The sequence below is a fragment of the Vibrio sp. 10N.286.48.C11 genome (assembly GCF_041469805.1).
Lineage (GTDB): Bacteria > Pseudomonadota > Gammaproteobacteria > Enterobacterales > Vibrionaceae > Vibrio > Vibrio crassostreae_C.
In genome coordinates this window covers 1-57,671 of the sequence record NZ_JBFRLK010000048.1, presented here as the reverse complement: position 1 = coordinate 57,671, position 57,671 = coordinate 1, and the positions used below count along the sequence as shown (strand labels likewise).

49 protein-coding genes and 10 tRNA genes (1 of these 59 running past the window's edge) are annotated in these 57,671 nt (G+C 45.6%); 8 read left to right on the top strand and 51 right to left on the bottom strand.

The genetic code is table 11. From position 1 onward, the window contains the following. Positions 1-1,308, bottom strand: partial view of a signal recognition particle protein gene (gene ffh / locus AB4209_RS13670; RefSeq protein ID WP_010435884.1) — the 5' portion only. Its footprint begins 87 nt before the window's first position; only the first 1,308 of its 1,395 coding nucleotides appear in the window; the start codon lies at positions 1,306-1,308; its stop codon lies beyond the left edge, outside the window. Positions 1,309-1,508: 200 nt separating this feature from the next. On the opposite strand from ffh, the gene AB4209_RS13665 reads away from it, so the two are divergent. Together AB4209_RS13665 and AB4209_RS13660 are read left to right on the top strand one after the other, a co-directional pair. Next, entirely contained in the window at positions 1,509-2,303 is a 795-nt protein-coding gene (locus tag AB4209_RS13665; RefSeq protein WP_019825854.1) for an inner membrane protein YpjD, read from the top strand. Positions 2,304-2,428: 125 nt separating this feature from the next. Next, positions 2,429-3,700, top strand: coding sequence for an HlyC/CorC family transporter (locus tag AB4209_RS13660; RefSeq protein ID WP_017063233.1), 1,272 nt, complete (start codon positions 2,429-2,431; stop codon positions 3,698-3,700). Between the two features lie 115 nt (positions 3,701-3,815). Here AB4209_RS13660 and luxS read toward each other — a convergent pair whose 3' ends face one another. From luxS to pncC, 24 genes are all read right to left on the bottom strand, one after another. Beyond that, positions 3,816-4,334: an S-ribosylhomocysteine lyase gene (gene luxS, locus AB4209_RS13655; protein WP_017056597.1), complete on the bottom strand. Its 519-nt coding sequence runs from the start codon at positions 4,332-4,334 to the stop codon at positions 3,816-3,818. Between the two features lie 24 nt (positions 4,335-4,358). Continuing rightward, a complete protein-coding gene (locus AB4209_RS13650) occupies positions 4,359-5,009 on the bottom strand; it encodes a hypothetical protein (protein ID WP_017629422.1) in 651 nt (216 codons plus the stop codon). Between the two features lie 10 nt (positions 5,010-5,019). Next, positions 5,020-6,588: a glutamate--cysteine ligase gene (gene gshA / locus AB4209_RS13645; protein WP_017063229.1), complete on the bottom strand. Its 1,569-nt coding sequence runs from the start codon at positions 6,586-6,588 to the stop codon at positions 5,020-5,022. Between the two features lie 99 nt (positions 6,589-6,687). Further along, positions 6,688-9,546 (bottom strand): M16 family metallopeptidase, encoded by a 2,859-nt coding sequence (locus AB4209_RS13640; RefSeq protein WP_372056193.1) that lies wholly within the window; start codon positions 9,544-9,546, stop codon positions 6,688-6,690. Positions 9,547-9,555: 9 nt separating this feature from the next. Then, on the bottom strand, positions 9,556-10,017 hold the full coding sequence (locus AB4209_RS13635) for a YqaA family protein (RefSeq protein WP_017059555.1): 462 nt from the start codon (positions 10,015-10,017) through the stop codon (positions 9,556-9,558). A 6-nt stretch (positions 10,018-10,023) separates the two neighbouring features. Continuing rightward, complete coding sequence (locus AB4209_RS13630; RefSeq protein ID WP_102319878.1) at positions 10,024-10,977, bottom strand: NADP-dependent oxidoreductase; 954 nt, start codon at positions 10,975-10,977, stop codon at positions 10,024-10,026. Between the two features lie 172 nt (positions 10,978-11,149). Beyond that, positions 11,150-12,280 carry a sodium ion-translocating decarboxylase subunit beta gene (locus AB4209_RS13625; protein WP_019825842.1) on the bottom strand — a complete coding sequence of 377 codons (1,131 nt, stop codon included), beginning with the start codon at positions 12,278-12,280 and terminating at the stop codon, positions 11,150-11,152. 9 nt (positions 12,281-12,289) lie between these two features. Beyond that, positions 12,290-14,065, bottom strand: coding sequence for a sodium-extruding oxaloacetate decarboxylase subunit alpha (gene oadA / locus AB4209_RS13620; protein ID WP_017059560.1), 1,776 nt, complete (start codon positions 14,063-14,065; stop codon positions 12,290-12,292). Positions 14,066-14,096: 31 nt separating this feature from the next. Continuing rightward, positions 14,097-14,354: an oxaloacetate decarboxylase subunit gamma gene (locus AB4209_RS13615; RefSeq protein ID WP_004741884.1), complete on the bottom strand. Its 258-nt coding sequence runs from the start codon at positions 14,352-14,354 to the stop codon at positions 14,097-14,099. Between the two features lie 375 nt (positions 14,355-14,729). Next, positions 14,730-14,806: transfer RNA gene (locus AB4209_RS13610), tRNA-Arg, on the bottom strand. 81 nt (positions 14,807-14,887) lie between these two features. Continuing rightward, a tRNA-Arg gene (locus AB4209_RS13605) sits at positions 14,888-14,964 on the bottom strand. Positions 14,965-15,021: 57 nt separating this feature from the next. After that, positions 15,022-15,098: transfer RNA gene (locus tag AB4209_RS13600), tRNA-Arg, on the bottom strand. A 58-nt stretch (positions 15,099-15,156) separates the two neighbouring features. Continuing rightward, positions 15,157-15,233 (bottom strand) — tRNA-Arg (locus AB4209_RS13595). A 79-nt stretch (positions 15,234-15,312) separates the two neighbouring features. Next, positions 15,313-15,389 (bottom strand) — tRNA-Arg (locus tag AB4209_RS13590). 80 nt (positions 15,390-15,469) lie between these two features. After that, positions 15,470-15,546: transfer RNA gene (locus AB4209_RS13585), tRNA-Arg, on the bottom strand. Positions 15,547-15,613: 67 nt separating this feature from the next. After that, a tRNA-Arg gene (locus AB4209_RS13580) sits at positions 15,614-15,690 on the bottom strand. A gap of 89 nt (positions 15,691-15,779) precedes the next feature. Beyond that, positions 15,780-15,872 (bottom strand) — tRNA-Ser (locus AB4209_RS13575). A 44-nt stretch (positions 15,873-15,916) separates the two neighbouring features. Further along, positions 15,917-15,993: transfer RNA gene (locus tag AB4209_RS13570), tRNA-Arg, on the bottom strand. A gap of 43 nt (positions 15,994-16,036) precedes the next feature. After that, positions 16,037-16,129 (bottom strand) — tRNA-Ser (locus tag AB4209_RS13565). A gap of 474 nt (positions 16,130-16,603) precedes the next feature. Continuing rightward, positions 16,604-16,801, bottom strand: coding sequence for a carbon storage regulator CsrA (gene csrA, locus AB4209_RS13560; protein WP_004415691.1), 198 nt, complete (start codon positions 16,799-16,801; stop codon positions 16,604-16,606). 92 nt (positions 16,802-16,893) lie between these two features. After that, the gene (locus AB4209_RS13555) at positions 16,894-18,075 is read right to left on the bottom strand and encodes an aspartate kinase (RefSeq protein ID WP_372056210.1); all 1,182 of its coding nucleotides are present in this window, start codon (positions 18,073-18,075) and stop codon (positions 16,894-16,896) included. A 220-nt stretch (positions 18,076-18,295) separates the two neighbouring features. Continuing rightward, positions 18,296-20,878 carry an alanine--tRNA ligase gene (gene alaS / locus AB4209_RS13550; RefSeq protein ID WP_017063223.1) on the bottom strand — a complete coding sequence of 861 codons (2,583 nt, stop codon included), beginning with the start codon at positions 20,876-20,878 and terminating at the stop codon, positions 18,296-18,298. Positions 20,879-21,210: 332 nt separating this feature from the next. Next, positions 21,211-22,251: a recombinase RecA gene (gene recA, locus AB4209_RS13545; protein WP_017056586.1), complete on the bottom strand. Its 1,041-nt coding sequence runs from the start codon at positions 22,249-22,251 to the stop codon at positions 21,211-21,213. Positions 22,252-22,390: 139 nt separating this feature from the next. Further along, positions 22,391-22,885, bottom strand: coding sequence for a nicotinamide-nucleotide amidase (pncC, locus tag AB4209_RS13540; RefSeq protein ID WP_029235458.1), 495 nt, complete (start codon positions 22,883-22,885; stop codon positions 22,391-22,393). 124 nt (positions 22,886-23,009) lie between these two features. Here pncC and mutS point away from each other — a divergent pair, with 124 nt between their 5' ends. Then, positions 23,010-25,571 carry a DNA mismatch repair protein MutS gene (gene mutS, locus AB4209_RS13535; protein ID WP_017059026.1) on the top strand — a complete coding sequence of 854 codons (2,562 nt, stop codon included), beginning with the start codon at positions 23,010-23,012 and terminating at the stop codon, positions 25,569-25,571. A 140-nt stretch (positions 25,572-25,711) separates the two neighbouring features. Here mutS and rpoS read toward each other — a convergent pair whose 3' ends face one another. The 13 genes from rpoS to rlmD all read right to left on the bottom strand — a co-directional run bounded on the left by rpoS (position 25,712) and on the right by rlmD (position 39,980). After that, on the bottom strand, positions 25,712-26,692 hold the full coding sequence (rpoS, locus tag AB4209_RS13530) for an RNA polymerase sigma factor RpoS (RefSeq protein ID WP_017059027.1): 981 nt from the start codon (positions 26,690-26,692) through the stop codon (positions 25,712-25,714). Between the two features lie 98 nt (positions 26,693-26,790). Further along, positions 26,791-27,705, bottom strand: a complete 915-nt coding sequence (gene nlpD / locus AB4209_RS13525) for a murein hydrolase activator NlpD (RefSeq protein WP_372056191.1) — start codon at positions 27,703-27,705, stop codon at positions 26,791-26,793. A gap of 34 nt (positions 27,706-27,739) precedes the next feature. After that, positions 27,740-28,366 (bottom strand): protein-L-isoaspartate(D-aspartate) O-methyltransferase, encoded by a 627-nt coding sequence (locus tag AB4209_RS13520; protein ID WP_017059029.1) that lies wholly within the window; start codon positions 28,364-28,366, stop codon positions 27,740-27,742. Continuing rightward, entirely contained in the window at positions 28,367-29,110 is a 744-nt protein-coding gene (surE, locus tag AB4209_RS13515) for a 5'/3'-nucleotidase SurE (RefSeq protein ID WP_017059030.1), read from the bottom strand. 81 nt (positions 29,111-29,191) lie between these two features. Further along, complete coding sequence (truD, locus tag AB4209_RS13510; RefSeq protein ID WP_017059031.1) at positions 29,192-30,238, bottom strand: tRNA pseudouridine(13) synthase TruD; 1,047 nt, start codon at positions 30,236-30,238, stop codon at positions 29,192-29,194. A gap of 22 nt (positions 30,239-30,260) precedes the next feature. Continuing rightward, positions 30,261-30,740, bottom strand: coding sequence for a 2-C-methyl-D-erythritol 2,4-cyclodiphosphate synthase (ispF, locus tag AB4209_RS13505; RefSeq protein ID WP_017067356.1), 480 nt, complete (start codon positions 30,738-30,740; stop codon positions 30,261-30,263). A 2-nt stretch (positions 30,741-30,742) separates the two neighbouring features. Further along, a complete protein-coding gene (ispD, locus tag AB4209_RS13500; RefSeq protein WP_372056189.1) occupies positions 30,743-31,444 on the bottom strand; it encodes a 2-C-methyl-D-erythritol 4-phosphate cytidylyltransferase in 702 nt (233 codons plus the stop codon). Then, positions 31,444-31,725 (bottom strand): cell division protein FtsB, encoded by a 282-nt coding sequence (gene ftsB / locus AB4209_RS13495; protein WP_010435786.1) that lies wholly within the window; start codon positions 31,723-31,725, stop codon positions 31,444-31,446. Before ftsB ends, ispD begins: the two co-directional genes overlap by 1 nt. A gap of 401 nt (positions 31,726-32,126) precedes the next feature. Then, positions 32,127-33,425 carry a phosphopyruvate hydratase gene (eno, locus tag AB4209_RS13490; protein WP_017059033.1) on the bottom strand — a complete coding sequence of 433 codons (1,299 nt, stop codon included), beginning with the start codon at positions 33,423-33,425 and terminating at the stop codon, positions 32,127-32,129. An 81-nt stretch (positions 33,426-33,506) separates the two neighbouring features. Beyond that, the gene (locus AB4209_RS13485) at positions 33,507-35,147 is read right to left on the bottom strand and encodes a CTP synthase (RefSeq protein WP_017063214.1); all 1,641 of its coding nucleotides are present in this window, start codon (positions 35,145-35,147) and stop codon (positions 33,507-33,509) included. Between the two features lie 150 nt (positions 35,148-35,297). Beyond that, positions 35,298-36,095, bottom strand: coding sequence for a nucleoside triphosphate pyrophosphohydrolase (mazG, locus tag AB4209_RS13480; RefSeq protein ID WP_372056187.1), 798 nt, complete (start codon positions 36,093-36,095; stop codon positions 35,298-35,300). Positions 36,096-36,303: 208 nt separating this feature from the next. After that, positions 36,304-38,526 (bottom strand): GTP diphosphokinase, encoded by a 2,223-nt coding sequence (gene relA / locus AB4209_RS13475; protein WP_017059036.1) that lies wholly within the window; start codon positions 38,524-38,526, stop codon positions 36,304-36,306. Positions 38,527-38,660: 134 nt separating this feature from the next. Next, a complete protein-coding gene (gene rlmD / locus AB4209_RS13470; RefSeq protein ID WP_372056185.1) occupies positions 38,661-39,980 on the bottom strand; it encodes a 23S rRNA (uracil(1939)-C(5))-methyltransferase RlmD in 1,320 nt (439 codons plus the stop codon). Between the two features lie 165 nt (positions 39,981-40,145). Between rlmD and barA the strand changes: the two genes are divergently transcribed. After that, complete coding sequence (barA, locus tag AB4209_RS13465) at positions 40,146-42,959, top strand: two-component sensor histidine kinase BarA (RefSeq protein WP_017059038.1); 2,814 nt, start codon at positions 40,146-40,148, stop codon at positions 42,957-42,959. A 125-nt stretch (positions 42,960-43,084) separates the two neighbouring features. On the opposite strand, the gene acpS is transcribed toward barA, so the two are convergent. The 11 genes from acpS to rpoE all read right to left on the bottom strand — a co-directional run bounded on the left by acpS (position 43,085) and on the right by rpoE (position 52,495). Further along, positions 43,085-43,465 carry a holo-ACP synthase gene (gene acpS / locus AB4209_RS13460; protein WP_017059039.1) on the bottom strand — a complete coding sequence of 127 codons (381 nt, stop codon included), beginning with the start codon at positions 43,463-43,465 and terminating at the stop codon, positions 43,085-43,087. A 69-nt stretch (positions 43,466-43,534) separates the two neighbouring features. Further along, a complete protein-coding gene (pdxJ, locus tag AB4209_RS13455) occupies positions 43,535-44,272 on the bottom strand; it encodes a pyridoxine 5'-phosphate synthase (protein ID WP_017059040.1) in 738 nt (245 codons plus the stop codon). Further along, a complete protein-coding gene (gene recO, locus AB4209_RS13450) occupies positions 44,269-44,997 on the bottom strand; it encodes a DNA repair protein RecO (protein WP_019826299.1) in 729 nt (242 codons plus the stop codon). The genes pdxJ and recO overlap by 4 nt, the downstream gene beginning before the upstream one ends. Before the next feature lie 102 nt (positions 44,998-45,099). Further along, on the bottom strand, positions 45,100-46,071 hold the full coding sequence (gene era / locus AB4209_RS13445; RefSeq protein WP_017059042.1) for a GTPase Era: 972 nt from the start codon (positions 46,069-46,071) through the stop codon (positions 45,100-45,102). Next, positions 46,064-46,741, bottom strand: coding sequence for a ribonuclease III (gene rnc / locus AB4209_RS13440; RefSeq protein WP_017066012.1), 678 nt, complete (start codon positions 46,739-46,741; stop codon positions 46,064-46,066). Before rnc ends, era begins: the two co-directional genes overlap by 8 nt. A 26-nt stretch (positions 46,742-46,767) precedes the next feature. Further along, entirely contained in the window at positions 46,768-47,664 is an 897-nt protein-coding gene (gene lepB / locus AB4209_RS13435; protein ID WP_372056183.1) for a signal peptidase I, read from the bottom strand. Positions 47,665-47,909: 245 nt separating this feature from the next. Next, the gene (gene lepA / locus AB4209_RS13430) at positions 47,910-49,703 is read right to left on the bottom strand and encodes a translation elongation factor 4 (protein ID WP_017059045.1); all 1,794 of its coding nucleotides are present in this window, start codon (positions 49,701-49,703) and stop codon (positions 47,910-47,912) included. Between the two features lie 137 nt (positions 49,704-49,840). Next, positions 49,841-50,311, bottom strand: a complete 471-nt coding sequence (locus tag AB4209_RS13425; RefSeq protein ID WP_017059046.1) for a SoxR reducing system RseC family protein — start codon at positions 50,309-50,311, stop codon at positions 49,841-49,843. Then, entirely contained in the window at positions 50,308-51,270 is a 963-nt protein-coding gene (gene rseB, locus AB4209_RS13420; RefSeq protein WP_017059047.1) for a sigma-E factor regulatory protein RseB, read from the bottom strand. Before rseB ends, AB4209_RS13425 begins: the two co-directional genes overlap by 4 nt. Further along, on the bottom strand, positions 51,267-51,890 hold the full coding sequence (locus AB4209_RS13415) for a sigma-E factor negative regulatory protein (protein WP_017063205.1): 624 nt from the start codon (positions 51,888-51,890) through the stop codon (positions 51,267-51,269). The genes rseB and AB4209_RS13415 overlap by 4 nt, the downstream gene beginning before the upstream one ends. A gap of 26 nt (positions 51,891-51,916) precedes the next feature. Continuing rightward, complete coding sequence (gene rpoE / locus AB4209_RS13410) at positions 51,917-52,495, bottom strand: RNA polymerase sigma factor RpoE (protein ID WP_008223963.1); 579 nt, start codon at positions 52,493-52,495, stop codon at positions 51,917-51,919. Between the two features lie 389 nt (positions 52,496-52,884). Between rpoE and nadB the strand changes: the two genes are divergently transcribed. Beyond that, positions 52,885-54,501, top strand: a complete 1,617-nt coding sequence (nadB, locus tag AB4209_RS13405; protein WP_017059049.1) for an L-aspartate oxidase — start codon at positions 52,885-52,887, stop codon at positions 54,499-54,501. A gap of 135 nt (positions 54,502-54,636) precedes the next feature. On the opposite strand, the gene AB4209_RS13400 is transcribed toward nadB, so the two are convergent. Together AB4209_RS13400 and AB4209_RS13395 are read right to left on the bottom strand one after the other, a co-directional pair. Further along, positions 54,637-55,056: a protein YgfX gene (locus tag AB4209_RS13400; RefSeq protein ID WP_372056181.1), complete on the bottom strand. Its 420-nt coding sequence runs from the start codon at positions 55,054-55,056 to the stop codon at positions 54,637-54,639. Continuing rightward, complete coding sequence (locus AB4209_RS13395) at positions 55,004-55,264, bottom strand: succinate dehydrogenase assembly factor 2 (protein WP_004735374.1); 261 nt, start codon at positions 55,262-55,264, stop codon at positions 55,004-55,006. The genes AB4209_RS13400 and AB4209_RS13395 overlap by 53 nt, the downstream gene beginning before the upstream one ends. A 167-nt stretch (positions 55,265-55,431) precedes the next feature. Here AB4209_RS13395 and ygfZ point away from each other — a divergent pair, with 167 nt between their 5' ends. The 3 genes from ygfZ to AB4209_RS13380 all read left to right on the top strand — a co-directional run bounded on the left by ygfZ (position 55,432) and on the right by AB4209_RS13380 (position 57,633). Next, positions 55,432-56,403: a tRNA-modifying protein YgfZ gene (gene ygfZ / locus AB4209_RS13390; RefSeq protein ID WP_017068701.1), complete on the top strand. Its 972-nt coding sequence runs from the start codon at positions 55,432-55,434 to the stop codon at positions 56,401-56,403. A 4-nt stretch (positions 56,404-56,407) separates the two neighbouring features. After that, on the top strand, positions 56,408-56,869 hold the full coding sequence (locus tag AB4209_RS13385) for an aminoacyl-tRNA deacylase (RefSeq protein ID WP_372056179.1): 462 nt from the start codon (positions 56,408-56,410) through the stop codon (positions 56,867-56,869). A 557-nt stretch (positions 56,870-57,426) separates the two neighbouring features. Further along, complete coding sequence (locus AB4209_RS13380; protein WP_009847660.1) at positions 57,427-57,633, top strand: DUF1107 domain-containing protein; 207 nt, start codon at positions 57,427-57,429, stop codon at positions 57,631-57,633. Positions 57,634-57,671: the final 38 nt, after the last annotated feature.

Genomic DNA, 57,671 nt, shown 5'->3' with positions numbered 1-57,671 from the left:
TTTCATGCCACCTTTCTGCATCTTCTTCATCATCTTCTGCATTTGGGTGAACTGCTTAAGCATACGGTTTACATCTTGTACCTGTGTACCAGAACCAGCGGCAATACGCTTTTTGCGTGAGCCTTTGATTAAGTCAGGGCGTTGACGCTCTTTCATGGTCATAGAGTTGATGATCGCTTCCATCTGCTTGAACATCTTGTCATCAACTTTATCTTTAACGTTATCTGGTAGCTGAGACATGCCTGGAAGCTTATCCATCATGCCCATCATGCCGCCCATGTTTTGCATCTGACCTAGCTGTTCACGGAAGTCTTCAAGGTCAAAGCCTTTCTTCTCTTTGAACTTCTTAGCCAGTTTCTCTGCTTTCTCGGTATCAACGTTTTTCTGTAGGTCTTCAATAAGAGACAGTACGTCGCCCATACCTAAGATACGAGAAGCAACACGATCTGGGTGGAACGGTTCTAGTGCGTCAGTCTTTTCACCAACACCCAAGAATTTAATCGGCTTGCCTGTGATATGACGAACAGACAGAGCAGCACCACCACGCGCATCACCATCAACTTTCGTCAAGATAACACCGGTTAGTGGTAACGCATCACCAAAGGCTTTTGCAGTGTTCGCAGCATCTTGACCTGTCATTGCATCAACAACGAACAGTGTCTCTACTGGTTTAATTGCAGTATGAAGCTCTTTGATCTCGCCCATCATCTCTTCATCGATAGCCAAACGACCCGCAGTATCGACAAGTAGCACGTCGTAGAATTTCTTCTTCGCGTGGTCGATTGCAGCGTTTGCAATATCAAGAGGTTTTTGATCAGCTGAAGATGGGAAGAAGTCTACGCCAACATCGCTTGCTAACGTTTCAAGCTGTTTGATTGCCGCTGGACGGTAAACGTCGGCAGACACAACCAAGACTTTCTTCTTGTCACGCTCAGTTAGAAGCTTAGATAGCTTACCTACCGATGTGGTTTTACCCGCACCTTGTAGACCCGCCATTAAGATAACGGCTGGCGGCTGCGCTGCTAGGTTAAGAGCCTCGTTAGACTCACCCATCACCGCTTCAAGTTCAGCTTGAACGATCTTAATGAATTCTTGACCAGGCGTTAGAGATTTAGAAACCTCAACACCCACAGCGCCTTCTTTTACGCGCTTAACAAAATCGCGGACAACGGGCAGTGCAACGTCGGCTTCAAGTAGCGCCATACGTACTTCACGCAGCGTCTCTTTAATATTGTCTTCGGTCAGACGACCTTTACCGCTGATGTTCTTCAGCGTTTTGGATAGACGATCCGTTAAATTATCAAACATAGTTTTCTCTTCGCTCAAAACTGCGACTATTACTGTGAGTATACATTAGCGCGGATTAGAGTCATACCCGTTGTAGAGCGTTAATCATCCGTGCTTGTGATGTGAGACATTATTCACTTGGAATTGAATGAGGTTCGCCATAGCCCCAAAGAGCGATGCGAGGTATAATTCGCCAACTAGTAATCATTAAAATGGATACCATGGACAGTCTTATTGCGATCGCAGCAGCCTTTCTTTATACAATGGCAATTTCCACGATCATTCCAGGTCTCGTGCACCAAACAGGAATCCGTGTAAAAACGGTGTTTATCAGCGCATTACTTGCTCTAGCTTTCCATGCTTGGTTGCTTGGCGATTTGATTTTTAATGCCAGTGGCCAAAACCTCAGTATCTTGAACGTTGCTTCATTAATCAGTTTAATCATATCTGTGGTAATGAGCGGTGCCATGCTCAAAACCCGTCTGTGGTTTATCTTACCCGTCGTCTATAGCTTCGCTGCGCTGAACTTGATGGCTGCCACTTTTCTTCCAAGCACCTTCATCAAACATCTAGAGAATGACCCAAAACTGCTCGTGCACATATCTTTGGCTCTATTCTCATACGCAACGTTAACTATCGGCGCGCTATACGCCCTGCAACTTGCTTGGCTAGATCACAAACTTAAAAAGAAAAAAGCCTTAGTGATAAACCCTAACCTACCTCCTTTAATGATGGTGGAAAGACAGCTTTTCAAGATCATTTTGATTGGTAATGGCTTATTAACAGGTACCTTGTTAACGGGTCTCATCTTCGTGCAAGATATGTTTGCTCAAGGAAAAGCACACAAGGCAGTGTTGTCTTTTATCGCTTGGGTTATCTACTCCATCCTTCTGTGGGGTCACTACCAAAAAGGGTGGCGTGGACAGAAAGTCACTTGGTTCGCACTTGCGGGCGCCAGCATGCTCACATTAGCCTACTTCGGTAGCCGCTTCGTTCAGGAAATCATCCTGAACTAGTCTGTAAAATAAAGGCAAGGTCTCACAGCTTGCCTTTAAAATATTGAGTCCGTTAGATTCAATTGACATCTCGACCATGTTCGGTCATAAATTAATCAAGATACACAAATAGGAAAAGAATAGTTTTGGACGACATATCAACGGGTATCTTATTTGCGCTACTCGCGTGTCTCATTGTAATTTCTGGTTATTTCTCTGGTTCCGAAACGGGCATGATGTCCTTGAACCGCTACCGTTTAAAGCACTTGGCCAATACGGGTCATAAAGGTGCCAAACGCGTAGAAAAACTTCTGAACCGCCCAGACAGATTGATTGGCCTCATTCTCATCGGCAACAATCTCGTCAACATTCTTGCATCTGCGATCGCTACTATTCTTGGTATGCGCATCTACGGGGATATCGGTGTGGCTATCGCTACTGGTACCCTGACTCTCGTGATCCTAGTATTCGCCGAGGTAACCCCAAAGACCATCGCTTCTCTATTTCCTGAACGTGTCTCTTACGCGAGTAGTATCCTTTTGATGATACTGATGAAGGTGCTATCACCATTGGTGATCTTAGTGAACTTCATTACCAACGGCTTCATTCGTATCTTAGGCGTTAAAGCCAGCCATGATGCAACCGACCACTTGAGCTCCGAAGAGCTTAGAACCGTGGTAAATGAAGCCGGTAGCTTAATCCCTCAACGTCACCAAGATATGTTGGTGTCTATTCTGGATTTAGAGCACGTCACCGTGAACGACATCATGGTGCCGCGTAATGAGATTACTGGTATCGACATCAATGACGACTGGAAATCGATCGTTCGTCAACTTACCCACTCGCCTCATGGTCGCGTAGTGCTGTACCGTGACCAAATAGATGAAGTGGTCGGCATGCTTAGGCTGCGTGAAGCTTACCGTCTGATGCTTGAAAAGAACGAATTCAATAAAGAAACCCTGTTGCGTGCCGCGGATGAGATCTACTTTATTCCTGAAGCGACACCACTCAATATTCAACTGCTTAAGTTTCAACGCAATAAGCAGCGCATCGGTTTGATTGTTGATGAGTATGGCGACATCAATGGTTTGGTTACATTAGAAGATATTCTAGAAGAGATCGTAGGTGAGTTTACCACCTCAATCACCCCAAGCTTATCTGAAGAGATTACTCCGCAAAGCGATGGCAGCTTCTTGATTGAAGGCAGTGCCAATATCCGAGATATCAACAAAGGCTTACAGTGGGCACTGCCTACCGATGGCCCAAGAACGCTGAATGGTTTGATACTGGAACATCTTGAAGATATTCCTGAGAGTCACCTGAGTGTTCAGGTTGCCAGCCACCCAATGGAAATTGTTGAGCTTGAAGAGAACCGCATCAAACTGGTTCGCGTGTTCCCACAGATCGTGAACGGCTAACTGAGTCATCACTGAATCTCTGTCTCGCCCTAAAATACGTTGACGAAAAAGGCCCGGTTCATTGAACCGGGCCTTTTAGTATCTAACTCGCCCTATCTAGGGTAGCTATCAATGACTAGTCGATCTTAAGCTCTTGCAGCATAGACTCTGGCAGTGCCAGTTCATCATTCTTGTTTACAGAGATGCCTGCAGCGATGATCGCATTCGCGATCTCTTTCGCTTCATCCAAAGAGTGCATTGCCGCGGTACCACATTGGTATTCGTTCAGCTCAGGGATCTTATTCTGGTTCTCAACTTTCAGTACGTCTTGCATCGCTGCCAACCAACCGTCAGCCACTTGTTGTTCTGTAGGCGTACCAATCAGGCTCATGTAGAAACCAGTGCGACAGCCCATCGGTGAGATATCGATGATCTCTACATCTGAACCGTTCAATTGATTACGCATGAAACCAGCATATAGGTGCTCTAGAGTATGGATACCTTTCTCAGATAGGATGTCTTTGTTTGGCGCAGTAAAACGCAGGTCAAACACAGTGATGGTATCCCCTTTTGGGGTTTGCATTGTTTTAGCAACACGAACGGCAGGTGCGTTCATGCGTGTGTGATCAACAGTGAAACTATCTAATAAAGGCATTGCTCTTCTCCATGACGGCTGGCTTTAGAAAAACCAGCTTCGATTGTCTTCTAGTTCTTTGCGGCACTGTTTCAGCTGCCATCCATAATCTTTTGCTTGCTGTTCGACTTTGCGCGCCACCTTAATTAGCGATGGCTTGCTGTTGTATGACTTACGCTTATAACCACCACGGCCTTCATGATAAGCCAGGTATTGGTTATATGGGTCCCATAGTGAGATGCCCAATTGACGACGCGTCTCGCTGGTATACCAACCGATGAACATCAATGCATCATCAAAGTTGGTTCTTGAACCACCGTTATTGGTCGCCTTTTGGAAGTCTTCCCAAGCAGGATCTTGAGCTTGTGCATAACCGTAGGCACTGCTTACACGCCCCCACGGTATAAAGCCAAGAATGTAATCTTTAGGTGGGCGCGCATCATGACGATAGCTACTCTCTTGTTTCACAAAAGCCATCGCAACGTTAATCGGCGTTCCCCATTCTTCTTGCATATCCAAGGCATCTTCATACCATGAAGGGTGCTCTCGAAAGATGCTACACAAATTATCTTGCTGCTTTGGCGGTGGCGTTGCACATCCAACCAACAGGCTAGAGACAACACCAACAGTCACTACAGGTAACCATTTACTACTCACTCGAGTAGGCTGACCTAATAAGGCTTGCTTCCTTTCCACCAAAGTCTCGCTATGCTTTTAAATACGAAAAATAATCCGCTAAGAAGCTATCAAAATCTTGAGTGCTTGCTTCTTCACTTTGTTGCTGAGCAATCACAGAACGTTGAACTTCTGCTTCCATCAACTCAGCTGAATATACTTTGTATTGGTGCGCTTTGTGTTGCTGAGCGTACGTTTTACCTAACGCGCAACCCACTTTACCTAAGCCGCCCAATTTTTTGGTCTCTTCTAGCAACTGGCCAGAAATAGTTAGCTCAGGGTTATCAATCCAAGCCTCAAGCGTATCGCATGTTTCTTGGTATGCACGACCACCTTGTTCAGCGTCCATCATCTCGGCAATAGAGCGCAGATCTTTGAAGACACGCTTCGCCCAATCTTGCAGAGACAATCGCTCACCATGACAACCGATTTGCAGCTCTAGACCAACCTGACGACCTTGTAGGATCACCTTGTTCCAGTTATCGCGCCAGCATTCAAGCTCGCAGTTATCCATCTCAGCAGAGTCCGTTAGCACACTCCACGTTAGGAATAAGTCTAGGAAGCGAACCTGCTGCTCATTGATACCAATTGAGCTGAATGGGTTTACATCTAAAGAACGAACCTCAATGTACTCAACACCACCGCGTGCCAATGCTTCAGATGGTTTCTCACCACTCTTCGCCACACGCTTAGGGCGGATTGGAGCGTAAAGCTCATTTTCAATTTGCAGTACGTTGCTATTCAACTGACGGTATTCACCATCAACCTTAGTGCCAATCTCGGCAAATTCTTCTGATGGTGTGCGAATCGCTTGATTCAAACCTTCAAGGTATTGGTCTAGGCTGTTGAAACCAATCTTCAACACACTTTGCGCACTGTTCGTGTAGCCAAGGTCGCTCAGGCGCAGTGCCGTTGCTTTTGGCAGATACAGTGTCTCGCCAATCTTTTCAAAAGGCAGGTTTGTCTCTCTTCCTTTGATGAAAGAAGAACATAGCGCAGGTGAAGCACCGAAGAAGTATGGGATTAACCAACCAAAGCGGTAGTAGTTACGAATCAAACCAAAGTAAGCATCTGACTTAGATTCACAACGCGCTTCTTCAGTTTGCTCTCCAAACAGGCTATCCCAAAAGCTTTCTGGGAAAGAGAAGTTGAAGTGAACACCAGAGATAATCTGCATCAGGCTACCGTAACGACGTTTTAGGCCTTCACGATATAGGGTCTTCATCTTACCGTTATTCGAGGTGCCGTATTGCGCTAGCTGAATGTAATCTTCACTGCCAACGTAACAAGGCATAGAAAGCGGCCATAGTTTTTCGCCGTCTAACTTGGTTTGCGTGAAGTGGTGGATATCAGACAACTGATTCAAAAGCGTCGGAACGTCGTTAGAAACAGGCGTGATAAATTCCAGTAGCGACTCAGAGAAATCGGTCGTTACCCATTCGTTCATCAACGCAGATCCCAAAGCCTCAGGGTGCGGCCCAGTAGCAAGGTGCCCATCTTCCGTGTAGCGTAATGTTTCCCTTTCAACACCACGACCAAATTGAGAGAAGGTCTTAGGGTTGGTTGCAACTTGCTTTAGTCGCGCAGCAAAATCAGTCAAAATTCAGTTCACTTATCTTATATTGTTCTGATTAGAACTATCATAAATTAGGTTGGAGGAGAAAAGTAGAGTCTCTTCCCTCCCCCTTTAATGTGTACTCTAACGAATGATTTCAAGCTCTTCTATTGGAATATCTAACTTTTCTAATTGCGGGCGAAGCGAAGTCGCGTCACCAACAACGATTATTTGATAATCATTCGGGTCAAACCATTTCTTAGATAGCTCGTTTAAGGTCTCTTTTGAAACCGTTTCAACTATCTGATTACGCTGTTGTAGGTAATCTTCATCAAGGCTCAATGCAACAATATTACTCAACAACCCCGCCTTTTGACTTGGCGTTTCGTATTTAAGTGCATCTTGTTGACCGACGGCAAGGCGCATAAATTTCACCTCTTCGTCAGTTAATCCACTTTGGCTAAACTCATTCAGCTCATTAATAAACTCTTGAATCGATGGAACCGTCGCATTCGCCCTTACCTGCGCGCTAAATACCACTGCGCCAGTTTCACGAGTACTTGCGAAGTAACCGCTTGCACCGTAAGTGTAGGCTTTGTCTTCACGTAGGTTCTGGTTGATACGGCTATTGAAGTTGCCCGCTAAGTTAAAGTTAGCTAACTGGCTCAAATACAATTCGCCCGTCGCATCAAACGGCAGGCCCTTACGAACCAAGCGAACAATGCTTTGCGGCGCACCCGGTTTATCAACTAAGTACAGGTGCTGACCAGAAAGCTCTTTAACGATCTGTGGACGCGTTAATGGTGCCGCATCGCCTTGCCACTCTTCAAAGAATTGTAGCTGTTTCCCTACCTCTTTCTTCGAGATGTCTCCCACCACAACAATATTGGCACCTTCTGGTGTGTAATGTTGCGCATAGAATTTTTTCACATCGTCTAAGGTCAATTTCGATAGAGATTCCTTAGTACCATCACTTGCACGAGCAAAAACAGTGTCACCAAACAGCACTTCACGGGTTGCTTGAGAAGCCATCCAGCTTGGCTGCTGATGCTGATACACAACGCCTTCTAGCATCTGTTTCTTAACGCGCTCAAAATCTTGCTCATCGAACTTAGGCTCGAATAGAACCTCTTGCACAATCGCTAAGGTTTGAGGCAAGTTTTTCTCTAGCGTCGAGACTGAAATATCTGTGGTGTAGCTGCCCGCACTAATGCTCACGCTGCTACCAAGTTTATCTAAGGTCGCTTGTAACTCTTCAACGGTTCGTTTAGTTGAGCCTTCTTCCATCATCGAAGCCGTTAGGTTCGCTAGGCCTTCTTGCCCTTTGCGAACATAGCGTTCGCCTGCAGGCAATTGAATTTGCAGCTGTACTGTCGGCGTTTCACTGGTCACGGTACCAATTAAGTCAGTGCCATTTGCAAAGTGCATGCGGTACAACTCAGGCATGGTCGCCTCAACACCAAAGTTCACTTCTGGCATCACACTGCGATCAAAGGTATCCGGTGCCTTTCTGAAATCCAGTTGATCTTCCGTCACCTTGCTGTATTCCGGCAACGTACGTGGTGGCGTGGTAAAGGTCGCTTCACGAACCGCCAAATCGAGCTTTTTCTTAGGAACCACACTCAAGGTAACCTTGTGCTTACCTTCGATGAAATCTTGGTATGCCTTGCTCACGCTCTCAGGCGTCACCGCTCGGATTTGATCGAGTTGTGATTCAATGCGATCAGGCTGACCATAGAAGGTTTGGTTCGACGCGAGTTGCGACACCTTACCTTTAACACTTTGCAATGCGAAAACGGCATTCGCTTCTGCCATGCCGGTGATCTGGTCTAAACGCGCTTGCTCAACGCCCTCTTTCGAGAATTGCTCTAGGGTATCCATCAGCTCTTTATTAAGAACCGTCAAATCGCCTTTTTCACCTGAGTTGCCCATTGCATACACGTACATGGTACAAGCAAGCTCAGCACAATCATGGAAAGATCCAGCGCTGACTGCCTTCTGCGTTTTTACTAGGTTTTGATATAGATAACTGTTGGTACCTGAACCTAACACGTTAGACAATGCATTCAGTGAAGCTTGCGTCTCTTCGCCGCGATACGTTGTTGGCCAACCCACAAGCACCATCGGCTGACGAATATTGTCTTCTAAGGTGATGTACTTATCTTCTTTTAGAACAGCAGGTTGCTTCTCTGCCGCCTTCACTTCAGGGCCTTGAGGAATTGGACCAAAGTACTTGTTAACCCATTCTAGCGTATCATCAACGTCGATATCACCACCAATCGTTAACACGGCATTGTTTGGGCCGTACCAACGCAGGAAGAACGCTTTAAGATCATTCACGTCAACACGGTCAAGATCTTCAACATAGCCGATTGGTTGCCAAGAGTAAGGGTGACCTTCAGGGTAAAGCGCTTCGCCCATGCGTTCCCACATCAAGCCGTAAGGACGATTTTCGTAGCTCTGCGCTCGCTCGTTCTTGACCGTGCCTCTTTGAACCTCAAATTTCTTCTGAGAAACAGCATCCAACAAGAAGCCCATTCGGTCTGATTCTAACCACAACATTTTCTCAAGTTGGTTAGAAGGAACAGTTTCAAAATAGTTGGTGCGGTCACGGTTGGTCGTGCCGTTTAACGAGCCACCCGCTTCGGTAATGATCTTAAAGTGCTGTTGGTCACCAACGTTCTCTGAACCCTGGAACATCATGTGCTCAAAGAAGTGAGCAAATCCCGACTTGCCTATCTCTTCACGTGCTGAACCGACGTGATAAGTTACATCAACATGCACCAACGGATCGGAATCATCAGGGGAAAGAATAACTGTCAGACCGTTTTCAAGCTGATACTTGGTGTAAGGAATCACTACTTTATCTTTAGAGGGCTTAACCTCTTCTAACAGAGTGACACCTTCAGGTAACGAGGAAAAGAAGGGCGTTGAGCTAGGTACATTGTAAGAACAGCCAGCAATGGCGATAAGAGAAAATGTACCAAGTAAAACCTTTTTCATAGGTTCTCCTTAGAAAAAACCGAAGTAGATAGCAGCAAGTAAGCTATAGCGAGCGGCTTTGCCAATCGCTATCAAAATAACGCTAGGGATGAATTTCATTCTTAGCCAACCCGCAGCGAGACACAAAGGGTCACCAATGATCGGTAACCAACTAAATAACAGTGTCCAGTAGCCATAGCGACTCAGCCAAGCCATAGCCTTATGACCATGCTTTTCAGATTGAGTTCGATTAGGCAACCACAAACCAATCCAATAGTTAGTCAGGCCGCCTAAGGTATTGCCTAATGTCGCCACTAGAATGATCGATGAGGTTGAAAACTGATCTAAGCTCAATGCAGCCACAAGGCTAGCTTCTGAACCACCGGGGAGTAACGTGGCACTCAAGAAGCCACTAATGAAGAGTACCCATAGCGCCGAGTCCGAGAACCACAGCGCGATATTTTCAAAAAGGGAGTTAAAAAATTCTAACACTGCCTATCAACTTTCTTGCATTTTAAGTAGCACCTTGCCTCTGGTGTGTCCGGTTTCAACCTGCAGGTGCGCCGACTGCGCCTCGTCTAACTGGTAGATACCTTGAATTTCTGTTTTGAGTAATCCGACACTGACCATGTAAAGCATAGTGTCCATTTGCTCAGGGCTTGGTTCAACCAGCATGCCTGATGCAGTAAAACCTAATAGTGTGGCTTTTTCGCAGATAAGTTCTGCAGATAGAGTCGGCACAGTCACGACTCGCGCGTCATCTTTTAGGCACTTCAATGCATCAAGCGCGGTATCGCCGCCGACCAAGTCAATCAACACATCGACATCAGATACTCTTTCTGATGCTGGTGCAAACTTATAGTTAATCGCGTGAGCACCTAGCGTCGCAAGGTAATCAAGGTTGGCTTCGCTGCAGGTTGTGTAAACCTCTGCTTTTGCTGCCACTGCAATTTGAACCGCAAGGTGACCAACGCCGCCCGCGCCCGCCAAGATAAGCACGCGGTCGCCTTCTTTCACTTCGGCTTTGTTGAGCGCTTGTGCCGCTGTTTGACTCGCGAGTGGTAATGCAGCTGCCGCTTCTAGAGTGACAGAATCAGGAACCATACTTAATGCAGCTTCTGGAACACACACATATTGGCTGTAACCGCCACCTTGCAGTGGAAAACCAATAAAGCCAGCTACGTTATCACCAACAGTAAAGCGTTCAGCCTGTTCGCCTAGCGAGACAATTTGCCCTGAAATATCGTAGCCAGGTACCCAAGGTAGGTTATCTTTGTTTTGTGCTGCCGCCCAACCAAGGCCCGCTCGGGTTTTGACATCAATCGGATTAATGCCTGAAAAGGAAACTTTAACCACCACTTCTCCAGCCTTAGGCTCAGGGATCGCACTGGTTTGAATACTTAGGTTTTCGACGCCGCCGAATTGAGTAATCGCAATCTGTTTATTTTCCATTTCCACATTTCCTTGATTGATAAAAGCCCTAGTGAGCAAGCACCTTAATTAATAAAAAGAAAGGGATGCGAAAGCATCCCTTTGACTATAAACCATTTAATAAGGCTAAGTTAACCGCTCATTCGTAAATTGACGACCAATTAACGTAACGATACATGACCCAGCAAATCCACTAGCCCACGAGAGCTAATAGAATGCCCGCCGCAACCGCACTACCAAGTACACCGGCTACGTTCGGACCCATTGCATGCATCAATAAGAAGTTCTGAGGGTTTGCCTCAAGACCAACCTTGTTCACAACACGTGCCGCCATTGGAACCGCCGATACGCCAGCTGCGCCAATCAGTGGGTTGATGTCCTCTTTCGAGAATCGGTTCAACACCTTAGCCATCAATACACCACCCGCCGTACCGATACTGAACGCGACCGCACCTAAACCTAGAATACCCAGTGTTTCTAAGTTCAAGAACGTATCCGCTTGAAGCTTAGAACCAACCCCTAGACCTAGGAAAATAGTTACAACGTTAATCAGTTCGTTTTGAGCTGTTTTTGAAAGGCGATCAACCACACCCGCTTCACGCATTAAGTTACCCAAACAGAACATACCAACTAGAGGTGTTGCTGAAGGTAGGAACAAAATCGTCATCAGTAGTACAGCAAGCGGGAAAAGAATCTTCTCGGCTTTGCTAACGTGACGAAGTTGAGCCATCTTAATTTTGCGCTCTTCAGGAGACGTTAACGCTTTCATGATTGGTGGCTGAATGATAGGAACCAAAGCCATGTAGCTATAAGCCGCTACTGCAATGGCACCTAAAAGGTCCGGAGATAACTTACTCGCCAAGAAGATCGCAGTTGGGCCATCGGCACCACCAATGATCGCAATTGACGAAGCATCGGCCATCGAGAACTCCATTCCTGGAACGTAGTTCAGCAAGATCGCGCCAAATAGCGTCGCGAAGATACCAAACTGAGCCGCAGCCCCTAGCCACAACGTTTTAGGGTTCGCAATCAACGCACCGAAGTCCGTCATCGCACCAACACCCATAAAGATCAGCAGTGGGAAAATACCTGTCTCAATACCAATGTAGTAGACGTAGTAGAGCAAACCACCTGGATCAGTAAACCCAGCATTTGGAATGTTTGCTAATACAGCACCAAAACCAATAGGCAGTAGAAGTAACGGTTCAAATCCTTTACGAATTGCCAAAAACAACAGTAAGCAACCAACCAGCATCATACAGATCTGGCCGAACTCAAAGTTCGCAATCCCTGTTTCAGACCATAAGGTCATCAATCCTTCCATGGTACTCCCTTACGCTAAGCTTAGTAGTGGAGCGCCTACAGTAACTGCATCGCCTTCTTTAACATTCAATTCTTGAACGATACCACCACGAGCAGCACGAACTTCCGTTTCCATCTTCATCGCTTCTAGGATTAGTAGAACGTCGCCTTCAGAAACCTCAGTACCCGCCTGAACGTTTACTTTAAAGATGTTACCCGCCAATGGAGCTGGAACCGCTTCAGCGTCAGACGCTGCTACTGGTGCAGCCTGAGCAGGTTTTGCAGATGGCGCCACCGATGTCAGTTCACCTTGTGGGCCAACTTCAACATCGTAAACTTGACCATCAACCTTCACGCTGTAGCTTTCAATACCACCAGAAGCTTGTACAGGAGCTGCAGCAACTGGAGCCGCAACTTCTAGCGTTGGTGCAGGTTCAAATGCTTCAGGATTACGACGGTTCTTAAGGAACTTAAGACCCACTTGTGGGAAGAGCGCGTAAGTCAGTACATCATCAACCGTATCTTCAGCTAGAGAGATACCCTCTGATTTCGCTTTCTCTAACAGATCCGTCGTTAACGTATCCATTTCAGACTTAAGTAAATCAGCAGGACGACAAGTAATCGGCTCTGCACCGTCTAGAACTTTCGCTTGCAGTTCAGCATCCACTTCAGCAGGAGCTTGACCGTATTCACCTTTCAGTAGACCAGCAGTCTCTTTCGTGATGCTCTTATAGCGTTCGCCCGTTAAGACGTTAATAACCGCTTGAGTACCGACAATCTGAGAAGTTGGTGTTACTAAAGGAATGTAACCAAGCTCTTTACGTACGCGTGGGATCTCTTCTAGAACTTCATCCATGCGATCGGCGGCGCCTTGCTCTTTAAGCTGGCCTTCCATGTTAGTTAACATTCCGCCAGGAACTTGAGCGATTAAGATGCGAGAATCGACACCTTTTAGCTGACCTTCCCATTTCGCGTACTTTTTACGTACATCACGGAAGTAAGCCGCGATGGGTTCGATTTGGTCTAGTTTAAGATTCGTGTCTCGCTCTGTACCTTCTAACATCGCAACAACCGTTTCGGTTGGCGTATGACCGTAAGTGCAGCTCATTGAAGAAATAGCGGTATCTAGAATGTCGATACCCGCTTCAACGGCTTTAACCGCTGTTGCAGTCGATAGACCAGTTGTCGCGTGGCTATGCAGTGCTAGAGGAACGTCACACGATGCTTTGATACGTGTAATCAGCTCTTCTGCTTCATACGGCTTTAATAAACCTGACATATCTTTGATACATAGTGAGTGACAACCTAGGTCCTCTAGGCGCTTAGCCAAATCAACCCAAGTATCTGAATTGTGGACCGGACTGGTTGTGTAAGACAACGTACCTTGAGCGTGGCCACCAACGTCGATCGTTGCTTTCACTGCTTTTTCAAAGTTACGCACGTCATTCATCGCATCAAAGATACGGAATACGTCCATGCCGTTTTTATGGGCACGTTCAACAAATTTTTCTACTACATCATCCGCGTAGTGACGGTAGCCCAATAGGTTTTGACCACGCAGTAGCATCTGCATTGGTGTGTTTGGCATCGCTTTTTTCAGCTCACGCAAACGCTCCCATGGATCCTCGCCAAGAAAACGGATACACGAATCAAACGTCGCGCCGCCCCAAGTCTCAAGTGACCAGTAACCGACTTTATCCAGTTCTGCCGCAATTGGCAGCATATCTTCGATACGCATACGAGTAGCAAATAGTGACTGGTGCGCGTCACGAAGTACCACATCTGTGATAGCTAGTGGTTTAGACATGCTCATAAACTCCTTTTTAATCCTTTAAATGCTACTTAGCAGTAGACGCACGGTATTGATGAACCGCGGCCGAAATTGCTGCCACTACCTGTGGACTAACAGCTGAAGGGTTTGATTGTGATTTTTGAATTTTTTTAGGTGCTGCGATCGGCTCTGGTACTTCTTCTGGTACCAGTTTTGACATCAACCGAACGAGGTAAACTAGAATAGTTAGAAAAATAAAGACAACGGACATCCCCGTTATCATTAGAGTCGCCGCATCTCCTAGCAGGCTTCCAATATTAGTCATGTTGCTTCCTTTCTTCGTCATCCTGACATACGTACAGGATTTCAGCGAATAGTGATCCCGACCCATGGATTATCTCGATTGGTAAAAGTTTGTCAATTTTGTTTAAGGTTCTGTTACGGATAACGCACACATAAGGTTAATTATTCGCCTATCAGATCACATAAATCTGTCAAATACGTCATTTTTAGATATTTAAACTGTGACTTAAACGGGGCTTTTCTGGGAATTGATATGAGAAAGGTGGAATAACAAAGCAGCAATCAAGAACTACTTTAAATACAACAAGTTAAACAACTAACAAATTTAACATTGTCGCAACAAATTTGCAGCAGACATAAAAAAAGCCTCGTATAAACGAGGCTTTTTCTAATAATGTGGCGCGCTCTGGAGGATTCGAACCTCCGACCGCCTGGTTCGTAGCCAGGTACTCTATCCAGCTGAGCTAAGAGCGCACGGTTTTAATATCAATTCATTGTTACTAACAAGAGATCAATATAAGGATTTCATTCTTATAAGAAAAAAGCCCTAAATAGTGGCGCGTCCTGGAGGATTCGAACCTCCGACCGCCTGGTTCGTAGCCAGGTACTCTATCCAGCTGAGCTAAGGACGCACGGTTTTCGATATCAGTATTTCCAATATCAGGAGTTCACAAGGAAACCCTAAAGAGTGGCGCGTCCTGGAGGATTCGAACCTCCGACCGCCTGGTTCGTAGCCAGGTACTCTATCCAGCTGAGCTAAGGACGCGCAGTTTTCGATATCGGTATTCCCAATATCAGGGGTTCATAAAAGAAACCCTAAATAGTGGCGCGCTCTGGAGGATTCGAACCTCCGACCGCCTGGTTCGTAGCCAGGTACTCTATCCAGCTGAGCTAAGAGCGCACGGTTTTAGTATCAATTCGTTGTAAACAACAACTCAATACAAGGATTTCTGTTCTTATAAGAAAGAAGCCCTAAATAGTGGCGCGTCCTGGAGGATTCGAACCTCCGACCGCCTGGTTCGTAGCCAGGTACTCTATCCAGCTGAGCTAAGGACGCACGGTTTTTGATATTAATTCTCGACGAACGATTTATCAATATCAGGATTCACATTCTTATAAGAACTAAACCCTAAATAGTGGCGCGCTCTGGAGGATTCGAACCTCCGACCGCCTGGTTCGTAGCCAGGTACTCTATCCAGCTGAGCTAAGAGCGCACGGTTTTAGTATCAACTTAGTCAATACAAGGACTTTCATTCTTAAAAGAAATAAACCCTTAAATAGTGGCGCGTCCTGGAGGATTCGAACCTCCGACCGCCTGGTTCGTAGCCAGGTACTCTATCCAGCTGAGCTAAGGACGCACGGTGTTCATTCATTAAGAATGAAGTTGTGAAATATATCACATTCTTCTTGCTACGAAGAAAAAAAAAGGCCATCGGCCTGTAATGAATGGCGGTGAGGGAGGGATTCGAACCCTCGATGCAGCTACAAACCACATACTCCCTTAGCAGGGGAGCGCCTTCGGCCACTCGGCCACCTCACCTAATTCATTATTCTCAAATCACTTACAAGTAAGAGAAGAGAGAATGGCGCGTCCTGGAGGATTCGAACCTCCGACCGCCTGGTTCGTAGCCAGGTACTCTATCCAGCTGAGCTAAGGACGCACATTTACATTGTCTAAATTGCTAATTTTAGACTCGCAAGAAATGGCGGTGAGGGAGGGATTCGAACCCTCGATGCAGCTACAAACCACATACTCCCTTAGCAGGGGAGCGCCTTCGGCCTCTCGGCCACCTCACCGTCTTGCGGAGGCACATATTACGTTTTACCGAAAATATGTCAAACACTTTATTGAAAAAAATTGGACAAAAACACTCAACCGTTTGCTATTTAATCAAAGCGCTTGCAAATTGAACTTATAAGATTCAAATCGCGCTTTTTCCCTTAAAAATTAAGGTGAAAGATTGGCAATAATAAACAGCCGAAAACAATTATCTAATTTCTCCAGCAGCAAGTGCTACCGCTGATGGCACAATACTACGGGATGCGTATTTTCGCCATAGGGGAAGCGAATAAATCTTGAGTTTTGCCAAACAAAATACAGAGCAACAGTTCTGTTCAACCTTGTCTGTATCTCGCAGCATCACAAAGCATTCACTTCACCACTTTGAGACCGATCCGTTATCCAACCCATCTATGTCCCAATCAGTGTTTCGGTTCCCCAAGATCAAAAAAGGCTAGCAACAATGCTAGCCTCTTCTCTACGCAAAAGTATTAGTAGTTGCCAGATGCAACGTTACCATTACCTTTTTCAGCTTGAATGCGCATGTAGATCTCTTCACGGTGAACAGATACTTCTTTAGGTGCGTTAACACCGATACGTACTTGGTTACCTTTAACGCCTAGTACAGTAACTGTTACTTCATCACCAATCATCAGTGTTTCGCCAACGCGGCGAGTCAAAATTAGCATTCTTTGCTCCTTGAGTAATCTCTAAATTTATCTAGCTACGAGAGCATTATCCAACAAAAGTTATATTTTCGTAAACTATCGATTGAGTTTATTTAACCAAAATGCACTTCTTTTTTAGGATAACCCTGTGCTTCACGCGCTACGATGTATGCATTGTGTAATATGTTAGCAGCCATATCGACTTGCGTTGGTGATATCACCAAAGTTAAAGACTGCTGCTGCAATAAGTGATGCTGTACATCAATTTCGCCTTCAGACAACAATCCATGTGAACTGACCACAATTTCTTGTGTTCGGCTTCCTACCACAGTTAACAAACTAACCTGTTCACTATTACGGATTTTCTCAGCAAAAACTAGTTTTAATTTGGCACTTATGTCTTGTTTAATAATGAGTGCTGCCCGTTCTGTTTCCTCGATCACACTACAGACTTCGATCCCCAACAGTTGGCAATGTGAAATGAAAGACGGTAAATCTTCATTCAAACACTCGATACGCACCATATCTCTTTGGATGGCGATGCCAGCAATATCATTCAAACACTGATTACCCGCGATCAATGTGCCCTCGCCTTGTTCAAAGCTTGAAAGCACTCGCAATGGCACGTTGTGCTGCCATGCATACTGAACACAAGGAAGGTGCAATACCTTAGCGCCTCGGCGAGCCATCTCTTCCATAGAAGGAAAGTCTAAAGTATCTAATTTCTGAGATTGTTTTACGACTCTAGGGTCACAAGAGTAAACACCATCTACATCAGTATAGATCTGGCATTCTTTCGCCTGCAAGGCACCTGCAAGCGCGACCGCTGTAGTATCTGAACCACCGCGGCCTAATGTCGTGATATCACCTTTCGCATTGAATCCTTGAAAGCCTGCAACAATAACAATCTGGTTGTCATCTAGCAGAGCTTGAATCGGAGCAGTATCAATACGCTCAATCGCTGCATTATTATGATTAGAATCCGTGTGTATCTTGGCTTGATAGCCAGTCATCGATGTCGCTTCATAACCTAACTTGTGTAACGTCATTGCTAACAAGGCCATGGAAACTTGCTCGCCAGCCGTTAACAACACATCCAGTTCTCTAGCGTTTGGTACGCTATCAACTTGCGTGGCTAAATTAACTAACCGATTTGTTTCACCAGACATAGCAGAAACGACAACCACGACCTGGTTCCCTTCATTTTTCGCTTCAATGATTTTTTCTGCTACATGATGGATTCGTTCAATTGAACCCACCGACGTTCCACCAAATTTCTGCACGATAAGAGGCATTTTCACCCGTCCTCACCTTCCCAAGACCAATGTCTATATATGACAAAAAAACACATACTCCGCGTCAGGGCGAAGCAATAAAAAATTAACCAAGGAGTCTAACGCCACCATTAGACTTCTTGGTTAATCTCAATCAAACCTTGTTTAAACACACTTCCAATAGGCAAAATAAAAGATGCCCAATCAACTGATTGGGCATCTTTGTATCAATTACTTAAGCTTAAAGACGCTCTTCTAGCCAAGTACGCACAGATTTAAGCGCTTCTGGCAGTGCTGCAACGTCTGTACCGCCCGCTTGAGCCATATCTGGACGACCGCCGCCTTTACCGCCAACTTGCTCAGCAACCATCTTGACGAGATCACCCGCTTTTACTTTGCCGATTAGGTCTTTGGTTACACCAGCAATCAAGCCAACTTTACCGTCTGCTACGTTCGCGATCAGGATGATGCCGCTACCTACTTGGTTTTTAGCGTTATCAACCATAGTACGTAGGTTCTTGTTGTCTGCGCCTTCAATTGCAGCAACCAAAACTTTAGTACCAGAGATGTCTTCTACTTTGCCCATGATGTTTGCGCTTTCTGCAGCAGCCATCTTTTCTTTAAGCAGTTGGATTTCTTTCTCTAGCGATTTCGCTTTCTTAGCTGATTCAGCCAGTTTCTCTTCGTAAGCGTTAGCTTGAGCTTCTACTGCATCTAGTGCAGCTTCACCTGTTACCGCTTCAATACGACGAATACCCGCAGCAATACCACCTTCAGAAGTGATCTTGAATAGGCCGATATCACCTGTGTTTGAAGCGTGGATACCACCACAAAGTTCAGTAGAGAAGTCGCCCATAGATAGAACGCGAACTTCATCATCGTACTTCTCGCCAAACAGTGCCATTGCACCTTTTTCTTTCGCTGACTCGATGTCCATGATGTTCGTTTCAATCACATGGTTCTTACGAACTTGTGCGTTAACTAGACGCTCTACTTCTTTAATCTGTGCTGGTGTTACCGCTTCAAGGTTAGAGAAGTCAAAACGTAGGTTGTCTGGCTTAACTAAAGAACCTTTCTGAGCAACGTGCTCACCTAGCACTTCGCGCAATGCAGAGTGAAGTAAGTGAGTGGCAGAGTGGTTTAGTGAGATAGCAGCTCGACGCTCAGCGTCAACCGTTGCTTCTACTTTATCGCCCTTAGCAAATACACCTTCAACTAGCTCACCGTGGTGCGCAAATGCGTTACCTAGCTTCTGAGTGTCTTGTACTTTGAAAAGACCCGACGCTGTTTTTAGTGTACCAGCATCACCACATTGACCGCCTGACTCAGCGTAGAATGGTGTCTCTTCAAGGATGATGATTGCTTTGTCGCCAGCCGATAGTGAAGCAACCTCTTCGCCGTCAACGAATAGCGCAGAGATTTCACCAGCACCTTCAGTTGCTGTGTAACCACAGAACTCAGTGTTGGTGTCTACTTTGATTGTCGCGTTGTAATCCGTGCCGAATTGGCCTGCTTCACGTGCACGCTTACGCTGTGCTTCCATCGCCTTCTCAAAGCCTTCTTCATCGATAGTAAAATCGCGTTCGCGAGCTACATCGTTAGTAAGGTCAGCTGGGAAGCCGTATGTATCGTAAAGTTTGAAAACTGTTTCGCCGTCAAGCTCTTTGCCTTCAAGTGCATCTAGTGCGTCATTAAGAATAACCATGCCGCGCTCTAGCGTACGACCAAAGTTCTCTTCCTCAATGCGAAGTACTTTTTCAACCAACTCTTGCTGTTTCTTAAGTTCATCTGCCGCAGAGCCCATCACTTCAGCCAGTACGCCCACAAGTTTGTGGAAGAACACGCCTTGTGCGCCAAGCTTGTTACCGTGACGAACTGCACGACGGATGATACGACGTAGAACGTAGCCACGACCTTCGTTTGAAGGCATAACACCGTCAGCAATTAGGAATGAACAAGAACGGATGTGGTCAGCAATAACGCGTAGCGATTGGTTAGATAGATCGTCATGACCAACAACTTCCGCAGTCGCTTTGATTAGCTTTTGGAATACATCAATTTCGTAGTTAGAGTGAACGCCCTGCATGATTGCAGAAATACGCTCAATACCCATACCTGTATCTACAGCAGGCTTAGGTAGCGGTTCCATTGTGCCGTCAGCGTGACGGTTGAACTGCATGAATACGTTGTTCCAGATCTCGATGAAACGGTCACCATCTTCTTCAGGTGTACCAGGACGGCCGCCCCAGATGTGCTCACCGTGATCGTAGAAGATTTCAGTACATGGACCACAAGGACCTGTGTCACCCATCGTCCAGAAGTTATCAGACTCGAACTGTTTACCGCCTTCTTTGTCGCCAATGCGAACGATACGGTCAGCAGGAACACCTACTTTCTTGTTCCAGATATCGAATGCTTCATCATCTGTCTCGTATACCGTTACCAGTAGACGATCTTTTGGCAGTTGAAGAGTTTCAGTCAGGAATTCCCAAGCAAATCCAATCGCTTCTTCTTTGAAGTAGTCGCCAAAGCTGAAGTTGCCTAGCATTTCGAAGAACGTGTGGTGACGAGCCGTAAAACCTACGTTTTCAAGGTCATTGTGTTTACCACCCGCACGTACACAACGCTGAGCCGTAGTTGCTCGAGTGTAGGCACGCTTTTCGGCGCCTAAGAAGCAATCTTTGAATTGGTTCATACCTGCGTTAGTGAATAGCAGGGTTGGATCGTTATGTGGAACTAACGATGAACTGTCTACGATTTGGTGTTCTTTGCTCTCAAAGAACTTAAGGAACGCGTTGCGAACCTCATCAGTGCTCATGTACATGCAGCTCTTCCTGAAAATAGTCGAGTTAGAATTTTGCCGTATTGTAGATCATGGTTAAGGCTTCGACTAGTTTTCTTGTAGAAAAGACACCCTTGGGCAGGATTTTAGTGGGAATTCGATAAAATGAAGAATATTCCACTATATCTTGCCGTGGAAAAGCAGAACTAAATTGACGACCTAGTACCGAAGAAACTCAGTCAACGAGAGAGATTTGACCAAAGACATGCTCGACGGAGCAGATCCAATAAAAAAGCCCCGCATAAAATATGCGAGGCTTTAAATTCTTTCAAAGCGGATGCTTCTTTCAAACATCCACTCTATAAAACGTGAGCTTATAGCTCTTCGTTTTCTTCTTCTTTCTCTACGTCTTTCTCTTCAAGAACAGCAGGAGTCAGTAGTAACTCACGAAGTTTAGTATCGATCTCTAGAGCAACTTCTGGGTTTTCACGTAGGTATTTACCAGCGTTAGCTTTACCTTGGCCGATCTTATCGCCTTTGTAGCTGTACCAAGCGCCTGCTTTTTCTACTAGCTTATTCTTAACACCTAAGTCGATAAGCTCACCTTCGCGGTTGAAGCCTTTACCGTAAAGGATTTGAGTCTCAGCTTGTTTGAATGGTGCAGCAATCTTGTTCTTAACGACCTTGATACGAGTTTCGTTACCAACAACTTCATCACCATCTTTAATCGCACCAGTACGGCGAATATCAAGACGAACAGATGCGTAGAACTTAAGTGCGTTACCACCTGTTGTTGTTTCGGGATTACCGAACATCACACCAATTTTCATACGAATTTGGTTAATGAAGATAGCCATACAGTTAGACTGCTTAAGGTTACCCGTCAGCTTACGCATTGCTTGAGAAAGCATACGAGCCTGAAGACCCATGTGGCTGTCGCCCATTTCGCCTTCGATTTCTGCTTTTGGTGTTAGGGCTGCTACTGAGTCAATAACAAGAACGTCGATTGCACCTGAACGAGCCAGTGCATCACAGATTTCCAGCGCTTGCTCACCAGTATCTGGTTGAGAAACAAGAAGTGCATCGATATCAACACCAAGCTTTTGAGCGTAGATAGGGTCTAGTGCGTGCTCCGCATCAACGAATGCACACGTCTTTCCCACTTTCTGTGCTGCAGCAATAAGCTCAAGCGTTAGCGTTGTTTTACCTGATGATTCTGGACCGTAAACTTCTACGATACGTCCCATCGGTAGGCCACCAGCACCTAGTGCGATATCTAGAGATAGAGAACCTGTAGAAATAGTTTCTACGTCCATTGTGCGGTTATCACCAAGACGCATGATAGAACCTTTACCAAATTGCTTTTCAATCTGACCAAGGGCTGCGGCTAACGCTTTTTGTTTATTCTCGTCCATTTCTATCTCCACATAATCGGTTGTCTCAACAAGCGATCTAGAATCTATTTCTAACCCACATAGGGGTGACTAATTGGCTTTCATTATACTGTTGATTCATACAGTGTCTATACCTGTATGAAAATAATTTGTACAAATGTTACTTACCTTCCATTGATAGGTAATCATAAATAACTTGCAGGGCATGGTGCGTGGCTTGTTGGCGTACTTGTGATCTGTCGCCTGTAAATACATGCGTTTCTACTTTATCCCAGCCATTTAGCGCTTTCCACGCGAAGCATACTGTACCAACAGGCTTATCTTCGGTCGCGCCACCTGGGCCAGCGATGCCACTGATTGATACAGAGATCGTCCCGTTTGAATGTTGCAATGCCCCGCTCGCCATTTCTATTACGACAGGCTCACTCACGGCGCCGAACTCCATTAAGGTTTTAAGCTGTACACCGATCATCTCTTGTTTGGCTTCATTGCTGTACGTAACAAAAGCGCGATCAAACCATCCAGAGCTGCCCGCAATATCGGTGACTGCACTCGCGACACCTCCGCCAGTGCAAGATTCAGCCGTCACTAACACGTGTTTGTGTTTAGCGAGTAAATGTCCAAGCTGCTCACTAAGGTCTTGAGTCATCTGCATCATCTGCTTCCCTTTATTTACTGTCATATCATTTGGATTCGCATCTTTTCGCATCAGCCGCTTTTCGCACGAAACGCTTTCACGTATCCTAAGCCGCAATAGAAATAAACGAAAGAAGTTAACTGTGAAAGCCGATCAAAAACATACTCCCATGATGCAGCAGTATCTAAAACTGAAAGCAGAAAACCCAGAAATTCTGCTGTTCTACCGCATGGGCGATTTCTACGAGCTTTTCTACGATGACGCTAAAAAAGCCTCTCAACTCCTCGATATTTCACTGACTAAGCGTGGCTCATCAAATGGTGAACCGATTCCGATGGCAGGTGTTCCATACCATGCGGTTGAAGGATACCTTGCAAAGTTAGTGCAACTTGGTGAGTCCGTAGCAATTTGTGAACAGATTGGTAATCCAGCTCTTTCAAAAGGCCCTGTTGAGCGCGCAGTAGTGCGTATCGTGACACCGGGTACCGTAACCGACGAAGCCTTGCTTTCTGAACGCGTTGATAACCTAATTGCAGCCATTTATCACCACAACGGTAAATTCGGTTATGCGACACTTGATATTACCTCTGGCCGATTCCAACTTTGCGAGCCAGAAACAGAAGAAGCGATGGCCGCTGAGCTACAAAGAACCTCTCCGCGTGAGCTGCTGTTCCCTGAAGATTTCGAACCCGTCGATTTAATGGCAAGCCGTAATGGCAACCGCCGCCGCCCTGTATGGGAATTTGAATTAGACACCGCTAAGCAGCAATTGAATAAGCAGTTTGGTACTCGCGATCTGGTTGGCTTTGGCGTAGAAAGCGCGAAACTGGGTCTATGTGCGGCTGGTTGTTTGATCCAATACGTGAAAGATACCCAACGTACTGCCCTCCCTCATATCCGTTCACTCACGATGGATAAACAAGATCACTCGGTGATCCTTGATGCTGCAACTCGTCGTAATTTGGAGATCACGCAAAATCTTGGGGGTGGTACTGATAACACCCTTGCCGAAGTACTTGATCACACTGCGACAGCAATGGGTAGCCGTATGCTTAAGCGTTGGTTACATCAACCAATGCGCAATATATCTGCACTCGATCAGCGCTTAGATGCAATTGGTGAAATGAAAGATTTGGCTCTATTCACAGAACTACAGCCAACCTTAAAACAGATTGGTGATATCGAACGTATTCTCGCTCGATTAGCACTTCGCTCTGCTCGCCCTCGCGATATGGCGCGTCTTCGTCAAGCAATGGAATATTTGCCAGAGCTTGCTGAAACACTGACGCAACTGAAGCACCCATACCTAACTCAACTTGCTCAATATGCTTCTCCTGTGGATGAGGTTTCTGAGCTGCTTGAACGTGCAATCAAAGAGAACCCACCGGTGGTTATCCGTGACGGTGGTGTGATTGCAGAAGGCTACAATGCCGAGTTAGACGAATGGCGCGACCTTGCAGCAGGCGCAACTGAATTTCTTGATAAGCTTGAGCAAGAAGAGCGTGAACGTCATGGCATCGACACGCTAAAAGTTGGCTACAACAACGTACATGGTTTCTTCATTCAAGTAAGCCGTGGGCAAAGCCATCTTGTGCCGCCACACTATGTTCGTCGTCAAACGCTGAAAAATGCTGAGCGTTACATCATTCCTGAGCTAAAAGAGCACGAAGACAAAGTACTTAACTCTAAGTCGAAAGCACTCGCTATCGAGAAACAGCTGTGGGAAGAGTTGTTTGACTTACTACTGCCGTATCTAGAGCGCCTACAAAATATCGCCTCTTCAGTATCTCAGCTTGATGTTCTACAGAACTTGGCTGAGCGTGCAGATACCCTTGATTACTGTCGTCCAACCATGACAGAGTCTGCTGGCGTACAAATTCAGGCCGGTCGTCACCCTGTTGTTGAACAAGTGATGGACGAACCTTTCATTGCTAACCCTATCGACCTGAATGATCAACGTAAGATGCTGATCATCACGGGTCCCAACATGGGTGGTAAATCGACCTACATGCGCCAAACGGCACTCATCGCATTGATGGCTCATATCGGTTGTTATGTTCCTGCAGAAAGCGCAACCATCGGCTCTATCGACCGTATCTTTACGCGTATTGGCGCATCCGATGATTTGGCTTCTGGCCGTTCAACCTTCATGGTTGAGATGACAGAAACCGCAAATATCCTGCACAATGCAACACCAAACAGCCTTGTGCTAATGGATGAAATCGGTCGTGGTACCAGTACTTACGATGGCCTGTCTCTGGCTTGGGCAAGTGCAGAGTGGCTAGCCAATCAAATCAATGCGATGACACTGTTTGCAACGCACTACTTTGAGCTAACTGAACTACCTAACCAACTTCCAACTTTAGCAAACGTACACTTAGATGCGGTTGAGCATGGTGATAGCATTGCCTTTATGCACGCAGTTCAAGAAGGTGCTGCAAGTAAATCTTATGGTCTAGCGGTTGCAGGTTTAGCTGGCGTACCGAAAGCAGTGATCAAGAATGCTCGTGCGAAGCTGACTCAGTTAGAAGCGTTAAGTATGGAGTCGCCAACATCGAAGCCAAGCGGTGTCGATATCGCAAACCAACTGAGCCTGATCCCAGAACCGAGTGAAGTAGAGCAAGCGCTAGCGAATGTTGATCCTGATGATCTAACTCCTCGCCAAGCATTAGAAGAACTTTACCGCTTGAAGAAGCTGCTTTAGTTTCTTACCAAATAGCTTGTTATGGCCGTACTGCTATTTTCATTAGACGGCATGAAATACCAAAGCCACAAACAAAAAAACGCTGACTTAAAGTCAGCGTTTTTATTTGTCTTCTATTTAGAGAAGCATCATCCGTTCAATTAGTCGTTTTCTACGTTGAACAGGTTTTCCATATTCAGACCTTGCTTGATAAGAATCTCACGTAGACGGCGAAGACCTTCAACTTGGATTTGACGAACACGTTCACGAGTCAGGCTAATTTCACGGCCTACTTCTTCTAGTGTTGACGGTTCGTAACCCAGTAGTCCAAAGCGACGTGCAAGCACTTCTTTCTGCTTAGGATTCAGTTCATCAAGCCAGAAAATCAACGAGTTCTTGATATCGCTATCTTGAGTTGAAACCTCAGGGTCTGAATTGTTGATGTCTGGAATAATATCCAACAGTGCTTTCTCACCGTCACCACCAATTGGCGTATCTACAGAGCTCACTCTTTCGTTTAGACGAAGCATCTTACTCACATCACCAACTGGCTTGTCTAGCTTAGAAGCAATTTCTTCCGCCGTTGGTTCATGATCAAGTTTTTGTGATAGCTCTCTTGCGGTACGCAGATAGATGTTCAGCTCTTTCACAACATGGATTGGCAAACGGATAGTGCGAGTCTGATTCATTAACGCACGTTCAATGGTTTGACGAATCCACCATGTCGCGTAAGTTGAGAAGCGGAAGCCACGCTCTGGATCAAACTTCTCTACGGCGCGAATTAAACCTAGGTTGCCTTCTTCGATTAGATCGAGAAGTGCAAGGCCGCGGTTGCTATAACGACGTGAAATTTTTACCACTAAACGCAGGTTACTTTCGATCATGCGTTTACGTGCTGCTTCATCACCGCGTAGAGCTCGACGTGCGTATAGCACTTCTTCTTCAGCGGTTAGTAGTGGTGAGAAACCGATTTCGCCTAAGTAGAGTTGAGTGGCATCTAAACTTTTAGACGTAACTTCAACTTCTTCTTTTGCTTCGGTTTTCTTAGTGACTGTTCGTTTTGCTTTTCCAAGAGCTTCCGGTTCCGTGGTTGCTTGGTCAAGATCGAACTCTTCTTTGGTTACTGCATTGCTTATACTCATAACGCCTCCCCCTGGCGAAATTAGCATGACATTACAACTTCATATGTCGCTAAATGACTATGTCACTCCATACAATACGTAATTTTTGCATATTGTATTTAAGGTAAATATCGTTTTGGATTAACGGATTTACCTTGGTAACGAATCTCAAAGTGCAACCTAACACTGCTGGCTCCAGAGCTTCCCATTGTTGCAATCTTCTGCCCTGGTTTCACACTTTGCCCTTCAGATACTAATAGTCGGTCGTTATGCGCGTATGCACTTAAGTAATTATCATTGTGCTTCACAATCACTAGATTGCCGTAGCCTCGTAGTGCATTACCCGAATAAACAACCGTTCCCCCTGCAGTAGATACTATTGGCTGACCTCGCTGTCCTGCTATGTCTATGCCTTTATTTCCTTGTTCGCCTACAGAGAAATTCTCGATTACTCTCCCTTTAGTTGGCCATAACCATTTGGATACTTTATCACTTGTTGGTTTGGTGGGCGGTGTAACATTCTGTTTACCTTTAGAACCAACATACTCCTTTGATTTGGATTGTTCAACCTTCTTTGGTGGATCTTTTTTCACCACTTTGGTGGTAGTTTGAGCTGGAGCCGGTTTAGAGTTTTTGCTCTTTTGTGGTGTGGTTTTCGGTTTACTTGCCGCAGATGACGTTGTGGATGCGGCGACAGGCGCAGCAACTGCTGCTGCCGCTACCGTTGACTTACCATACGCTGGCGCGTTGTAGCTAGGACGCCATAACTTAAGCTTCTGCCCTGGGTGGATAGTGTAAGGAGCAGACAACTTGTTATAACCGATGAGGTCTTTAACGTCTTTATTGGTGACATAAGCAATGAAGTAAAGGGTGTCGCCTTTTTTAACTTCATAGTAACTGCCACGATAACTACCACGATCAATCGATGAGTAATTCTTGTTTAGGTTTGAAACGGGCGCAGGCGAATTCGCTGCACACCCAACAAGGGCACAGCTAAGCAGTAAAGTACTTCCTTTTAACAACTTCGAACGCATCGACTCTCTATCCACCTACACCATTAGTCTTTTATTAAGCTAGCTCACCAGGAACAAGAGGTACAAATCTCACCATCTCGATAACACTCGATAAAAACTCATCGCCGTGTCGAACGATCTTCAATAGTTGCTGTTCGTCATCACCGACTGGAATCAGTAAACGACCGCCATCTTTCAGCTGTTGCAGAAGCGCTTGAGGAATCGACTCTGCAGCGGCGGTGACAATAATCGCATCAAAAGGGGCTTTTGAAGACCAACCTTGCCAACCATCACCGTGCTTAGTTGAGATATTGTAGAAATCGAGTTGCTTCAACCTACGCTTGGCATCCCATTGTAGCGACTTTATTCTTTCAACCGAATACACATGATCAACAAGTTGAGCCAATACCGCAGTTTGGTAACCAGAACCCGTTCCGATCTCCAAGACACGGCTATCTTGTTGTAATTCAAGTAGCTCTGTCATTTTAGCAACAATGTATGGCTGTGAGATTGTCTGACCCTGACCGATAGGCAGCGCATTATTATCATAGGCTTGGTGATACATCGCCTGTGATAAAAAGCTCTCTCTCGGCAGTTGGTAAATCGCATCAAGAACCTTTTGATCCTGAATACCATTTTCAATCAGGAAAGTAATTAAACGCTCAGCTTGCGGATTACTCACTTACTTCTCCCCTAACCATGTTGCCATCGCACCCAACGACTCATGCGCCGTCAGATCAACCTGCAACGGTGTTACCGACACAAAGCCATGCTCAATCGCGTAAAAATCGGTACCTTCACCGGCATCTTGCTCTTTACCCGGAGGGCCAAGCCAATAGATATCGTGACCACGCGGGTCTTTTTGCTTGATCATATCTTCAGCGTGATGACGAGCACCTAAGCGCGTCACCTGAGTACCAGACAATTGTTCTAAGGCTAAATCAGGAACGTTTACGTTCAACAAGCGGTTGGTCGGGATTGGGTTTGCTAAATGTTGTTCGACAATACGACGAGCAATCGCTGCCGCTGTCTTAAAATGTTTTTTTCCCACCAGAGAAAACGCTACCGATTGAACGCCTAGAAAATGCCCTTCCATTGCTGCAGCCACCGTGCCGGAATAAAGCACGTCATCACCCAGGTTAGCACCGTGATTAATGCCCGTTAATACCAGATCAGGCATGTCATTCTTTAGCAGTTCGTTTAACGCAAAATGCACACAGTCGGTCGGTGTTCCTTGTACCGAATAGGTATTTTCAGTAATCTCTTGAACACGCAGAGGCTGTTCTAAAGTTAATGAATTTGACGCACCCGAGCGATTACGGTCAGGGGCAACAATGATAACGTCAGCAAGATCACGTAGCTCATTTGCCAGCTCATGAATACCTTGAGCGTGCACACCATCATCATTGCTGAGTAAAATCTTCATCTTGTATCCTTTCTTTTGTTCCCATGCTAAGCCAAGTCACTTAAATTCCAATATCAAGTGACTCAGCTCCAAGCAGAATCGTTATTGCTCGTAGGTTCTCTCTACGTGTACTTCTTCAACCAATTCGCGAACGATCGCTGTTGCGAAACAACCCGCATCAAGAGAGAACTTAAGCGTGACATTATCTTCGTTCACTTCCCAAGTTAAGTCTGTTGGTTTCAGTGACGCTTCACGGCGATCATGACGCATACGGTTACCACGAATCAGAGCCATTAGATCCGGTTCAGCATCAAGGTGTTTCTGTTCTAGAGCTTGAGACTCATCAATCGTTGGTAAGGCATTATCGCCAGCCAAAGCAACAGTTATCAAAGCAGAACCGTTCGCAATGTCTTGGTTTACAGCTTCAATGTTGTCTGCTGTTACTGCCAGTTGAGCACCGTCTTTCACCACGATATCGCCAACCAATGCTGATGCAAACGCATCTTGCTCAATACGGTCTGAAAGGATCAGGTTGTAAATCCACGAACGAGCAGCAGAAAGGTACAAGCTGCGCTTATTCTGGTTACGAGTACGAACGTTATCGCGGCCCCAACGACGAGCTTCAGATAGGTTGTTACCTTCATTGCCAAAACGCTGAGCACCAAAGTAGTTTGGCACGCCCACTTGAGCGACTTTTTCCAAACGCTTGACCACATCATCGCAATCCGTTACTTCAGACAAGGTCAACTCAAATTGGTTGCCAACTAAATCGCCTGGACGTAACTTTTTGTTGTGTCGCGCTGTCGCTAAGATTTCAATGCTTGGGTATTGTGCTAAGAACCCTGAAAAGTCAGGCTCACCTTTCGGTAGGTGAACGCTCAACCACTGTTCTGTCACAGCGTGGCGGTCTTTCAAACCCGCCCAGCTCACGTCTTTCGACTTAACACCGCAAGCTTTAGCCAGCTCGTTTGCTACGAAGCTCGTGTTTTCACCAGTTTTACGAATACGAACCATTAGGTGCTCGCCTTCACCAGCAAACTCAAAACCCAAGTCTTCATTAACGACAAAGTGTTCGGCTTTTGCTTTTAGTTTTGCTTTCGCAGTTGGTTTACCGTTTAGATAAGCCAATGAAGATAAAATATCTGACATGCTGTTCTTTTCGTGTTGGTGCTTACGCACTTTTGGTAATTAGGACCACCGCTTCACATGCGATGCCCTCTTTGCGACCTGTAAAACCTAAACGCTCTGTGGTCGTCGCTTTTACATTCACATTACTGATGCTGGTTTCTAAGTCTTGTGCAATAGCTTGGCACATAGAGTCTATATGAGGCGCCATTTTTGGTGCTTGCGCCATGATAGTAATATCGGCATTACCAATCACGTAGCCTTGCTCTTTTACTCGACGATAAACATCTTTCAGTAGCTCACGGCTATCCGCACCTTTCCATTCGTCATCGGTATCAGGGAAATGACGACCAATATCACCCGCAGCAATCGCACCCAATAGAGCGTCACATAACGCATGTAGGGCAACATCACCGTCTGAGTGTGCAATAAGACCTTGTTCATAAGGGACGCTCACGCCACCAATAATTACCGGGCCTTCACCACCAAACTTATGTACATCAAAGCCATGGCCAATACGAATCATCATTATTCCTTATTCTGACTTAAATAGAACTCAGCGAGCGCTAAATCTTCTGGCTGAGTAATCTTAAAATTATCTGAACGCCCAGCCACTAAAGCGGGCGATAAACCTTTCCATTCAAAGGCTGAGGCTTCATCAGTAATTGAAGCGCCTTGTTGCAACGCCTCACTTAATGCCTTCCACAGAGGCTTTGCTCTGAACATTTGCGGCGTAAGTGCATGCCATAAATCGGCTCGTTCAACGGTATGCTCAATCTGCCCTTGGGCACCTCGCTTCATCGTGTCACGAACGGGCGCGGCCAAAATAGCCCCGACATCGTGGTTCATCGCGCCTGAAATCAACTTATCGATGTCACCCAACTGGACACAAGGTCTTGCCGCATCGTGCACCATTACCCACTCACCGAGCTGTTGCTCTGCAATGTAATCTAAAGCAGAGAGTACGGAGTCCGCTCTTTCGCTTCCACCCGACACTCTGATCACTTGTGGGTTCTGATTTAGAGCAAGCTCTGGGTAGTATGGGTCATCATCGCTAATCGCGACGATAATTTGAGAGACTTGTGGATGAGACAATAATTTATCTACGGTGTGCTCTAAAATCGTTGAGCCGTTAATCTTGAGATATTGCTTAGGGCGGTCTGCCTTCATTCGGCTACCGACGCCCGCCGCAGGTACAACGGCAATCACGCTTTGAAGTTGAGTCGACATTAATGGGATTCCTCACCAATGATGCGATAAAACGTTTCACCTTCTTTGACCATTCCAAGTTCATGACGTGCGCGTTCTTCTATCGCGTCTAAGCCTTGGCGTAGATCGTCAATTTCAGCAAACATTTCTGCATTTCGAATATGCAGCTTTTCATTTACTTGCTGTTGAACTTGGATTTCGTTGTTCACACCGTAGTAATCAGAGATACCATTTTTACCGAGCCACAGTGTGTGTTGTAGCCAGCCAAACACTATGAGCAGTACTAAAGCAAAAATTCGCATAACACCTTTCGCCGGTTGAAAAAGAAGGAACTAGAATAAGGCACATATATACCATAATGAGCTTATTGGTGCGAGATATGTGGTGTCAGGGAATCAATAAGTCGGGGAGTCATTGTCAGGAAAACAATGAGATTCCCTACTCCTTCCTTCGTCAGTCTAGGGAATGACGAACTTTATATGTGACAAGGAGGAGCTTTAGAGCCTAGAGCTTCTTTCATTCAGTTTTCTACAGACAAAAAAATGCCCCGCATAAGCGAGGCATTCAAAAGTATTAGTGCATAATTCTAACTAGTTGGTGCTGTAGCAAGGCAACAAAGAAGATTCAGCTATGGAGCATAGTTTCCTATGTGACTTAGTGAATCTTCTGCAGTTAACGCAGCTACAGTGCCAAATAGGACGAATTATTGACCTTTAACTTCTTTAAGACCGTTGTAAGGAGCTTTAGAACCTAGAGCTTCTTCGATACGGATAAGTTGGTTGTACTTAGCAACACGGTCAGAACGGCTCATAGAACCAGTTTTGATTTGACCTGCAGCTGTACCTACCGCTAGATCAGCGATAGTTGCATCTTCAGTTTCGCCAGAACGGTGAGAGATTACTGCAGTGTAGCCAGCGTCTTTAGCCATCTTGATAGCAGCTAGAGTCTCTGTTAGAGAACCGATTTGGTTGAACTTGATAAGGATAGAGTTAGCTACGCCTTTCTCGATACCTTCAGCAAGAATCTTAGTGTTTGTAACGAACAGATCGTCACCAACGATTTGAAGCTTGTCGCCTAGAAGTTCAGTTTGGTGCTTGAAGCCATCCCAATCTGACTCGTCAAGACCGTCTTCGATAGAAACGATTGGGAAGTTGTTCGCTAGCTCAGCTAGGTAGTGGTTGAACTCTTCAGAAGTGAAAGTTTTACCTTCGCCCTTCATGTTGTAGATGCCAGCTTCTTTGTCGAAGAACTCAGATGCTGCACAGTCCATAGCAAGAGTAACGTCTTTACCTAGTTCGTAACCAGCAGCTGCAACAGCTTCTGCGATAACTTCTAGAGCTTCAGCGTTAGACTTAAGGTTAGGAGCGAAACCACCTTCATCACCAACTGCAGTGCTGTAGCCTTTAGACTTAAGAACTTTAGCTAGGTTGTGGAATACTTCAGCGCCGATACGTAGACCTTCTTTAAGAGTTTTAGCGCCAACTGGTTGGATCATGAACTCTTGGATGTCAACGTTGTTATCTGCGTGCTCACCACCGTTGATGATGTTCATCATTGGTAGAGGCATAGAGAACTGACCAGCAGTACCGTTTAGCTCAGCGATGTGCTCGTATAGAGGCATGCCTTTCGCAGCAGCAGCAGCTTTTGCGTTAGCTAGAGATACAGCTAGGATAGCGTTCGCGCCGAACTTAGACTTGTTATCAGTACCGTCTAGGTCAAGCATGATTTGGTCAACGTCAGCTTGTGCTTTAGCGTCAGTACCAACTAGAGCTTCAGCGATTGGGCCGTTTACAGCTTCAATAGCTTTAAGAACACCTTTACCTAGGAAACGTGATTTGTCGCCGTCACGTAGCTCAAGAGCTTCGCGAGAACCAGTAGATGCGCCAGATGGAGCAGCAGCCATACCTACGAAACCGCCTTCTAGGTGTACTTCAGCTTCTACAGTTGGGTTACCACGTGAATCGATGATTTCACGACCTAGAACTTTAACGATCTTAGACATTGAATGTTTCCTTCTCGTTGAATATATAAATGTCAAATTTAAAGGTAGCAGCACAACTTACGCAGCTACCTGTATTCCTTTTTACTTCTCTAACTCGCCGCGCTGGAACTCACCAGCCGCTTTAACGAAACCTGCAAACAATGGGTGACCATCGCGAGGTGTTGAAGTGAACTCTGGGTGGAATTGAGCAGCAACGAACCATGGGTGGTTCGGGTTCTCAATAACTTCAACCAGTTTCTTGTCCGCAGATAGACCCGATACTTTTAGGCCCGCTTTTTCGATTTGTGGACGAAGATTGTTGTTCACTTCGTAACGGTGACGGTGACGTTCATGGATCGTCGCGCTACCGTATAATTCGTAAGCTTTCGTCCCTTTCGCTAGGTGACAAAGCTGTGAACCAAGACGCATTGTGCCGCCAAGGTCAGATGTTTCTGTACGCTCTTCAACTTTACCTTCGCCATCAGTCCACTCAGTGATAAGACCAACAACTGGGTACTTAGTTTCAGTACAGAATTCAGAAGAGTGTGCCCCTTCCATTTTCGCAACGTTACGAGCGTACTCGATAAGTGCTACTTGCATACCTAGACAGATACCTAAGTACGGTACTTTGTTTTCACGAGCGTATTGAGCAGCAAGAATCTTACCTTCAACACCACGGTCACCAAAGCCACCAGGAACTAGGATTGCATCTAGGCCTTCTAAAACTTCTACGCCACGAGACTCAACGTCTTGTGAATCTACGTATTTAATATTAACGCTTAGGCGATTTTTCAAGCCCGCGTGTTTTAGCGCTTCATTTACTGATTTGTATGCGTCTGGTAGTTCAATGTACTTACCAACCATACCAATCGTCACTTCACCCGTTGGGTTAGCTTCTTCGTAAATTACTTGTTCCCATTCAGACAGGTCTGCTTCTGGAGCTGTGATGCCGAAACGCTTACATACAAGTTCATCAGTACCTTGAGCTTTAATAAGCTGAGGGATCTTGTAGATAGAGTCAACATCGCGCATAGAAATAACTGCATTTTCTTGCACATTACAGAACAGAGCAATTTTCTTACGCTCGTTCGAAGGAATGTTGCGGTCTGAACGACAAACTAGGATGTCTGGCTGAATACCAATAGACAGTAGCTCTTTTACAGAGTGTTGCGTTGGCTTAGTTTTCACTTCGCCCGCAGCTGCTAGGTATGGCACTAGAGTAAGGTGCATGAACATTGCGCGTTCACGGCCTAGTTCTACTGCTAGCTGACGAATCGCTTCCATGAATGGTAGAGATTCGATATCACCAACCGTACCACCAACTTCAACGATCGCGATATCGTGGCCAGCTGCGCCAGAAATAACACGCTCTTTGATAGAGTTAGTGATGTGTGGGATAACCTGAATTGTTGCACCTAGGTAATCACCGCGACGCTCTTTTGCTAGTACGTCTGAGTAAACACGACCTGCAGTGAAGTTGTTACGCTTAGTCATCTTGGTGCGAATGAATCGCTCATAGTGACCAAGGTCAAGGTCTGTTTCAGCGCCATCTTCCGTAACGAACACTTCACCGTGCTGAGTCGGGCTCATAGTGCCTGGATCAACGTTGATGTAAGGGTCAAGCTTCATCATGGTCACTTTAAGACCACGAGCTTCTAAAATAGCTGCAAGAGATGCTGCAGCAATACCTTTACCTAGAGAGGATACAACCCCGCCAGTAACAAAAATGTAATTTGTCGTCATGTTTAACCTGAAATTGGTTGAATGAGGGAAATGGACTACTTCTGGACGGGATGAAAATATACCAGAAGCCCCTTATCGCCACAACGTGAAATCTATCACACTGCTATTTTTTATTTTTTGCTTCAAATCAATTCATGATAAAAGCTTTGGTTATCTTTTCTCCGCCACTTTGACTTCATCCCACATGGAATCAAGCTGTTGTAGTGAAAAGTCAGTCAAATTTTTATCTTGCTGACGAACTTTTTGTTCCACCCCTTTAAAGCGACGCGAAAACTTGAGATTGGCTTTATTGAGTGCCGATTCTGGGTTTTTACCTAAATGTCGTACCAAGTTAACGGTCGCGAACAGTAAATCCCCCAGCTCTTCTTCAACCAATTCTTCGTTTGGCGTCACTTGAAGTGCTTCTTCTAGCACCTCGTCCACTTCCTCTAATACCTTATTGGCGACTGGGCCAATTGAGTCCCAATCAAAGCCATATTTCGCGACCTGCTTTTGAATTTTTGTAGCACGCGAAAGTGCAGGTAGAGAGTTTGGTATTGAGTCTAGAATACTTTCTTGAGTTTTGCCTGCTTGTGCTTTTTCTTTGGCTTTTTCCGCTTCCCAATTGGCATTGATTTCTTCATCACTGGCAAACTCAGTATCAGAGAACACATGCGGGTGACGGCGTGTTAGCTTTTCGTTAATGCCATCAACCACATCAGAGAACTCAAACAACCCCTGTTCTTTCGCGAACTGGCTATAGAAGATCACCTGAAACAACAAGTCACCCAACTCTTCTTGTAGGTTCGGCCAATCTTTGTTGTGAATCGCATCCACCACTTCGTACGTCTCTTCGATAGTATGCGGGACAATTGTTTCAAAATTTTGTTTTAAATCCCAAGGACAGCCACCTTCTGGATCGCGCAGCTTAGTCATAATTTGTTCTAGTTGTTCAATCGGGTGGCTCATGGTGCTTTCCTATTATTCTGTTTGATTGTTTTAATCTAATTCTTTTCTTAAAACTAAAAAAGGTGAGCAGCCAAAACCACTCACCTTTCTATTTTTCGTCATCTCCAAGAGTGAAGTATGAGCGAGTTGGGGATCTCAAACCGCTTGGCGAGATTCCCTATCACGTTCGTCCCTCACTGTAGGGAATGACATAAATGACACAAAAGGATCATCCAAGTCTCTTAACGCTCATTACATCTTTGATCTGTTCTACTCGACTTGTCACTCGGCTCAGAATCTCAATATTGGTCACTTCCAAATCGAAATCCATTACCGATAGCTGACGCTTGTAGTCGATGCGGCTCTTCATTGTGGTCACGCTGATCTTTTCATTCGAGAACAGTGAGGTGATGTCTTTCAACAAGCCATTACGTTCTAGCGCTTCAACACGCAGCGTTAGGATGTATGAACCGACAAAGCCATTACCCCAAACGGTATCAATGATACGTTCTGGCGCATGCACGCTTAGCTCGCCTAGCTGTTCACAGTCAGCGCGGTGCACTGAGATACCACGACCTTGAGTGATGTAACCTTTAATCACATCACCTGGGATTGGCTGACAGCAACGCGCTAGGTGCGTCATTAGGTTATCAACGCCCTCAACCACTACCGCATCTTTCTTCGGACGACTCTGTTGTGCCGGCTTGTTTTCCGACTCAAGCAGTTTCTCTAGCGCTTTCTTGTCTTCTTCTTCCGCCGTTGGCTTATTCACTAGCGCATTGATGTGATTAACCACTTGGTTAATACGCAAGTCGCCACTACCAATACCTGCATAGAGTTCGTCTGGCGTATTCACGTTAAAGCGTTTTAGTGCGTATTGATCAGCATCTTTTAGGGTTGCGCCTACTTTCGCTAGCTCAACTTCCAGGATATCACGACCCGCTTCTAGGTTTTTCTCACGGCTTTGTGCGCGGAACCAAGCGTTGATTTTCGCTCGAGCTCGACCAGAATGAACAAAACCTGTGGTTGGATTTAACCAGTCACGAGATGGGTTCGGCTCTTTCTGCGTGATGATCTCAACTTGATCGCCCATCGATAGTTTATGAGTGAACGGTACGATACGCCCCGCTACTTTGGCACCGATACAGCGGTGTCCGACCATCGAGTGGATGTGGTAGGCGAAATCCAACGGGGTTGCGCCCATTGGTAAGTCGACCACGTCACCACGTGGAGTAAATGCGTATACACGGTCATCGAAGACTTGGCTACGTACCTCATCCAGCATCTCGCCAGAGTCCGACATCTCTTCTTGCCAGTCGATAAGTTTACGCAACCAAGTGATTTTCTCATCGTAGCCACTACGGCCGCTTGAAGCTCCTTCTTTGTACTTCCAGTGCGCCGCCACACCAAGCTCAGAGTCTTCGTGCATTTGCTTAGTACGGATCTGAATCTCAATGGTCTTGCCTTCAGGGCCAAGTACTACGGTATGAATCGACTGGTAACCATTTGGCTTAGGGTTCGCCACATAATCATCAAATTCGCTCGGGAGGTGCTTGTATTTAGTGTGTACCACCCCAAGGCCGGCGTAACAGTCTTGCAGCTGGTCAGCGATAATACGTACTGCTCGTACGTCAAAAAGCTCATCGAAGGCTAAGCCTTTCTTCTGCATTTTGCGCCAGATACTGTAGATGTGTTTTGGTCGGCCACTCACTTCAGCATTGATGTTTGAACGCTGCATTTCTGCGGTTAAATCATCAACGAAATCTGTGATGTATTGTTCACGAACGATACGACGCTCAGACAGCTGTTTTGCAATCTGCTTGTAGGTATCTGGTTGTTGGTAGCGGAATGCGTAATCTTCGATTTCCCACTTAAGTTGGCCGATACCTAAACGGTTTGCCAGTGGGGCATAGATGTTAGAACACTCTTTTGCGGCCGCGCGACGCACAGCATCAGGCGCTTTTTTTACCTCGATAAGGTTACAGATTCGTTCAGCGAGTTTGATGACTACGCAGCGGAAATCATCGACCATAGCCAGTAGCATGCGTCGAACGTTATCAACTTGACCCGAGGCAGCACTGCCTTCAAGGGTCACGTTTAACTGGCCTAAGGCCGCCATTTCTTCAACGCCATCGATCAACTTTACGGTTTCTTTACCGTAGCTTTCTTCAAACGCTTCGCGCTCAAAAACGCCGCTTGAGACGACGGGGAAAAGTTGTGCAGCAATTAAAGTGGCACGGTCCATGGACAAGGTGACCAAGATTTCGATCATCTCACGGCCACGCCAAAGCAAGAGCGATGCTTGCTCGTGATCTTTTAAAAGTTCTTCACAGTGACGATAAACTTTAATCAGTTTATTCGAGGTTTTTGCGTCTTGATTCAATGACGCAATCCAACTTTCTAGCTCAAACTGTTCGCTTGGGTTTAAATGTGCGCTTCGTACCGCAACCATCATGCCTTCCTAGTTATTATGTTTTATACCCAATTCAATATGACTAACTGGTTCCAAGTTAGTTCGACCATATTGATATCAGCGCAGGCTTCCCTGCGCCTTTGTGATTCATTTGAAGCCTTGTTTAAGGGCCTCTAAGCCTTGATAAAGAGAGCCATCGATTCTAGATGACTGGTGTGTGGGAACATGTCCAACATACCCAGTTTGGCTAATTGATAGCCTTGTTTTTCTAAGCTCTCAGAATCTCTAGCTAGAGTAGCAGGATTACACGAAACATAAACCACACACTTCGCTCCTAACGCTGAAATTTGATCAACGATCCCACTCGCTCCCGCACGTGCCGGGTCAAGCAATACTTTATCGAATTTCTCTTTTGCCCAAGGCTGTGAAGATAAGTCTTCTTCAAGGTTAGCTTGGTAAAATTCCGTATTGCTTAACTGGTTTAACGCTGCATTAGATGCGGCTTGCTGAACCATTTCATCAACGCCTTCTACACCAACCACAAACGCCGATTGTTGCGCGATAGGCAGACTAAAGTTACCGAGACCACAAAACAGGTCTAGCACTCGCTCATCCGCTTGAGGCTCTAGCCACTCAATCGCTTGAGCCACCATCTGCTGATTCACTTTCTGGTTTACTTGGATAAAGTGGTTTGGCTCAAACGGTAACGTCACGCCAGTTTCGCTGTAGCTAGGCGCATCACCAACCAGACGGACCAACTTATCGGTTTCAGGCATCGAATACAGCGTAGCGCCTTCTTCTTTTGCTAACGCAATCAGCGCTTGCTCATCTTTTTCAACCAGAGGCTTAAGGTGACGTAGCACCATAACAGGGCCAGTATCGCCCAACACCAGTTCAACGTGTCCTAAAGACGTAAGGCTGTTGAAAGTGTTCAGTAAATTTTTCAGTTTTGGCAGCAACACATTAAGGCGAGGATCAAGCACGGCACAGTCGGTGATGTTTTCAATCTGCTTACTCTGCTTCTTACGGAAACCGAATTGAAGCTGTTGTGTCTTCTTATCAACAAATAGGCTGATACGTGCGCGACGTCGATAACCGGTTTCATCACCGACAATAGGTTGTGCAACTTCAGTGTTCGCCGTTTGGTATTGGCTCATCAGGTGCGTCAGAGATTGCGATTTATGCTCAACCTGAGAAGAGTAACCTAGGTGTTGAAGGTGACAACCACCACACTGATTAAAGTGCTTACAAAACGGCTTTAAACGCTGCTCGCTCGGCTTCAATAACTTGATGAGTTTAGCTCGCGAAAACTTACTTTTGCTCTCAGTAAGTTGAATAACCACCTGCTCACCGGGCAATGCGCCATCAATGAAAACCGGTTTATTCTTTTGATAAGCGATGCCAGCGCCATTGTGATCCATTCGTTCAACCAAAACCGATTGATGCTTGGTCTCGAGTTGAGTTTTCTTTTTTGGTTGGAAAAAACGTGCCATTGCTTGTGCCTAATGTATCTTTTAATAAGTAATTGGTATCCAGGACTCACTATTATGTCTTGGAATCATTGTCGAACGTCACGGCTTTGATTAAGCTTACCGTTCACTTAACCGCCATTGTGTGCGTTATTTTCCCATATCCAGACCTCGATGTAATTAAAGAACATGACCAGATATGGCTTAAGAGCCCGTGTAATTACCTTAACTCTAGCTCCAACCCTGATTATTGGGTTGCTATTGAGTGCATTTTTCTCATTTAACCGCTATCAAGACCTTGAAGGTCAAGTGGTTAACACTGGTACTAGCATCATTGAGCCACTTGCGATTACGAGTGAATCAGGCATGAAGCTCGAAAGTCGAGAGTCTGTTCGTCAGCTTATTAGCTATGCGCATCGAAAGAATTCTAAGCTAGTGCGCAGTATCGCGGTGTTTGATGAGCGTCATGAGTTGTTTGTAACCTCAAACTTCCACCCCGATTTTGAAAGCCTGACCTACCCCAAAGATAAACCGATCCCGCATTTAAGCTCATCGAACCTTCTCGATAATACGCTGATTCTGCGGACACCTATCATCGCCGAAGGCCAGTACATCAATTCAGCCAACGGTCAGTCTCAAGCTAATCAAGCGATCGGCTACATTGCGATTGAATTAGATCTTTCATCACTTCGATTGCAGCAATATCAAGAAGTGTTCTCTGCATTCTTAGTGTTGATTCTCGGGCTTGGTTTATCGGGCGTGTTTGCGTTCCGCTTAATGCACGATGTCACTCAACCGATCACACACATGAAAAACATGGTCGACCGAATTCGTCGAGGTCACCTAGATGTGCGTATCGAAGGTAAGATGCATGGTGAGCTAGACTCGCTGAAAAACGGTATCAATGCGATGGCGGTATCGCTATCAGAGTATCACGTCGAGATGCAGCACAGTATCGACCAGGCCACATCAGATTTGCGTGAAACTCTTGAACAGCTAGAGATTCAAAACGTTGAGTTAGACATCGCGAAGAAACGCGCTCAAGAAGCGGCTCGTGTTAAGTCTGAGTTCTTAGCGAATATGTCTCACGAATTGAGAACGCCGCTGAACGGTGTGATTGGCTTTACTCGTCAAATGCTCAAGACTCACCTATCGAACAGTCAAACCGATTACCTACAAACCATTGAACGCTCGGCAAACAACCTGCTTAGCATCATCAACGATATCTTGGACTTCTCGAAACTTGAAGCCGGTAAATTAGCCCTAGAGAACATCCCATTTGAATTCCAAGCCAGCCTTGAAGAGGTAGTAAACCTTCAAGCAACCAACGCTCATGAGAAAGGCCTAGAACTGACACTGAAGATCGACCCTAAAGTACCGCCAGGTGTGGTGGGCGATCCACTGCGTATTCAGCAGATCCTAACCAACCTAGTGGGTAACTCAATCAAGTTTACCGAGCGCGGCAATATTGATATCAGCGTTGAGCTGCGTTCACAAAGCGAAGACAACATCGAGCTGCAGTTCATGGTTCGCGATACGGGTATTGGTATTTCTGAGCGTCAACAAGCTCAGCTTTTCCAAGCTTTCAGCCAAGCCGATGCAAGTATCTCTCGTCGTTACGGCGGTACAGGCTTAGGTCTGGTTATCACCCAAAAACTGGTCAGCCAAATGGGCGGAGAGATCAGCCTAACCAGTCGTCTTCACCAAGGCTCTACCTTCTGGTTCACCTTGAGACTATCAACGACTGATATGCCGATGACAGAGCTGATTGAGACGCAGTGTCTGCAAGACAAACAACTGCTGCTTATCGAGCCAAACATGCAAGCGGCATCGATTACTCAGCAAATCCTAACCCAAGAAGGCTTAGTGGTAACGTATCGTTCGGTGATGCCAGATGAGACGACCTCGTATGACTACGTTCTGCTTAACCTAGCCGCCAACCAAGAGTATCAATTTGATACTGTGAGTGGTTGGGCGATCGGTGCGAAGAAGATTGCTCAAAACGTGATTATTGGTACACCAAGTACCGAGCTAGCGTTGGGTGAGCAACTAATGAAAGAGGTCGATGTTCAGTGCATCACTAAGCCTCTTTCTCGTAAGAAGTTGCTGCAAACTCTGGTATCGAATCAGGCACCTACCTTGATTGCACCAGCGATTGAAACGCATTCTGAAGAGAAGTTACCGCTTACTGTGATGGCAGTAGACGACAACCCAGCCAACCTTAAGTTGATTACCGCGCTGCTTAAAGAGCGTGTAGAAACCGTCATCAGTTGTACCAGTGGTCAGCAGGCTATAGACAAAGCGACAGAGACGCCATTTGATATCATCTTCATGGATATTCAAATGCCACAGATGGACGGTGTAACCGCTTGTCAGAACATCAAAAAACTGGCGAACAATGCGAATACACCTGTAATTGCCGTGACCGCACATGCAATGATTGGCGAACGAGATCGACTGCTTGAAGCGGGCATGGATGACTACCTAACCAAACCTATTGAAGAGCATGTTTTACAGCAGGTTCTGATTCATTGGAGCTCGACCTCTGAGGTTGAGCTCATCGAAAAAATAGATCCAGACCACCCAGCGGTCTCTGCTGAAGTCGACAACGGTCCGGTGTCAGAAACTGAAGCCAGCGTGCACACAAACATCATCATTGATTGGCAAGCTGCGATGAAACAAGCCGCCAATAAAGAAGACCTCGCACGCGATATGCTGCAAATGCTCGTCGACTTTATTCCAGAGGTGTATGAGGCAGCAGACAAAGCGATAGAAGACAGTGACTATCCAGTTGAAGAGCTGATACACATCATTCACAAGATGCATGGCAGCAGCTCGTACAGCGGCGTACCAAGGCTAAAATCGGTATGTGCGACAATAGAGAAAGAGCTGCGTTCAGGTACTTCTGTTGAAGACATTGAACCTGAGCTTTTCGAGCTTCAGGATGAATTAGATAAGGTTCAAGCAACCGCGATTCACTACTTGAAACAGGCGAAGGCCTAGCGGGTACTTGTTACTCACTAGTATTCTTTAGAGGGTTTACCCGCCAATAAAAAAGCAGAGCTCATGAGCTCTGCTTTTTTCTGTCTAGAGCCAAGAGCACTAGATATAAAGTCGCGATAATCTGTTTACGATTCGAGTAACACCGTTGCCACAGCGTAGTGACGCTCATCCGAGATAGTCAGATGAATCGATGTTGTGCCATTCGCCTCTGCGATTTCACGCGCTTTCTTGTGTAAGCTCAATACTGGCTTACCATGCTCATCGTTTGAAATCTCAAAGTCGTGGAAGGTAACACCCAGCGCAATCCCCGTACCTAACGCCTTAGATGCAGCTTCTTTAGCAGCAAAACGTTTTGCAAGGTAACGGCCTTTTTGCTTCAACTGTTGGAATACTTCAAACTCAGAATCCGTCAAAATACGCTGAGCAAAAGCGTCGCCACTTCGCGACAGCGCCTTCTCGACACGTTCGATTTCTGCGATATCTGTACCTAATCCAACAACTGCCATGTTTCCTCTACTACTTAACTTCTGTCTAATGATTAACTGTACATCGCTTAGTGCCGACGACTTGCCGAACTAAGCGTTGTTACGTGCTGTTTCCATGATTGCTTTCATGTCTGCAACGGCTTTGTTTAAGCCATCAAACACTGCACGTCCCATGATCGAGTGACCGATGTTCAGCTCGTAGATCTCTGGAAGTGCCGCAATCGGTGCTACGTTGTGGTAAGTCAGACCATGACCCGCATTGACTGTGATACCTAAGTCATCTGCATAGCTTGCGCCTGCTGCGATCTTCTTAAGCTCGTCTTGTTGATCTTCTTCTGTCTTAGCATCAGCATAGTGACCCGTGTGCAGTTCAATGAACGGTGCGCCACACGCTTTTGCAGCATCGATTTGCTCACGGTCAGCATCGATAAACAGAGATACCTTGATACCTGCTGCAGACAGTTTTTGTGTCGCCGCTTTGATCTTCTCTAGTTGACCAACTACGTCCAAGCCACCTTCAGTGGTTAGCTCTTCACGTTTTTCAGGAACCAGACAAACAAACTCAGGATTAGTATCGAGTGCAATTTGAACCATCTCGTCCGTTACGGCCATCTCCAAGTTCATGCGAGTTTGAAGTGTTTCAGCCAGAATACGCACATCGCGATCAACGATGTGACGACGGTCTTCACGCAGGTGAATAGTAATGCCATCTGCACCAGCACGTTCAGCGATTTCAGCTGCGTGTACTGGATCTGGGTATTTAGTACCACGTGCATTACGTAGTGTTGCAATATGGTCGATATTAACGCCTAAAAGGATTGAGCTCATTTTCCAATACTCCGTGCTCTGGAGAGGGCTATTGTTGGCATAAATAGCTCTCTACTTTTTAATGGTTTGCCGCCAAGATACGGCTTTAAGGCTATGCGTGTAAAGCGTTTTGCCGCTTTTAACTGCTCTTTAGTGATAAACCTACGTTCGCTGATTGCAATAAGTTCATCGCCCATAAAAGTCAGGTTATCTCGACGTACTGAAGCGATGAAACCTTTCTGCTCTCGATAGCGATAAGTCATGCTCGGATCAATCGCTTCGCCAGTGCCCGCGCAGTGTAAAAAGTCGACGCCGTAACCCATAGCAGATAATAGAGCCAGCTCAAAGCGACGCAGTGCTGGCTCAGGATTATCATTATGCGCCAGCTCTGTTAAAGCATGAAGATAGTCGTGAAAAAGTGCAGGCATCGGTACTTCCGCCATCAATACCCGACCGATAAGCTCGTTCACGTACATGCCTGAATACAGATTAATACCGGCGAGAGGGAGCCCCAAGCTGATGGGTTCAGCTTGGCGTAAGGTTTTCATCGAACCATTACCAGACCACTTAAGCAATAGCGGCGTAAAAGGTTGTAATGCACCTTTCAAATTGGAACGCTTGCTGCGAGCGCCTTTAGACATCAACGTCACCCGACCGAACTCTTCGCTGAAGACGTCCAAGATCAGGCTCGACTCACTGTATGGTCGACGGTGCAACACAAAGCATCGCTGTAACCCTTCGCTCAATCACTTACCCTTATTACAGATACAAAAAGAGAGAGTTCGCACTCTCTCTTGGATTTATCTTCAGTTCAACTTTCTTAATCTCAGAAAGTGACGTTCAATATATTATAGATCGTCGATGTAGCCTAACGAGCGAAGTGCACGCTCATCATCAGCCCAGCCAGATTTAACCTTAACCCAAGTCTCTAGGTAAACCTTACGACCGAATAGCTCTTCCATATCGATACGCGCTTCACGACCAATTGTTTTGATCTTCTCGCCCGCTTTACCAATCACCATCTTCTTCTGACCTGTTCGTTCAACAAGAATCAGAGCATTGATGTGGAAGCCATCGTTATCTGGGTTGTAATCGAAGCGTTCAATTTCAACCGTTACCGAGTAAGGTAGCTCGTCACCCGTAAAGCGCATTAGCTTTTCACGGATAATTTCAGAGGCCATAAAACGTTGCGAGCGATCAGTCACGTATTCTTCAGGGAAGTGGTGTGTCGCTTTAGGTAAATGTTCACGTACGTGCTTACGCAGTACATCAATATTTTTACCTTGCTTCGCTGAGATTGGCACTACATCAATGAAGTCCATCTTCTTAGAGACTTCCATCATGTGCTGCATCACGTTAGTACGGTCTTGAACGTTATCTACTTTGTTGATGCAAAGTACAACTGGGAAGTCAGTCTTCTTCAGTTTGTTCAGAACCATCTCATCGTCGTCAGTCCAGTGAGTACCATCGACAAGGAAGAATACTAGGTTTACATCACTCAATGAGCTGTTCGCCGCACGGTTCATCAAGCGGTTGATGGCACGCTTTTCTTCAATATGAAGTCCAGGAGTATCAACAAAGATCGCTTGGTAATCACCCTCAGTTTCAACGCCCATAATACGGTGACGTGTCGTCTGTGGTTTACGTGATGTAATAGAAATCTTCTGACCCAGAATATGGTTCAGAAGCGTCGACTTACCTACATTTGGGCGACCGACAATAGCGATGAAGCCACAGTGTTGGTTTTCCGGTAGGCCTGTTTTTTTGCTATCAGATGAAAAGAATGCATCGATATCGAAATCTTGGTTGTTATCAGACATTGCTTAGTTGCTCTAATGCTGTTTCAGCAGCCGCTTGTTCTGCCTTGCGGCGGCTAGTGCCTTTACCGATAACAGGTTTATCCACACCTGCCACTTCACACTCAACCGTAAACTCTTGGTTGTGTGCTTCACCTTTAATATTAGTCACTGTGTAGACAGGTAGAGGATTTCTTCGACCTTGCAAAAACTCTTGTAGGCGAGTTTTCGGATCTTTTTGAGATACTCCAGGCTGAATAGCATCTAGGCGAGATTGGTACCAGCTTAAAATAATGCCGCGAACCGTCTCGGTATCACTATCTAAATAGACAGCGCCGATGACCGCTTCAACCGCATCCGCTAGAATAGAATCACGACGGAAACCGCCACTCTTCAACTCACCTGGACCTAATTTTAAGTAATCTCCTAGTTCGAATTCACGACCTAGTTCTGCCAATGTATGACCACGTACTAATGTTGCGCGCATGCGGCTCATATCACCTTCGTTTACCTTAGGAAAACGGTGGTAAAGATCATCAGCGATAACAAAACTTAAAATTGAATCGCCCAGAAACTCAAGACGTTCGTTATGTTTACCTGCGGCGCTGCGGTGAGTCAGCGCCAAGTGGATAAGATCGGCATCATTAAACTGATAGCCAATCTTTCTCTCTAGTTTATCAATTGGAGAATTCATGCTCTCTCGATGTGTTATGTGATCGATTAATGAATCCCACCGATGCGATTAAAACGCACACCAGTAGGAATCCATGTTGGAAGTACACTGTCTGAACCGCGTTCGAATTCGAAGCTGATCCAAATAGCAACGGCCTTACCAACAAGGTTTGCTTCAGGGACAAAGCCCCAGTAACGGCTATCGGCACTGTTGTCACGGTTATCACCCATCACAAAGTACTGGCCTTCTGGAACGACCCATTCGTTAACACCATTGCGAGGCTGATATGCTTGCACACGATCGCGGCGCAATGGGTTAACTAAAATCTGGTGTTCTACGTCTCCAAGCTGTTCGTTCAGCTGAATCAGAGGCACACCATCTTGAATAAATTGGCTCTCTTCAACATTACTTAGTTTCACTGGTTCACAGCTACTTGCACCCTTCGCCTGAATGCAGATCTCTTTACGACTGCTGTAGCGAATGGTGTCACCTGGCATACCAACAACACGCTTGATGTAGTCGATGTTAGGCTGAGGTGGGTACTTAAATACGATTGAATCACCACGCTCTGGCTTGCCCGTTTCTACCAGTTGAGTGCGCCATACTGGGTCTTTTAGACCGTACGCGTACTTCTCTACCAAGATGAAGTCACCAACCAAAAGCGTTGGCATCATCGAGCCAGAAGGGATTTGAAACGGTTCATAAATAAATGAACGCAGAACCAAAACAAATGCAATTACCGGGAAAATGGACACACTGTTCTCAACCCACCAAGGTTGAGCCGTAACTTTTGCGCTAGTTTCAGCGTCTAGGCCATTCGATTGTGCTTCAACGTCAGCAAGCTTTTGCTGGCGCTTCTTCGCCCACACAAACTTTTCCAACGCCCATACAATGCCGGTCACTAGAGTTACGATCACTAAGATAAGCGAAAATGTATTAGCCATTGATATCCCTTAAATTTCATTTCTTTAAAAATAACGAAAGTGAAAGAGTATAACCCTTTCACTCTGCTTAATATTTCTAATCTGTATCAATCATGCTGACTAAATGCTGGGGAGATTACGCAGGAAAAATCGTTTAGTTCGAGGCGCAAAGTGCAGTGACTAGTGGGCCTAATTGCAATCTTTGCAACAAAGAAATAAACGATTTTAACCAGTAATGTTCAGCAGATAGTTAGTGCGATTGATACCTAGTCTTTGCCAACATGAAGGATTGCAAGGAAAGCTTCTTGAGGCAGTTCAACGTTACCGATCTGCTTCATACGCTTCTTACCTTCTTTTTGTTTCTTAAGAAGTTTCTTCTTACGACTGATATCACCACCGTAACATTTTGCGATTACGTTCTTACGCAGTTGTTTCACTGTAGAACGAGCAATGATGTGGTTACCAATCGCTGCTTGAATCGCGATATCGAACATCTGACGAGGGATGAATTCTTTCATCTTCTCTACCAGTAGACGACCACGAGACTGAGCAATATCTTTGTGCGTAATGATAGCTAGTGCATCAACTGTTTCGCCATTCAGCAGTACGTCTACACGTACCATGTTTGATGGCTCGTAACGTTGGAAGTTGTAATCCAATGATGCATAGCCGCGAGACGTTGACTTCAGACGGTCGAAGAAGTCTAGAACTACTTCTGCCATAGGAAGATCGTACGTCACAGCAACTTGGTTACCGTGGTAGACCATGTCTACTTGTACGCCACGCTTCTCAACACACAGTGTGATTACGTTACCTAGGTAATCCGAAGGTACCAGAATATTACAGCGTGCAATTGGCTCACGAATTTCTTCTAGGTCATTAACCGCTGGCAGTTTAGCCGGGCTATCAACGTAAAGAACCGTTTTATCTGTTTTTACAACTTCATACACTACTGTTGGAGCAGTTGTGATTAGGTCTAGGTCGTATTCACGCTCTAGACGCTCTTGGATGATCTCCATGTGAAGCATTCCTAAGAAGCCACAACGGAAACCAAAACCAAGTGCTGCTGAACTTTCTGGTTCAAAGAACAGTGATGCATCGTTCAGGCTTAATTTGCCTAACGCGTCACGGAAGTTTTCGTAGTCATCAGATGATACAGGGAATAGACCAGCGTATACCTGAGGCTTCACTTTTTGGAAACCAGGTAGACGTTCAGTGCTGCCGCCTTTTGCAAGCGTCAACGTATCACCAACCGGTGCACCTAGGATGTCTTTAATACCACAAACAACCCAACCTACTTCGCCAGTATTTAGCTCTGTAGTATCGATTTGCTTAGGCGTGAAGATACCTAGACGGTCAACACCCCATACTTGGTCTGTCGACATTACTTTGATCTTATCGTTCTTCTTCAGCTTACCGTTTTTGATACGAACCAAAGAAACTACGCCAAGGTAGTTATCGAACCAAGAGTCAATGATCAACGCTTGTAGAGGCGCTTCAGGATCACCTTCCGGTGGCGGGATTGCCGTCACGATGTTTTCTAGAACATCATCAACACCCAAACCTGTTTTCGCAGAACAGCGAGTCGCTTCCATCGCATCGATGCCAACGATCTCTTCGATTTCTTCAGCAACACGTTCTGGTTCAGCAGCTGGTAGGTCAATCTTGTTCAAGATTGGCACTACTTCCAGTTCCATTTCGATTGCTGTGTAACAGTTTGCTAGAGTTTGTGCTTCAACACCTTGGCCAGCATCCACTACAAGTAGTGCGCCTTCACAAGCCGCTAGAGAACGAGATACTTCGTAAGAGAAGTCTACGTGTCCAGGAGTGTCGATAAAGTTAAGTTGGTAAGTTTCACCATCTTTAGCTTTGTAATCTAAAGTCACACTCTGCGCTTTAATTGTAATACCACGCTCGCGTTCTATATCCATAGAATCGAGGACTTGAGCTGCCATCTCACGTTCACTTAATCCTCCACAAACTTGGATTAAGCGGTCAGAAAGGGTCGACTTACCGTGGTCGATGTGGGCGATAATCGAAAAATTACGAATGTGCTTCATAGGCTTGGTGTGACTAAACTCTTTGAATAGGGATAATAAGAAAGCCGCGACGCGTCCAATCTACAGTCAGCATTGGTGGCGGCATTTCAATCAAGTTGGCAGATTCTACCCAATTTAAGGGCAAGAAGCATCATAAATTAGACGAGAGACTCACCTAGGATTCGAATCAAGACGACTTCTTGCTTGGATTTGTCTTCCATGGGTTTGGCTAACCGCTTCGCTAAGGCAATCCCACCAGCAGTAAACAGTGCTGCACTTAAGATAACAATGCCCTCGCCCCCCTGGAGTAAGGGTTGTAACAAGAGTTGCCCAAAACCAGCACCAATCATCAACATGAAAAGTGGGATGAGATAAACAATCGCCGCCGACTGAAGTAGGCTTTTTTCTGGAAAGCCAATTTCTACGATTTGTCCAGCTTTGACTAAGCTTTTGGTTTTAAGCTGCCAAAACAAAGATTTATTGCCAACAGCCTTGGTCACAATACCCGTACCGCAGTTTTTTTGAGAAGAACAGCTGCTACAACTGGTTTGTTGTTCGCAGCTCAATTGAACAAAGTATTGCTTACCTTTTTGTTCAACCGAGCTAACGGTCGCCAGCGCGGTCATCATTGCGCTTGTACCGATTTATTAAATGTAACTGACTGAGCAATACGTTTTGCAGTTGCCGGCGGAATGTCACCAACCACAGAGATCTCTTTATCGCCAATCACTAAGCTGTGCAAGGTTCTACGCCCTTGACGCACCAGCTGCCCTTTCAATGAATGCTCATCTTTTTCCGCGATATAAACCGAAAAGTTAAACAGTCCATCACTGAAAAGCTGACTTTCAACCATTTTATCGGTCGCAGCCATTTGATAGCGGCTAAGCTCTTTTGATTTAAACCCTTCAGGAATCCACGACGCTTGCCAGTTAGTTTCACTCACTAAGCCTTCCGGTAATGATAAAACTTTCGGCAATTGAGCTTGGCTCAAGCCACCCATAGCCTCAGCAATCTTATCGTTCACCACGTAAGAGATAGTGCGGTACTGTTCAAGCACTTCGCCATCACGATCCAAAAGGTCGGCACGCAAAGGAAGATTCGTTTTTTCGTCTACCCAAACCACGTAAGAGTAGCGAAGGCCATCTTTCGGCACGACACGCAGCACTTGAGTGGTGCTACCTGCTTCACGAGAGCGACCAACTTTCACAAAGTCGTAGTACTGATTCAGAGATTCGATATCTCGATTAATCATCGGAATAACAGGCGCAACCATGCTGCCTGACTGAATCGTAAATGGCTCTGTACCCGGCTCGATGTAGCTAACTTCGTTGCCACGTCGAATGACTTCACGAACAGGGCCGCTTAGATAAACAAGGTGTGCAAGTTGTTGGTCGTCGTTAACCGCATGGCGATAAACAAGAGGCTCAATACTGCTCTTCTTTATCAAAATGTAGGAGAGTTCGTAATTTAGATGCTGACTGGCCTCGTTCATTTGATGCAACAAGGCCTTTGCAGTGGTTTCCTCTGCAAAGGCTGTTGGAGACATCAAGCTGAACAGTGTCAGTGCACTGACCAGGATTTTCTTCATTCAATGTCCGATTCTAGATGTGCATCTTGCATTGGCGATGCATCACTGTTTAATCTTAGCTGCAGCTCATAATCTTCTAACAATGCATGAACGCGTTTGCGCTGCTCTTGCAAGTTAGCTTCAGATGCTGGTTTCTCAACAGAGTCACGCGTTAAACTTACTGGTTCCGCAGAACCGGCAAATGGAATCGTCTGGAGTACAGGCAACTGCTCTGGTGCTGCAGGGTCGCTACCACCATATTGTTGAACACCTAATACAACGGCTAATGAAACACACGCTGCCACGGCAACTTGTCCAAACTGTTGTAACCACGCCGGAAGCTGACGCTTCGCTTGCTGAGGTTTAGGTTGCTCTTCAATTGGAGCAACAGTAGGTTCAACATTCACTTGGTGCAGGTTCGACATTGAACCATGTGCAGGCTCGTTCTCAAGCGCTGCCGCTACACTATTAGCAATGTTCCACTCTGGAGTTTCTGGCGAATCCCCACGCATAACATCACCAATTAAATGGTAACTCTGCCAAGTATCCATGCTTTCTTGATCAGATTCTAGATCTACAATGAGAGCTTTATCGATCGTTTCACCATCCATGAGTGCCGAAAGCTTTTCTTTATCAGCCATTATTTTCACCATAATTATTACAAGTTCTAGCGTTGCAAAAGAGGTTTGATTTTCTTTTCCACCGCTTCACGAGCTCGGAAAATACGCGAACGTACGGTTCCTACAGGGCAATCCATTACTTCTGCAATCTCTTCGTAGCTCAAACCTTCGAGCTCTCGCAACGTCATTGCAGTTTTTAAGTCTTCTGGTAGCGCTTCAATCGCTCCAAAAACAACTTGTTTCAATTCTTTAGACAGCGTTAAGTTCTCAGGGTTCGATATTTCTTTTAACGCGCTGCCTGTTTCGTAATATTCTGCATCTTCTGCATCTACATCGGTTGCTGGCGGCCTACGGCTTTGGGCAACGATATGATTTTTAGCGGTGTTCACGGCAATTCGGTATAACCATGTATAGAAGGCACTCTCGCCACGAAAGTTAGGTATCGCGCGGTAAGCTTTAATAAAAGCTTCTTGTGCTACATCAGGTACATCACCGGAATTATTCACGTATCGAGAGATAAGATTACAAACTTTGTTTTGATACTTAACCACTAGTAAGTTAAATGCCTGCTTATCTCCACTCTGAACTCGCTCAATCAACACTTGATCGGTTAGCTGCTCGTTCATTCGAGCGGGTACTCCTATTGTTATAACCCTCACCTTCACAGATATGGGTACTAATTATGCGAAATGTAGTATTGACACCACCGTCTACAAGAGCACTATTGTGACTAAGCCAAATACCGAAAGTTCCAACTTTCTTAAAATTATTTGCCATTATTGTTTCACAATGTGATGTAATAAAAATAGCTATCCCTATCAATTTGGGGAAACTTGAGCAAAAGCAATGGTATTGAGCAATTAAATATTTCTAGATAGCTGTCTATATATTGATTTTGCATAGCGTTTAAGGATGACTCTGGAGAGATTATAACAGTCTTAGCCAAACTCCTAAAACAAGACAAAGTCAATTGAGAGTGGACAACTCGACTATAGCCCGGGATTTAATAAGTTTTATGAACGCAAACCGTGAACATCAGTGTGATGTATTAGTGGTAGGAAGTGGTGCGGCAGGCTTGTCATTAGCCTTACGCGTAGCAGAACATGCAAAAGTAATTGTATTAAGCAAAGGACCACGCAGCGAAGGATCGACGTATTACGCACAAGGTGGTATCGCCGCGGTGTTCGATGAGTCGGACAGTATTGAGTCTCATGTAGAGGATACTCAAATCGCTGGGGCTGGGTTATGCGAAGAAGATACAGTTCAATTCATTGCTGAAAATGCGAAAGAGTGTGTGCAATGGCTGATTGATGGTGGTGTTCCATTTGATAAAGATGAGAACAGCACAGAAGGCCAACCAAAATATCACCTCACTCGTGAGGGTGGCCACAGTCACCGCAGAATTCTGCACGCTGCCGATGCAACTGGCATGGCGATGCAAACCTCACTACAAGATAACGTCAACAACCACCCAAATATCGAGATCTTCGAGCGCCACAATGCGCTGGATTTGATCACGGAAGATAAGATTGGTGGTTCAAAAGACAAGGTGATCGGTGCCTACATTTGGAACCGTAACCAAGAACATGTTGAAACCGTGCGCGCTAAGTTTGTTGTATTAGCAACAGGCGGCGCTTCAAAGGTTTACCAATACACCTCTAACCCAGATGTTTCTTCAGGTGATGGTATTGCTATCGCTTGGCGTGCGGGTTGTCGTGTGGCAAACCTTGAGTTCAACCAGTTCCACCCAACTTGTTTATTCCACCCAGAAGCGCGTAACTTCCTACTAACGGAAGCACTGCGTGGTGAAGGTGCTTACTTGCGTCGTCCAGATGGTTCTCGCTTTATGAAGGACTTCGATGAGCGCGGTGAACTGGCGCCACGTGATGTGGTTGCTCGTGCAATTGACTTCGAAATGAAGCGCTTAGGTGCCGACTGTATGTATGTTGATATCAGCCACAAGCCTGAAGAATTCATCACAGCGCACTTCCCGATGATCCATACTCGCTTGATGGACTTGGGCATCGACATGACCAAAGAGCCGATCCCTATCGTACCAGCCGCTCACTACACGTGTGGTGGTGTCATGGTGAATAAGCAGGGTCAAACCGACCTAACGAACTTGTATGCGATTGGCGAAGTGAGCTACACCGGCTTACACGGTGCAAACCGAATGGCTTCTAACTCACTGCTTGAGTGTGTGGTTTACGCATGGGCAGCAGCAAAAGATATCGTTGAGAACATCGACCAATCTCAACTGTGCGCTGAACTGCCAGCATGGGATGAAAGCCAGGTCACCAACAGTGATGAAGAAGTTATCATTCAACACAACTGGCACGAACTGCGCCTATTCATGTGGGATTACATGGGCATTGTTCGAACGGATAAACGACTAGAGCGAGCATTGCGTCGCATTCAGATGCTGCAACAAGAAACTCATGAGTACTACAGCTACTTCAAGGTTTCGAATAACCTATTAGAACTGCGTAACTTGCTACAAGTGGCAGAGCTAATGGTTCGTTGTGCAATGCAACGTAAAGAGAGCCGCGGCCTCCACTACACGTTGGATTACCCTGAACTTGCAGAAGACAGTGGCCCAACGATTCTGACGCCAGAGAAACGCCAATCATAATAATTGGTTAAACGTGCTTAGCGAATTAGCCGTCAGCGGAAAATGATTAAACGAAAGGGAGCCGAGTGCTCCCTTTTCTTTTGTCTAACGCTTTCTTTTATCTAATACTTTCTTTCATCGAATAGTTTGGCTTCTCTAGCGCGCTCGTTGTAAGTTCGCCAGAAAATGACGATATTCGCGCTCGCAACAGCTGTCTCGCCAAAGCAGTACCGAGTGCCCACATTCAAACTGTAATTTAACGAAGAACTGCGCCCAGATCTTATCAACGGACTTGAGTCGGTAAGTTCGGTCATTGAGTCGAATATCACCATCCTCTTTATAATCAAAACGGCCATGGGCACTATTCAAAATCAGATGATTAGTTTGAAGCAGATGAATCAGCAGTGCCAAGCAATAAAGGCTGACAACAAGTGGAATAGAAGACAGGACGATGAAAAACAAAAGGCACCCGAAAACAGTGCCCTTTGCGAATAATGCGGAATATGAAGGGTTAAGCTGGAGCTTAACGAACCTTGCTGAGGTTGTGTGCGACAATTTTATCAACCATTGATGCATGGCCTAGGTTTTCACTGCGTCCGTGTCCCATCACCCAAGTAAACAAATCTGGGTCATCACACTCTAATAGAGAAACAAACTCGCGCTGTTCCTGCTCTTGCAATGAATCAAAACACTCTTCGAAAAATGGCATGATGACTACATCAAGTTCTAACATGCCGCGACGGCAACCCCATTTAATTCGTGCTTTCTGCTCTGCAGTGTACATTGGCTATCCTCACCTATAATTTTTCTTTCTCGGAGTGTAACAAGTCATACGCCCTGTAACTACTATGTGAGTCACAGTCCCTATCTAAGCTCACAAAAAAACCTAGGCTGACAAAGAAACAGAACCGGATTAACATAGAGCCAAATAAAATTCTTAGGAAAGATAAAATGGATTGGAAAAACACATTTCAGCCACTCGCTCATACGCAAAATGAATCGCTTCCAGAACTGATGATGACACACGTGTCAGACTGGAGCGCAATCACCATGATAGGCGATGACAAAAAGTCGTACCTACAGGGTCAAGTAACGTGCGATGTCGTCACTCTTCCTAATGATGAATCCACATTAGGCGCGCACTGTGATGCAAAAGGAAAGGTATGGAGTATCTTTCGTTTGTTCCACCACAACGGTGGCTACGCACTCATGCAACCTAAATCAGCGATTGAAGTCGAGCTCGTTGAAATCAAGAAGTACGCGGTGTTCTCTAAGGTCGATATCGAGCAAACGTCTGACGTTGTTATCGGTGTGATGGGTTCGTCAGCTAATCAATACATTGATTCTATTTCAGAAAGCCAAGGTAATGTGCGTGCTATCTCTGGTGGTACAGCGGTTCAAGTTGCAGATAACCGCTGGGCTCTACTTGTGACAGAAGAAGCCGCTGAAGCCTTGGTATCAAACAGCGCTGCGGAGAAAGTATCAGAAACACTTTGGCAGTATCATGAAATTCTTGATGCTCAGCCGAACCTATCGAAAGCAGAGCAAAACGAACACATCCCTCAAGCACTCAACCTGCAAGCGATTGGCGGTATCAGCTTTTCAAAAGGCTGTTACACAGGTCAAGAAACAGTTGCTCGTGCTAAATACCGTGGCATGAACAAGCGTGAGATGCGCATTGTGTCGGGCACAACTGCGGACGTGCTGTCGTTAGAAAACCCTATTGAACTGGAACGTAGTGTGGGTGAGAACTGGCGTGGCGCAGGCCGACTATTAAACGTCTATCAATTTGCTGATAACCGAGCGATTGGTTTGATGGTACTGCCAAACAACCTTGATGACGATGTTCAGCTGCGACTGACCGCGCAGCCTGATCAAACATGGAATATCCTGCCACTGCCGTACAGCCTTGACGACGAGTAACCACGTGGAAACGCAGATTACACAATGGCTGGATCAACAGCAGGTGAATTATCGCCTGCTGATGCAAAGCAAGCCAACCACCAGCATTGAAGAAACTGCACAAGAGCGAGGCATCGACGCCTCTCAAATGGTGAAGTGCATCCTGCTCAAGGATATGGGCAACCAGTATGCGTTAGCCTGTACTGCTGGCGATCGCTCTGTCGACCCCAAGAAAGTACGCTCGGTACTGAATTGCCGTCGAATGACCTGCGTGTCGCTCGCTGATATTGAAGCGATAACCGGTTTTAAAGTGGGTTGTGTTGGTCCGCTCGCTCTCAAGAGACACATGCCGATCATTTTTGATCCTTCCATTCAAAACAACTCGACCGTAACCATTAGCTCCGGCGACCGAATGGCTGGCGTTGCGCTGGATCTCAATGATCTTATGGCGCTATGTGCACCGACCGTCGCGGACATCAGTCGATGATCGTTTAGATCATGCTTCGCAAACTTCATTTTAATATTTCATTGAGTACATTTTTAGTGTGAACCTCGTCATAAGAAGAACACACCATTAATAAATAGTTACTCAAAATAAAAGCATAAGTAGTCACAAAGTTAAATTTGCGTTATTGTAAATTTACTGACTAGCTATTAAGCAAATCAGTGCAAGTGAATCCACTGAGTAACATCAGTATCCACTTTTGTGTAATGCATCTGTGACTATTCGCCCGTTTTAGACGGGCTTTTTTTTGTCCGAAATTTACAATTTGATTACACAAACAAAAAAATCCCGCCTATTCTTATACTTGTAACATTATCACTGCTTAATACTGAACAGAAAAGTTCACGGCAGTTCACTACTCAGTATTATTTTGGGGAGGAGCTCACGTAAAAATAGATATTTACTGAAGAAAGTGCTTAGAACAGCACAAATATCTAATTAACGTCAACGCTACTGCATATAACTCCATGCTTATCACAATTATTATCTCGGAGTTTTTCTATAATATGCAGGCTAGGTAAATATAAGGATAATTAAGAATGAGACTGTTTAAGCGCTATACACCGAGTATGATTGCTAAACATGTAAGTCGACTTTTCAAAGGACGAATCTACATTTACGGCGTAGGTAAATTTGAGTTTGATAACGGTAAACTCGTACTACCAGACCGAGCAGAGAAGCGTCACTTCCAAACCGTGAAAGAAATAAATAGTGAAATCATGAAACTGCGCTGCGCGTACGCATGATCTGATAGTCTAAAGAATTAAATCGAGTAGGAGGAGGC

Bases quoted from the DNA above. Each gene is read 5' to 3' on its own strand.
- era (WP_017059042.1), bottom strand. From the start codon at position 46,071: ATGTCTGATAACAACCAAGATTTCGATATCGATGCATTCTTTTCATCT.
- AB4209_RS13630 (WP_102319878.1), bottom strand. From the start codon at position 10,977: ATGGAAAATAAACAGATTGCGATTACTCAATTCGGCGGCGTCGAAAAC.
- mazG (WP_372056187.1), bottom strand. From the start codon at position 36,095: ATGAGCCACCCGATTGAACAACTAGAACAAATTATGACTAAGCTGCGC.
- alaS (WP_017063223.1), bottom strand. From the start codon at position 20,878: ATGTACATGAGCACTGATGAGGTTCGCAACGCGTTCCTTAAGTTCTTT.
- AB4209_RS13640 (WP_372056193.1), bottom strand. From the start codon at position 9,546: ATGAAAAAGGTTTTACTTGGTACATTTTCTCTTATCGCCATTGCTGGC.
- csrA (WP_004415691.1), bottom strand. From the start codon at position 16,801: ATGCTAATTTTGACTCGCCGCGTTGGCGAAACACTGATGATTGGTGAT.
- nadB (WP_017059049.1), top strand. From the start codon at position 52,885: ATGAACGCAAACCGTGAACATCAGTGTGATGTATTAGTGGTAGGAAGT.
- AB4209_RS13485 (WP_017063214.1), bottom strand. From the start codon at position 35,147: ATGACGACAAATTACATTTTTGTTACTGGCGGGGTTGTATCCTCTCTA.
- lepB (WP_372056183.1), bottom strand. From the start codon at position 47,664: ATGGCTAATACATTTTCGCTTATCTTAGTGATCGTAACTCTAGTGACC.
- barA (WP_017059038.1), top strand. From the start codon at position 40,146: ATGACCAGATATGGCTTAAGAGCCCGTGTAATTACCTTAACTCTAGCT.
- recA (WP_017056586.1), bottom strand. From the start codon at position 22,251: ATGGACGAGAATAAACAAAAAGCGTTAGCCGCAGCCCTTGGTCAGATT.
- acpS (WP_017059039.1), bottom strand. From the start codon at position 43,465: ATGGCAGTTGTTGGATTAGGTACAGATATCGCAGAAATCGAACGTGTC.
- lepA (WP_017059045.1), bottom strand. From the start codon at position 49,703: ATGAAGCACATTCGTAATTTTTCGATTATCGCCCACATCGACCACGGT.
- AB4209_RS13395 (WP_004735374.1), bottom strand. From the start codon at position 55,264: ATGTACACTGCAGAGCAGAAAGCACGAATTAAATGGGGTTGCCGTCGC.
- nlpD (WP_372056191.1), bottom strand. From the start codon at position 27,705: ATGCGTTCGAAGTTGTTAAAAGGAAGTACTTTACTGCTTAGCTGTGCC.
- AB4209_RS13665 (WP_019825854.1), top strand. From the start codon at position 1,509: ATGGACAGTCTTATTGCGATCGCAGCAGCCTTTCTTTATACAATGGCA.
- AB4209_RS13615 (WP_004741884.1), bottom strand. From the start codon at position 14,354: ATGACTAATATTGGAAGCCTGCTAGGAGATGCGGCGACTCTAATGATA.
- rlmD (WP_372056185.1), bottom strand. From the start codon at position 39,980: ATGGCACGTTTTTTCCAACCAAAAAAGAAAACTCAACTCGAGACCAAG.
- ygfZ (WP_017068701.1), top strand. From the start codon at position 55,432: ATGGATTGGAAAAACACATTTCAGCCACTCGCTCATACGCAAAATGAA.
- eno (WP_017059033.1), bottom strand. From the start codon at position 33,425: ATGTCTAAGATCGTTAAAGTTCTAGGTCGTGAAATCATCGATTCACGT.
- AB4209_RS13555 (WP_372056210.1), bottom strand. From the start codon at position 18,075: ATGCCTCTTATCGTGCAGAAATTTGGTGGAACGTCGGTGGGTTCAATT.
- ispD (WP_372056189.1), bottom strand. From the start codon at position 31,444: ATGTCGACTCAACTTCAAAGCGTGATTGCCGTTGTACCTGCGGCGGGC.
- rpoS (WP_017059027.1), bottom strand. From the start codon at position 26,692: ATGAGTATAAGCAATGCAGTAACCAAAGAAGAGTTCGATCTTGACCAA.
- rnc (WP_017066012.1), bottom strand. From the start codon at position 46,741: ATGAATTCTCCAATTGATAAACTAGAGAGAAAGATTGGCTATCAGTTT.
- oadA (WP_017059560.1), bottom strand. From the start codon at position 14,065: ATGTCTAAACCACTAGCTATCACAGATGTGGTACTTCGTGACGCGCAC.
- relA (WP_017059036.1), bottom strand. From the start codon at position 38,526: ATGGTTGCGGTACGAAGCGCACATTTAAACCCAAGCGAACAGTTTGAG.
- ispF (WP_017067356.1), bottom strand. From the start codon at position 30,740: ATGATTCGTATTGGCCATGGCTTTGATGTACATAAGTTTGGTGGTGAA.
- luxS (WP_017056597.1), bottom strand. From the start codon at position 4,334: ATGCCTTTATTAGATAGTTTCACTGTTGATCACACACGCATGAACGCA.
- rpoE (WP_008223963.1), bottom strand. From the start codon at position 52,495: ATGAACGAGCAGCTAACCGATCAAGTGTTGATTGAGCGAGTTCAGAGT.
- AB4209_RS13625 (WP_019825842.1), bottom strand. From the start codon at position 12,280: ATGGAAGGATTGATGACCTTATGGTCTGAAACAGGGATTGCGAACTTT.
- pncC (WP_029235458.1), bottom strand. From the start codon at position 22,885: ATGCAGATGACTCAAGACCTTAGTGAGCAGCTTGGACATTTACTCGCT.
- rseB (WP_017059047.1), bottom strand. From the start codon at position 51,270: ATGAAGAAAATCCTGGTCAGTGCACTGACACTGTTCAGCTTGATGTCT.
- AB4209_RS13400 (WP_372056181.1), bottom strand. From the start codon at position 55,056: ATGCATCAATGGTTGATAAAATTGTCGCACACAACCTCAGCAAGGTTC.
- AB4209_RS13380 (WP_009847660.1), top strand. From the start codon at position 57,427: ATGAGACTGTTTAAGCGCTATACACCGAGTATGATTGCTAAACATGTA.
- AB4209_RS13425 (WP_017059046.1), bottom strand. From the start codon at position 50,311: ATGATGACCGCGCTGGCGACCGTTAGCTCGGTTGAACAAAAAGGTAAG.
- ftsB (WP_010435786.1), bottom strand. From the start codon at position 31,725: ATGCGAATTTTTGCTTTAGTACTGCTCATAGTGTTTGGCTGGCTACAA.
- pdxJ (WP_017059040.1), bottom strand. From the start codon at position 44,272: ATGAGCTCAATCCTTTTAGGCGTTAATATCGACCATATTGCAACACTA.
- AB4209_RS13415 (WP_017063205.1), bottom strand. From the start codon at position 51,890: ATGGCTGATAAAGAAAAGCTTTCGGCACTCATGGATGGTGAAACGATC.
- truD (WP_017059031.1), bottom strand. From the start codon at position 30,238: ATGTCAGATATTTTATCTTCATTGGCTTATCTAAACGGTAAACCAACT.
- surE (WP_017059030.1), bottom strand. From the start codon at position 29,110: ATGAAGATTTTACTCAGCAATGATGATGGTGTGCACGCTCAAGGTATT.